Raw genomic sequence first — 49,697 nt, forward strand, 5'->3', positions numbered from 1 at the left:
TTTCGCCATGGCAGATCAGCGGCTCGGTGCGTGCCTACAAGCCCGTCGGCTGCGTGGACTGCCGGATGACCGGCTACATGGGACGCATGGGGCTCTACGAACTCCTGAGCGTGACCGAAGCCTTCAAGAACGAGATCACCAAGGAGCCGAACATGCTTTCGCTCCGGCGCCAGGCGGTAAGCGATGGCATGCGGCCGCTGCGTCTGGCTGGTGCCCTGCGCGTGGCCGAGGGACTCACGACCATCGAGGAAGTGCTGAGCGCGACGCCGCCGCTCGAGTGAACAAGGAACAAGTTCACGCTCCGCGCAATTAGCAACATCGGCATTTCGGATGATTCCCAAGAGGCCGCGAACGTCGCAAAGTCGAGTCTCCCAACGATCCGGGAGATGGAAATGAACTCTGAGATTCTGACGATTGGCGTACTGGCACTGGTGGTGGCGGGCGGCTGGTTGATCGACGTTCTCAATCAGCACGAAATGGACAAGTTCCGCCGCAACCTGGCCAACCGGCTCAAGAAGGCTTCAGACTCTTTTCACACGGTGCGCTGACTCCGTGGGCGGCGGTGTCCGCGCATCCGGATCCGCAGCGGGCTTGGGGATAACCCTGAAATCGCGATAGGTGGAATCCACATCAAGCTGACTTTGGGCTGACCACACAATCTCCGTCGAATTCATTCGTGGAGACTGTTCGTGAAAATCAAGAGTCAGAAAGACTTCTTCTCGGGGGTGATGTTCGCCGTCGTCGGGGTCGCTTTCGCCTGGGGCGCGACGACCTACAACGTCGGCAACGGCGCGCGCATGGGCCCCGGCTACTTCCCGCTGATGCTCGGCATCCTCATGGCCGTCATCGGCCTTGCCATCATGTTCACCGGCCTCTCGGTCGAGACCGAGGACGGCGAGAAGATCGGCAGGTGGGCGTGGAAGCAGGTGGTCTACATCATCGGCGCCAACCTCGCGTTCGGCGTGCTGCTCGGCGGCCTGCCGAGCTTCGGCGTGCCGGCCATGGGGATGATCATCGCCATCTATGCGCTGGTGCTGATCTCGAGCCTCGCAGGCAGCGAATTCAATCTGCGCAAGGTGCTCGTTCTCGCGACCGTCCTCGCCGTCGGCAGCTACATCGCTTTCATCTGGGCGCTGAAGCTGCAGATCCAGGTGTGGCCCACCTTCATCACGGGTTGAGGACGACAAATGGATCTCATCGCAAATCTCTCTCTCGGCTTTGGTGTCGCGTTCACCTTCACCAACCTGCTCTATTGCCTCGCAGGCTGCGTCCTGGGCACGCTGATCGGCGTGCTGCCGGGCATCGGACCGGTCGCGACCATCGCGATGCTGTTACCGGCCACCTACGCGCTGCCGCCCGTGTCGGCACTGATCATGCTGGCCGGCATCTACTACGGAGCGCAATACGGCGGATCGACCACCGCGATTCTGGTCAACCTGCCGGGCGAATCATCCTCGGTGGTGACCGTGATCGACGGCTACCAGATGGCCCGCAAGGGGCGGGCGGGACCCGCGCTTGCGGCTGCTGGTCTGGGCTCGTTCTTTGCGGGCTGTGTCGGCACGCTGATCCTGGCCGCCTTCGCACCGCCACTGACTGAGTTGGCCTTCAAGTTCGGCCCGGCCGAGTATTTCTCGCTGATGGTGCTGGGCTTGATCGGCGCGGTGGTGCTGGCTTCGGGTTCGCTGCTCAAGGCGATCGCGATGATCGTGCTGGGCCTGCTGCTGGGTCTGGTCGGCACTGACGTGAACTCGGGCGTGGCGCGCTTCAGCTTCGACATCCCCGAACTGACCGACGGCATCGGCTTCGTGACCATCGCCATGGGCGTGTTCGGCTACGGCGAAATCATCGCCAACCTGTCGCGGCCCGAAGAAGACCGCGAAGTGTTCACCGCCAAGGTGTCCGGCCTGTTCCCGACCAAGGAAGACTTCAAGCGCATGACGCCGGCGGTGCTGCGCGGCACGGCGCTCGGCGCATCCCTGGGCATCCTGCCGGGCGGCGGTGCGCTGCTGGCCGCCTTCGCGGCCTACACCATCGAAAAGAAGACCAAGCTGCATCCGGGCGAAGTGCCCTTCGGCAAGGGCAACATCCGCGGTGTGGCCGCGCCCGAGTCGGCCAACAACGCCGGCGCGCAGACTTCGTTCATTCCGCTGCTGACGCTGGGTATTCCGCCCAATGCCGTGATGGCGCTGATGGTCGGCGCGATGACCATCCACAACATCCAGCCCGGCCCGCAGGTGATGACCAGCAACCCCGAACTCTTCTGGGGACTGATCGCCTCGATGTGGATCGGCAACGCGATGCTCGTCATCCTGAACCTGCCGCTCATCGGCATGTGGATCAAGCTGCTGTCGGTGCCCTACAAGTACCTGTTCCCAGCGATCGTGCTGTTCTGTGCGATTGGCGTTTACTCGACCAACAACAACACCTTCGACATCTGGATGGTGGCGATCTTCGGTTTTGTGGGCTACAGCTTCTTCAAGCTCGGTTGCGAACCTGCGCCATTGCTGCTGGGATTCATCCTGGGGCCGATGATGGAAGAGAACCTGCGGCGCGCACTGCTGCTGTCGCGCGGCGACTGGGCCGTGTTCGTCACCCGGCCGATCTCGGCGGGCCTGCTGGCTGCCGCGCTGCTTCTGCTGGTGATCGTGTTGCTGCCGGCCGTCAAGTCCAAGCGGGAAGAGGCATTCGTCGAGGAGTGATTCCCGACAGCCTGCGAAAAAGCACCTCCGGGTGCTTTTTTGCTTTCAGGGGCCCCGCTTTCAGGACCGTTCTTCGCGGCGGGGCTTCATGTGCTGTCGCGCCATCGCAAGGAAGGCCATGGCCGCAGGACTGAGCGGATGTTTCGCGAGCCGCACGGCAACGACGGGGTATTCGAGCATCGGACGCGCTACCGCGATCGCGCGAAGGTTGCCCGGCATCAGAACTTCCACATAGCGAGGCAGCAGCGCGACACCGGCGCCCGCCTGAATGAGCCCGAACGCGGTCGACAGCATCGAGACGTGATGAACCACGCGCGGATAGACGTTGGCCACGCTCGAAAGCTGCCGGCTCACCGATCGCCAGATGACCGCGTCTGGATTGACGTGGATGAACGGCAAGCCGTCGAGGTGCTTGGCGTCGATCACGACCCGTCGCGCCAGCGGGTGATCGTCGCGCGCGAACAGGGCCATGCGATCGCTGAAGAGCGGCTCCGTCGCAAGCTCCGAGTGCTTCTGTCCGATGTCGGAACCGAAGCCGAGGTCGGCCTCTTGCGAAAGGATCCGGGAAATCATCTGCTCGGCCGTGCTGTCGAGCAGCGCGGTCGCGAGCGCCGGATGCTGTTGCGAGAAGCGGCTGAGCAATGGCGGCATCAGCGCGCCGGCCGTGAGATGGCCGACCGCCAGGACCACCCGGCCTTCGCGAAGCTGGGACTGCGATCGGCAGGCGCTCACGGATTCGTCGATCAGCCGAAGGGCGCGAACAGCCGTGTCGACCATCATCTGTCCGGCGCCAGTCATGCGGATGCGCCGCCCGCGCACCACCAGAGGCTGGCCGAGCTCATGTTCCATGCGCTTGATGAGATGACTGATCGCCGGCTGTGTGAGTTGCAGGGCTTCTGCCGCCAACGTGAAGCTGCCCGACTCGGCGACCGCCGCCAGCGCCCGCAACTGCTGCATGGAGATCTCTTCAGTAGCGGCCTTTGTCATTAGCGCGGCTCATAGTTGCATTAACGGGATTATCTGGCTTGATGCCGCGCCGCTGCATAGCATTCGATGCTTCACAGGGAACACAATCCAGCACCATGAAACGTATCCAGTTCCTCCAGGCCATGGCTGCCGCGCTTTGCGTGGCCGCTTCGCCCGCGGTCTTTGCAGAGGGCTACCCGACCAAGCCGATCCGGTTGATCGTTCCCTTTCCCGCCGGCGGCGCGACCGATCTTTTCGCGCGCACGCTTTCGCAGAAGATGGGCGAAAAGCTCGGCACGACACTCGTCGTCGACAACAAGCCCGGGGCCGGTGGTGCAATCGGTTCCGATGCCGCAGCCAAGTCGACCCCTGACGGCTACACGCTCCTCCTGGCGACGACGAGCACCCACTCGATCGGCCCGGCCATCTATAGCAAACTGCCCTACGACACGGTGCGCGACTTCACGCCGATCGTTCATGTGGGCGATGCGCCGAGCATCATGCTGGTGCCGAACAATTCGCCTGCCAAGACGGTGCAGGAATGGATCGATTACGCCAAGAAGAACCCCGGCAAACTCAATTACGGGTCGAGCGGCAATGGGACGATCGTGCAACTCACGGCCGAGCTCTTTCAGTCGCAAGCGGGCATTTCGATGCTGCACATTCCGTACAAGGGCACGGCGCTCGCCATTCCCGACCTGATCAGCGGCAAGATCGATGTCCTGTTCGATGCGCTGCCGACCGGAATGCCCCACGTGCGCGACGGCCGGTTGCGGGCGCTCGGGGTGACCTCGCTCAAGCGGAGCCCACTCGCACCCGAACTGCCGCCGATTGCGGACACGCTGCCGGGGTTCGAGTCGAATACATGGTTCGGGCTTTACGGGCCGAAGGGCATGCCTGCCGACTTGGTCGCGAAGATCAACGCAGCCGCCAATCAATCGCTCACCGACCCTGAAGTGCGCGACAAGCTGGCTCGCCTGGGCATCGCGCCTGCGACCAGCACGCCCGCACAGTTCGCGAGCATGGTGGCCGAAGACGCCGCCAAGTGGAAGAAGATCATTGTCGATCGCAAGATCACCGGAGACTGAGCTCGCCCCCAGGCTCGCGCACTTCGTGTCGCTCTCCACCCCCTGACCGGGGGCAACACCGGCGGCCCGGCTTAGCCGGTTCCGCGGTGTTTCTGGTGGGGCCCTTGCTTCGCCGGGCGCGCGAGGGATTTGGACTATTTGGAAGGCTTTTATGAAATTCGATTTTGGGAATCCATACACGTCGACTCGGATTCCGGTTTTTGCGCGGAACGTGGTTTCGACTTCGCATCCGTTGGCGTCTCAGGCGGGGCTGCGGATTCTTTATCAAGGCGGCAATGCGGTGGATGCGGCGGTTGCTACGGCGGCGGTGATGACGCTGGTGGAGCCGGTGAGCAACGGGTTGGGGAGCGATGCCTTTTGTATCTTGTGGGACGGGAAGAAGCTGCATGGGCTGAATGGCTCGGGCTGTGCGCCTGCTGCCTGGACACCGGATTACTTTCGGCGCAAGTACGGGGGCGATGCGGCCACGCCGCCGCAGCGCGGGATGGACTCGGTCACGGTGCCGGGCGCGGTGGGGAGTTGGGTCGCGCTGTCGGAACGATTCGGCAAACTGCCTTTTGCGGACCTGATGGCGCCAGCGATCGAGATCGCGGAACGTGGCTATCTCATGCCGCCGGTCGTGCGACAGAAATGGGCTGCGGCCACGCCGATCCTGCAATCGCAGCCGGGGTTCGCGCAGAGCTTTCTGCCTTGGGGGCGTGCGCCGGAAGTGGGAGAACTGTTCCGGTTTCCGGCTGCTGCCCGCGCGCTGAAGGCCATTGCGGCGACGACAGGGGACGCGTTCTACAGCGGCGAAATCGCCGAGGCGCTGGAGAAGTTCTCCAACGAGAACGGCGGCAGTCTCAAGGTGCGGGATCTCGCGAACTGGAAGCCCGAGTGGGTCGAGCCGATCGCGCAGAACTACCGCAATCACACGCTGCACGAAATTCCGCCGAACGGCCAGGGGATTGCGGCGCTAATCGCGCTGGGCATCCTGCGGCACTTCGACATCGAGTCGATCCCGGTCGATTCGGTCGCTTCGCAGCACTTGCAGATCGAAGCCATGAAGCTCGCGTTTGCCGACACCTATCGCTATGTGTCGGACCCTTCGTCGATGGAGGTGACTCCCCTGCAAATGCTCGATGACGCCTATCTCGCGTCGCGTGCCAAACTCATCGACCTGAACAAGGCACAGGACTTCAAGGCGGGCAATCCGGTCAAGGGCGGCACGATCTACCTGACAGCCGCGGACGAAAACGGGATGATGGTGAGCTTCATCCAGAGCAACTACATGGGCTTCGGCTCCGGCTGCGTCGAGCCGGGATTCGGCATCAGCTTGCAGAATCGGGGTCATGGCTTCAGCCTGAACGACCGCAGCCCGAACCTCGTCGCGCCGGGCAAGCGGCCCTTCCACACGATCATCCCCGCTTTCCTCACGAAGGACGGCGCGCCGATGATGAGCTTCGGCGTGATGGGCGGCAACATGCAGCCGCAGGGGCACATGCAGACGCTGGTGCGCATGCTGGACTACAAGCAGAATCCGCAAGCCGCCTGCGACGCACCGCGCTGGCGCTTCAACCAGGGGCTGGAGATCAACGTCGAGGCGGCGATGAACTCGGCCACCGTTCAGGGCCTCTCCGACCTCGGCCACAAGGTGGACGTGATCAACGACTCGTACCAGGACTTCGGTGCCGGCCAGTTCATCTGGCGCGCGGGCGATCCTGCGGTCGAAGGCTATGTCGCCGCAAGCGATGCGCGCCGCGACGGCCTTGCGGCGGGCTTCTAGTTTCAGAGTGACGCCGGAGCACCAGACTTCATCTCACAAGAGTCTCGCGCCGGGCCTCGCACTCGCGACGCTCGGCGCGATCGCGTTCAGCGGCAAGGCGATCATCGTCAAGCTGGCGTATCGCTATGGCGTCGACGCTGTCACGCTGATCATGCTGCGCATGCTTTTTGCGTTGCCGTTGTTCGTGGTGATGGCGTGGTGGGCCGGGCGCGGAAAGCCGGCGCTCACCGGGCGCGACTGGTTGGGCGTCATTGGGTTGGGCTTCTCGGGCTATTACCTGGCGAGCTTTCTCGACTTTGCAGGGTTGGCCTACATCACCGCGAGCCTGGAACGGCTCATTCTGTATCTCAACCCGACGTTGGTCCTGCTGTTCGGCTGGATCATCTATCGTCGGCGCATCACCCGCGGCCAAGTTGCCGGCATGGCGATCAGCTATGTCGGCGTGCTGCTGGTGTTCGGGCATGAAGTGAGCCTCGGCCAGAGCGCGGCGGCGGCGTGGGGCGCGCTTCTGGTGTTCCTCAGCGCCGTGAGCTATGCCATCTATCTGGTTGCGAGCGGCGAGTTCGTCAAGCGGCTGGGTTCTCTGCGGCTGGTGGGTCTGGCGACCAGCGTGGCGTGCCTTTTCTGCATCGCGCAGTTCATGCTCTTGCGGCCGATGAGCGCCGCCTTCGAAGTCGCGCCTGAGGTCATCTGGCTGTCGATCCTCAACGCGACGCTGTGTACGGCCGTACCGGTCCTTGCCGTCATGATGGCGATCGAACGCATCGGCCCCGCCTTGGCCGCCCAAACGGGTATGGTCGGGCCGATGTCCACGATCCTGATGGGTGTGGTGATCCTCGGCGAACCCTTTACCCTATGGATTGCGGCCGGGACCGTGCTGGTGATCGCCGGCATCTTTGTATTCACACGCATGGGCCGATGAGCCCGGAGGACTGAACATGGATTTGGGAATTGCAGGCAAGACCGCCCTCGTGTGCGGCGCGAGCAAGGGCCTGGGCTACGGCTGTGCCGAGGCGCTGGTGCGAGAAGGCGTCAACGTTGTCATCGTGGCCCGTGGCGCCGAGGCACTGGAAGCCGCGGCGAAGACTTTGCAAGCTGCGGCTGCTGCCGTGGACGGCGCCGCCAAGCCGTTCGTGAAGCACATCGCGGCTGACATCACCACCGCAGACGGACGCGCTGCCGCCTTCGCGCTGCACCAGGACTTCGACATCGTCGTCACCAATGCCGGCGGCCCGCCGCCCGGTGACTTCCGCGAATGGGACCGCGAAGCTTGGGTCAAGGCGCTCGACGCGAACATGCTGACGCCGATCGAACTCATCAAGGCGACCGTGGACGGAATGGCTGCGCGCGGGTTCGGTCGCATCGTCAACATCACTTCGAGTTCGGTCAAGGCGCCGATTGACATCCTCGGCTTGAGCAATGGCGCTCGCAGCGGCCTGACCGGCTTCGTGGCGGGCGTGGCGCGCTCGGGCATCGCTGGCAAGGGCGTGACCATCAACAACCTGCTGCCGGGGTCGTTCGACACCGACCGCCTCAAGGGCACCATGATCGGTGCCGCGAAGAAGACCGGCCAGGACATCGAGGCCGTCCGAGCCAGCCGCCAGAAGAACATTCCAGCGGGCCGTTTCGGCAATGCCGCCGAGTTCGGCGCGATCTGCGCATTCCTGTGCAGCACGCACGCGGCCTACATGACGGGCCAGAACGTGCTGGCCGACGGGGGTGCGTACCCGGGGACCTACTGATCGTTCGAGACAAGGAGCCATTCATGAGCAAAGCAGTCCGCATCGACCGCCAGGGCGGTCCCGAGGAACTGAAGATCGTCGACGTCGAGGTGGGCGATCCGGGCCCCGGCGAGATCCGCATTCGCCACAAGGCGGTGGGTCTCAATTTCATCGACACCTACCAGCGCAGCGGGCTCTACCCGTTCCCGATGCCCTTGCAACTGGGCATGGAAGCATCGGGCGTGGTCGAGGCGGTGGGTGAAGGCGTTTCGCATCTAAAGGTGGGCGACCGCGCGGCTTACGCGAGCCAACCTCCGGGCGCGTATTGCGAAGCGCGAGTCATGCCTGCAAAGTTCGTCTGCAAGCTGCCCGATTCGATTTCCTTCGAGACTGGCGCGGCGATGATGCTCAAGGGCCTCACCGCGCAGTATCTGTTGAAGAAGACGCTGCCGGCCGAAGGACTGCAGCCCGGCGATTTCATCCTTTTCCATGCGGCCGCTGGCGGCGTGGGGCTCATTGCCTGCCAATGGGCAAAGGCGCTCGGGCTCCAGTTGATCGGCACCGCAGGCACCGATGCCAAGTGCAAGCTCGCGCTGGCCCACGGCGCAGCCCACGCCATCAACTACAGCACCGAGAACTTCGCCGAGCGCGTCAAGGAGATCACGGGCGGCAAGGGCGTCAAGGTCGTCTACGATTCCGTGGGCAAGGACACTTTCGAAGGCTCGTTGAATTGCCTGCGGCCGTTCGGGCTGTTGGCCATCTTCGGCAACGGATCGGGGCCGGTGCCGCCTTTCAACCTCGGTTTGCTTGCGTCGAAGGGATCGCTGTACGTCACGCGGCCGACCTTGTTCACGCACATTTCGAGCCGCGAAAGCACGCAGGCCATGGCCGACGATCTGTTTGCCGTGGTCGAAAGCGGCGCTGTGAAGATCCCGATCGACCAGCGTTATCCGCTGGCCGACGTGCAGCAGGCGCACCGCGATCTCGAGGCGCGCAAGACGACCGGCTGCACCATCCTGACTCTGTCGTAGCCACAGCGGCGCACGCCGCTCGTGCGCCTACTGCAACTGACTGAGGCGCGATTCGCGCATGCGCGTCGGCGCCAGTGCGCCGGCGGATTCGAGAATGGGGTAGGCGATCGAGCAGATGTGCGAGTTGATGCGCTTGAGCTCGCTGATCAGGTCGATGTGCAGCGAACTGGTCTCGATACTGAGCGCGGTCTGGTCCGACAGCCGCCCAAGGTGGGTCGTGGCATAGGCGCGCTCCAGATCGCGGAAGCGCGCCTTTTCTTCGAGCAGCTTCTGGGCGTCGCGCACGTTGCCGTTCAGGAAAACGCTCATGCTTAGCCGCAGATTGGCCACCAGCCGCTCGTGCAGTTCGACAATCTCGCGCATGCCGGCTTCGGAAAAATTGCGCTGCGGCTTGATCTTCTTGTCCTCGATGTCGATGATCACGCGCTCGATGATGTCGCCGATCTGCTCCATGTTGATCGTGAAGCTGATGATGTCCGTCCAGCGGCGGCTCTCCTCCTCGCCCAGCGCCTCGCGCGAAATCTTGGTGAGATAGTACTTGATCGCCGAATAGAGCTCGTCGACCGTGTCGTCGAGATTGCGCAGTTCCTGGGCGAGGCGAAGGTCGTTGTGCTTGATCACGTTGAGCACGCCGATCAGCATCGTTTCGACCACGTCGGCCTGGTGCAACGCCTCTCGCGCAGCGTTGGAGATGGCAAGAGATGGCGTCGAGATCGCGGAGGGGTCCAGATGCTGTGGGCGTCGGGCTGTGGCCTCCGTGGGCACCGGCAGCAGGCGCGTGGCCAGCCGGGCGACGTATTCGGTCAATCCGATGAAGCAGACACTCATGATGACGTTGAACGCCAGGTGGTAGAGCACTACGAGCTGCGTCGCGTCGGTGACGAACGGCCTGACCTCTCGCAGCCAGAGCCCAACGAACGGCGCTGCGATGGCAACGCCGAGCGCCTTGAACAGGAGATTGCCTACCGTCACTTGCCGCACTGCAATAGACGACTTGGCGGTGGTGAGTACGGCCAGCAAGCCGCTTCCCAGGTTGGCGCCGAGCACGAGGCCGAGGGCCACGTCGAGCGGCACCACGTTCGAGCTTGCCATCGCTGCGACCAGCAGCACGACCGCCAGACTCGAATAGGCAACGATCGACAGCGCGGCTCCGATGGTGATTTCGAGCAGCACGTCGCTGTTGAGCGATCCAAGCACAGCGCGCATGGCCGGGCTTTCAAATAGCGGGCCGGTGGCCTCCACGACCAGCTGCAGCGCCAGCAACATCAGCCCCAGCCCGATCAGCACGCGGCCCACGCGGCCCGCCACGCTGGAAGGACGCGTAATGAACAGCACAACGCCGACGAAAATGAAAAGCGGGGACAGCCATGAAAGATCTGCCGAGAACAGCACCGACATCAGCGCTGTGCCGACGTCGGCGCCCCGCATCACCGCCAGCGCCGCTGGGAGCGTGACCAGTCCCTGGCCGACGAAGGACGAAGTCATCAGCGAAGTGGCGGTGCTCGATTGCACGAGTGCCGTCACTCCGATTCCGGACAATGCCGCCGTGAAGCGATTGCGCATGCTGTGCACGAGGATGCGGCGCAGATTTGCGCCGAACACCCGCAGCACGCCGGTGCGAACGAGTTGGGTACCCCACACCAGCAGCGCGATCGCCGCCAGCAAATTCAACAAGTGCTTCATGGAATAGAAGCACTATAGAGCACCCCCGGAAGCCCAGGCCAGGAACACCGCGGAACTGGCTTTGCCAGGCCGCCGGTGTTGCCCCCGGTAGGGGGTAGGCGAAGCGACACGAAGTGCGCGCAGCCTGGGGGCGAGCAACAGAAACACCGCGGAACTGGCTTTGCCAGGCCGCCGGTGTTGCCCCCGGTAGGGGGTAGGCGAAGCGACACGAAGTGCGCGCAGCCTGGGGGCGAGCTAAGTCTTCCTTACCCGCCGCAACTCATCGATGACCAGGCAGATCGCCCCGATCGTGATCGCGCTGTCCGCTACGTTGAAGGCGGGAAAGTGCCGGCCGGCAAGATGGAAGTCGAGAAAGTCGACCACGTAGCCGTGCATCATGCGATCGATCACGTTGCCGATCGCGCCGCCGAGGATGGCGGCCATCGAAAACGAGAACAGCTTCTGCCCCGCGTGCGACCTGAGCATCCAGATGATGAAGAGCGCCGCCGCGATGCCGATGGCCATGAAGAACCAGCGCTGCCAGCCTGCCGCATCCGCCAGGAACGAAAAAGCCGCGCCGGTGTTGTGGGCACGCACGACGTTGAAGAAGCTGGTGACGTAGGTCGCGTCGCCGTACTTGTAATAGCCGAGGATCAGCGTCTTGGTGAACTGATCGACGATCACGATCACCAGTGCAAGGCCAAGCCAGGGCCAGATGCCGAGGCCCCGGGCGCCCGAAGACTGGCGGGCCATCAGGCGATGTTCCTTGCTTCGCCCGCGCCGTAGAGGTTGCTCGTGCAACGTCCGCAGAGACCAGGATGCGCGGCATCGTGCCCGACGTCGTCGCGCCAGTGCCAGCAGCGCTCGCACTTCGCCGCCGTGCTTGCCGTCACAGTGGCCGACAACGCATCGCCAGGCGTCAGCGCCACGGCCGAGGTGATGAAGACGAACTTCAGGTCGTCGCCCAGCGAAGCGAGCAGCGCATGGTCATTGGCCGGCGCGGCAATGGTCACGTTGGCCTGCAGCGACGAGCCGACCTGGCCCGCTGTGCGCACCGATTCAATTTCCTTGTTGACCGCGTCGCGGATCTCTCGGATGCGGGTCCACTTGGCGAGCAGTGCGTCGTTGGGTGTTCCGAGGTCGCTGTAGGTCTGCACGAAAATCGACCGGCCGTCGCCGCAGAACTTCCAGGCTTCTTCGGCCGTGAAGCTCAGGAATGGTGCCATCCAGCGCAGCATCGCTTGGGTGATGTGCCACAGGGCGGTTTGTGCGCTGCGGCGCGCAAGCGAGCCGGGGGCGGTCGTGTAGAGCCGGTCTTTCAGCACGTCGAGGTAGAACGCGCCTAGGTCCTCCGAGCAATACACCTGCAGCTTCGCAACCACCGGGTGAAACTCGTAGACCTTGTAGTGCGCGAGCACGTCCGCCTGAAACTGCGCGGCGCGGCTGAGCGCGTAGCGGTCGATTTCGAGCAGTTGGTCGAGCGGCACCGCATCCTTCGCGATGTCGAAATCGCTGGTGTTCGCGAGCAGGAAGCGCAGCGTATTGCGGATCCGGCGATAGGCATCCACCACGCGGGCGAGGATCTTGTCGTCACCGGCGATGTCGCCCGAGTAGTCGCTCGCAGCCACCCACAGGCGCGTGATTTCGGCGCCGAGCTTCTTGTTGACTTCCTGCGGGTCGATGCCGTTGCCGAGCGACTTGCTCATCTTGCGGCCCTGGCTGTCGACCGTGAAGCCGTGCGTGAGCAGGCCGCGATAGGGGGCGCGGCCTTCGAGTGCCGACGCGATCAGCAGCGACGAATGAAACCATCCGCGATGCTGGTCGTGGCCTTCGAGGTAGAGGTCGGCTTCGGGGCCGGTTTCGTGGTGCACCTTGGGGTGCGTGCCGCGCAACACGTGGAAGAAGGTCGAGCCGGAGTCGAACCACACTTCGAGGATGTCGGTGCTCTTGGTGTAATGCGGCGCGTCGGCATCGCCGAGGATTTCTTCAGTGGTCACGCGGCTCCATGCCTCGATGCCGCCTTCTTCGACGATGTCGGCGGCCTGATCGAGGATTTCCATCGTGCGCGGATGCAACTCGCCCGAGTCCCGATGCAGGAAGAACGGGATCGGCACGCCCCAACTGCGCTGCCGGCTGATGCACCAGTCGGGCCGGTTGGCGATCATGTCGTGCAGGCGCGCCTTGCCGTTCTCTGGATAGAAGCTCGTCTGCTCGATGGCTTCCAGCGCCGTCTGGCGCAGCGTCTTGGGCGCCTTGTCCTTGGTAAACACGCCTTCGCCTTCGTCCATGCGGATGAACCACTGCGCTGCGGCACGGTAGATCACCGGCGTCTTGTGACGCCAGCAATGCGGATAGCTGTGGGAGATCTGCTCGGTCGTCATCAGGCGGCCGGCATCGCGCAGCGCATGGATGATGACCGGAACCGCCTTCCAGATATTCTGGCCGCCGAAAAGCGGGAAGTCAGCCGCGTAGGAGCCATTTCCTTGGACCGGATTCAGGATGTCGTCATAGGAAATGCCGTGAGCGATGCAGGAATTGAAGTCATCCACGCCATAGGCCGGCGAGGAGTGGACCAGACCGGTGCCGTCATCGGCCGTCGCGTAGTCCGCAAGATAGACCGGCGAGAGGCGACGGAAGCCTGCATCCACGTCGTAGAGCGGATGCTCGAACTCCAGTCCGCCCAGCTTCTCGCCCTTGACGGTGGCAAGCACCTTGCCGTCGAGCGCGTAGCGGGTCATGCACATCTCGACCAGCGAGGCGGCAAGGACGAGGAGGCCGCGCTCTGTATCCACGAGCGAGTAGTCGAGCTCGGGATTCAGGTTGATCGCCTGGTTGGCTGGGATCGTCCAGGCGGTGGTGGTCCAGATCACCGCGAAGGCGTCCTTGCCGAGTGCCGGCAGGCCGAATGCGGCGGCGAGCTTTGCGGGGTCGTGCGCCTTGAAGGCGACGTCCAGCGTCTGTGATTTCTTGTCGGCGTATTCGATCTCGAATTCAGCCAGGGACGAGCCGCAGTCGAAACACCAGTACACCGGCTTGAGCCCGCGATAGACGAAGCCGCGCTCGATCACGCGCTTGAAGGCGCGGATTTCGCCCGCCTCGTTGGCGAAGTCCATCGTCTTGTACGGGTGGTCCCATTCACCCAGGACACCCAGGCGCTGGAAATCGGACATCTGCTGTGCGATCTGTTCCGTCGCGTAGCCGCGGCTCTTGGCCTGCATCTCGTCGCGGCTCAGGTTGCGGCCGTACTTCTTTTCGATCGCGTTCTCGATCGGCAGGCCATGGCAATCCCACCCGGGCACATAGAGCGCGTCGTAGCCTTCAAGCTGGCGCGCCTTGGTGATCATGTCCTTCAGGATCTTGTTGACCGCGTGACCCATGTGGATCTGACCGTTGGCATAGGGTGGGCCGTCGTGCAGGATGAACTTGGGCGCACCGTGGCGTGCATCCCGCAGGCGGTGATAGACGCCTTGCTCGTTCCATTCGTTGACCCATCCGGGTTCGCGCTTGGGCAGGTCGCCGCGCATCGGGAAGGGGGTGTCGGGCAGGTTCAGCGTGGCCCGGTAGTCGGTGCCGCCGTCGGTCTTGTTGTCAGCCATGGAATTTCCAGAAATCTGCGCTGCCGTGCAACGCGCGAGGGGATCGGGAGCGTGCGGCCTTTGCTGTGAAGGCGAGGCCGGACGCGGCGGAAAGCGAAGGTTCCGCTTTAAATTCGATCGCGCGTGGTTTGGCGATGGGTCTCGGCGTGGGTGGAAGCAAAGAATGCGCGCGCGTCACGCCCATCCTTCGCGATGCCCGCGGTAAGGGCCTCGAGACTGGTGTAGCGCAATTCGTCGTGCAATTTGTGCAGCAGTTCCACGCGGACGATTTTACCGTAGGCCCCTTCGGAACCGAGATGAGAAGGCCAGTCGAGGCAGTGCGTCTCGAGCAGCACGCGGCCGGCGTTGACGTCGTTGGCATCGAGGGAAGGGCGCACGCCCAGATTGGCGACGCCGTGAAGCGGCGAGTCGGTCAGGCCGTGGACCAGCACCGCAAAGATTCCGTTTGCGGCCGGCTTCCAATGCTTGAAACGAAGGTTGAGGGTGCGAAACCCGTCGTCGCGGCCCGGCGCGGTAGCGCCCAGCGCACGCCCAAGCTTTCGTCCATGGACCACGTGGCCGGAGATTGCGTAAGGCCGCCCCAGCAGGGTGTGCACATCGGCCATGCGACCTTCGGCGAGCGCCTCCCGTACGGCGGAGCTCGAGACGCGAAGGCCGTGCACTTCATAGCTGTTCATCCGCGCGACGTCGAAGCCGTGCTGGTCGCCGGCCCGGTCGAGCATCGCGTAGTCGCCGGCGCGCTTGGCGCCGAAGCGAAAGTCATCCCCGACCAGAACGTAGCGCGCGCCCAAGCCTTCGATCAGCACATGCTGGATGAATTCGTCGGGAGTCTGTGACGCAAGAGCGGCATCGAAAGGCAGCACGATCGTCTGCGCGACGCCGGCGGCGGCCAGCGCTGTCAGCTTGTCACGCAGCGTGCCGATCCGGGCGGGAGCCAGTTCCGGCCGCTTGGTGATGGCCGCGAAGTAGTCCCGGGGATGCGGCTCGAAGGTCAGCACGCAACTGGGGAGGTTGCGCGCGCGCGCCTCGGTGTTCAGAAGCCCGAGCATGGCCTGGTGACCACGGTGGACACCGTCGAAATTGCCAATGGTCAGGGCACAGGCCGGAGCCACGCCCGGATGCCGAAAACCCCGGAAAATCTGCATCGGTCGGTATCTTTTTGATAGCACTTTGCGCCCGTGGAATGGGCACATCAGGCCGTTTTGTCACAAAGCCGGTATATTGTGACGCACTGCGTCATGCGCAAGCCCTTTCGGCTCGCTTGGCGTGCAGGTCTTTCCGTTGTTCTCTTTGCTTGAGGAGGCGTGTGGTGAAGGTCTTGAAGCTGTCGGCCCAAGGGCTGCCTCAATCGTGGATATCGCTTGAACAGGCGGTGATCCACTACGCCTCCGACGAGGTGCGCTGGGAGGTGGGCGCGCAAGTCGCGGTCTTCCGGGGCGGCCACAACGCGGTCACTGGCCAGCAGTCGCAGATCGCCATCAACAGCATCATCGGCACCAAGGGCGTGCCGCGCATCAACCCTTTCACCCAGCGGCCGGGGCTGACGAACGGCAAACTGTTCGCGCGGGATCGCAATGTATGCGCATATTGCGGCGGCCACTTTCACGAGGAAGAGCTGACGCGCGAACACATCATTCCCTTTGCGCAAAAGGGCATCGACACCTGGATGAACGTGGTGACGGCCTGCAAGCCTTGCAATCACCGCAAGAGCAGCCGCACGCCGGAACAGGCCGGAATGCCCCTCTTGTATGCGCCGTACGTGCCGAGCCTTTGGGAGGACTTCATCCTGCGCAATCGCCGCATCCTCGCGGATCAGATGGAATTCCTGATGGCGCATCTGCCGCAGAGTTCGCGGCTGCACGGGTAGCGGTTCAGTAGGTCAGTTCGAGCACCGTCACGTGGTTCTGCGCTGCGGGCCAGGAGAGGCCGGCCACGTGTTCCCCGTTGAATTCGGCCGCGACGGTGCGAGGCACGTCGCTTGTCAGCCTGAGTGTCGACGCCGAGACGCCCGAGCCTTGTGGCGGCACGCCGGGTGGCAGCGCTTGGCCGTCGAAGCGCATGGTGTCGCGCCGCGCGTCGAAATAGCCTCGGGGGCGGGTGAAGATCACGAGCGCCTTCGTGCCGCTGCCGGTCTCCGGCATGCGCTCCGGCCGCAAATGGACGACGCCGCTCGAGCGCGGGAACGGGCTTCGGTAGATGTGCGTTGTCGCGTAGCCTTTCGCGCTCAGGACGAACTCATAGGCTGTGTCCGTCTGGCCGACGAAGGGGCCCCATCGTGCGTCGGATTCGATGGTCTGCACCCACGCGGCCGGGCCGCCCCGCATTCCGGTAGAGGCTTCGACGGCAAAAATTTCGAGGCGAGCGCCAACCAGGGGCAAGTTGTTGACGAAGCCGCCGCTCGCAGCGTCCAGCGGGTGCAGGCCCAAGCCGGTGACCCTGCCGGACAGGACCACTGGCGCTTCAGGAACGGGTTGTGTCGTTCTCGCATCCTTGCCCGTGAGAAAACGCCAGGTCGCTGCAAACGCGGCCGCCGAGAACGAAGTCTCCCGGTGATCCACGCGCGGCAATACGACGTTGGTCGCGCCCCTGAGAGCCGGTCCGTCGAACCCGATGTGCGTCGGCTTGCCTTGGGCGCCGATCCAGATCCCGTCAGGTTGCGCGTATTTGTCGTTGCTGTCCGAGCGCAGTGTCAGCCACTTCACGCCGGGCGTGACTTCATCGCCCTCCGCATTTTTTGCCGCGTTGAGCTGCCGCAGGAAAGGACTCAGTCCGGAGAACTCGCTGCCTTCGCGAAGCCCTTCGATAGCCCAGATGCCGTGTGCCGGATTGCCGCCCAGGACGACATGGCTCACGACGCGATCGCCCCCGCCGTTCTGCACGTAGTTGCGGATCGCGTTGCCGCCTCGCGAGTTGCCGATCAAGACGACGCGGGACGCGCCCGTCGACGTCAGGACGCGCTCGACTTCGTGCTTCAGAAAGGCCATCGAATCGGCGGTGGAACTGCGCCCCGGCTGCGGAATGGCATCGTCATCGCGAGCCAGCGGAAAAGGTTGATCCAGTGCAAACAATCGATCGCGCGGCCAGCCGTTCGATTCGAAGCGCCAGATCGTGGTCAGCCACAAGGCGGCCGAATCGCCATTGCCGTGCATGAAAACGATGGGTGCCCGATCGGCGGCGCTTGGCGGGGTAGCGGGGGCGGGAAGCATGGTCGATGGCAAGACTGGCAGAGATCAATCAACCAGAGTTTGCACGGCAATCTCCGGTTCAAGAAAAAGCGCCCGCGGGCTCGAAGCCGGCGGGCGCCTTGCAGAGAGAGGAGATTGCGCGGATCAGGCGAACACGCCGGCCGTGTCCTGCATGCGGGCCGAGACCTCGCCCAGATGGTGCAGCGTATCGCCGAAGGTCATTTCAAGCTGCGTGAGCTTCTTGAAATAGTGACTCACGATGTACTCGTCCGTCACGCCGATTCCGCCGTGAAGTTGCACGGCCTGCTGACTGACGAAGCGCATGGAGACGCCCAACTGGTACTTGGCGCGCGCAAGTGCCTGGCGACGCTCCGCAGCCGGTGCGTTGAGCTTCAGGCTGGCGTAGTAGCTCATCGAGCGGGCCAGTTCGAGCTGCATCTTCATGTCGGCGACGCGGTGGCGAAGCGCCTGGAAGGTAGCGATCGCCACGCCGAACTGCTTGCGGGTGTTCATGTACTCGACAGTGATCGCCAGCGTCTTGTCCATCACGCCGACCGCCTCGGCGCAAGTGGCGGCAATGCCAATGTCGACGGCGTGTTCGAGGACGGGCAAGCCGTCCTTGGTGATCAGAGTGGCGGCCGCATTGTCGAAAACGACCTCTGCCGCGCGGCTGCCGTCCTGCGTGCCGTAGCCCCGGGCTGCAACGCCGTCGGCCGCGCGTTCGACGAGAAAGAGCGCGATCTTGCCGCCGAGCTGTGCGGGCACGATGTACGCGTCGGCCTCGTCGCCGGCGGGCACCAGGCTCTTGCTGCCGCTCAGCTTCCAGCCGTCACCGGCCTGGGTCGCCTGAGCCTCGCAGACATCAAGGCGATAGCGCGCCTTTCGCTCCTGGTAGGCCAGGACCACCATCGCCTGGCCGCCCGCGATGCGCGGCAGCCAGTTGTTCTTGGTCTCTTCGTCGGCATGCCCGGCAAGCACGGCACCTGCGATGAATGACTGTGCCAACGGCTCCAGCACGATGCCGCGCCCGAGTTCTTCCATGACGACCATGCTTTCCACAGGTCCCATGCCCAATCCGCCTTCGTCTTCGGGGATGTAGAGGCCGCCCAGGCCCAGTTCGGCCAGCTGGTCCCAGGCTTCACGAGAGAAACCCCCGGCTGCTTCGGTGGCGCGGCGGCGCTCGAAGGTGTAGCCCTTTTCGACCCACTTGGCGACCGCGTCGCGAAGCTGTTGCTGGTCGTCGCTGAAATTGAAGTCCATTGCTTGATCCTTTTTTGCCCGCGTTCAGCCCAAGACCGTCTGCGCGACGATGTTGCGTTGTACTTCGTTGCTGCCGCCGTAGATGGTGGTCTTGCGCAGATTGAAGTAGGTCGATGCAAGAGGCGCCAGTTGCGGATGGCCGCCAGGGAAATCGCCTTGCCAGCCAGCTTCCATGGCTTCGCGAATCAGCGGCAGCGAATAGGGGCCGCCGGCCAGCATCATCAGTTCCGAATAGCGTTGCTGGATCTCGCTGCCCTTGATCTTGAGGAGACCGGCGATGTCGAGCGAGTTCTTGCCCGAAGTCGCGGCTGAAAGAACGCGCAACACCAGCATCTCCAGCGCGACGACGTCGACTTCGAGCTTGGCGATCTCGTCGCGGAAGCGCTGGTCTTCCCACACGCCCTCGCTCTTGGCCAGGCGCTTGAGGCGCTCCAGCTCGCGCTTGGCACGATTCACGTCGGCAATGTTGGTGCGCTCGTGCGAGAGCAGGTGCTTGGCGTAGGTCCAGCCCTTGTTTTCCTCGCCGATCAGGTTTTCGGCTGGCACTTCGACGTTGTCGAACCAGACTTCGTTGACTTCGTAGCCGCCGTCCAGCAGCTTGATCGGCCGCACCGTGACGCCGGGCGACTTCATGTCGATCAGCAGGAAGCTGATGCCGGTCTGCGGCTTGCCCTCATTGCTGGTGCGGACCAGGCAGAAGATCCATTCGCCGTACTGGCCGAGCGTGGTCCAGGTCTTCTGGCCGTTGACGATGTATTTGTCGCCTTGACGTTCTGCCTTGGTCTTGACGGAGGCGAGGTCCGAACCGGAGCCCGGTTCGCTGTAGCCCTGACTCCACCAGACTTCACCGCTCGCGATACCGGGCAGAAAGCGCTTCTGCTGCTCGGCATTGCCGTAGGCCATGATCACCGGTGCCACCATCACGGGTCCGAAGGGAATGATCCGCGGCGCGCCGGCGAGGGCGGCTTCTTCTTCGAACAGGTGTTTTTCGATCGCCGTCCAACCGGGTCCGCCAAATTCCTTGGGCCAGCCGTATCCCAGCCAGCCTTTCTTTCCAAGGATCTTGGCCCAGCGTTGCAGATCGTCGCGCGTCAATTCGAGCGCGTTATGCACCTTGTGGGAAATCTCTGCGGGAAGGTTTTCCTTGACCCATGCGCGAATCTCTTCGCGGAACTTCTGTTCTTCAGGTGTGAAGCTCAAATCCATGCGTGCCTCGCTGTGTTGATCGAACGCCGCAGGAGGCGGCGTGTCTCCGAAACCGATGGTTTTAGCACGGTCGTGCTTGTTCGAGGTGTCCGCGCGGCGACAAGCCCGGAGCCCCTGACCAAGCACAGATAATCCCGCGTCCCATGAAGAACATTGTGATCCTGATCTCGGGGAGTGGCTCCAATATGGCGGCCATTCTGAAAGCGGCTGAAAGCGGTCGCTGGGCGGCGCGCTTGGGCGCGCGCGTGGCGGCAGTCATCAGCAACAGGGCGGATGCGCAAGGATTGCTGATCGCCCGGCAGCATGGCGTTTCCACGGCCGTGGTTTCGCACAAGGAGTTTTCTAGCAGGCCGGAGTTCGACGCGGCACTTGCCCGCGAAGTCGACGCGCATTCGCCGGCGCTCATTGTTCTGGCCGGATTCATGCGCATCCTGACCCCCGACTTCGTTGCGCGCTACGAAGGCCGGCTGCTGAACATTCACCCGTCGCTCCTGCCCGCTTTCCCGGGGCTCGACACGCACCGGCGAGCACTGGAGGCCGGGTGCCGGGTGGCAGGGGTGACCGTTCATGAGGTGACGGTGCAACTGGATCATGGGCCGATCCTTGCCCAAGCGGCAGTGCCTGTCATGCCCGACGACACTCCTGAAATCTTGGCTGCGCGGGTGTTGGCGCAAGAACACAGGGTTTACCCCCAAGCCATCGCAAGCTGGCTCGAACGCGACACAAACTGACACAATCCCACCATCTCGTGTGCTGGGGGATGTCGGATTGAAAAGTTCTGGTCGCGCCTCTGGTCGCACTTCGCCTAGTCGAGCTTGACGAAGCGTCTCCGTGATGAGCCCTCAACATCCACGACTTCATCGAACATGCCTGCGGGTCTCACCCAAAGGCCGCGCTCCCCATAAAGCGCTCGATAGAGCGTCATCGGCTCCAGCGTCTCGCTGTGGCGCACCGTGCCGAGGACTTCATATTCGCCGCCCTTGTAGTGGAGGTAGCGCCCAGGCGGTGTTTCGATCAGGGGCGGCAGGATTTCGTCTGACACGTGGTTGTTTCCCTCTATAGGCTGAAAGGTCAGGATGAATCGGGCAGATTTTGTTCATCTGGTGCGACTGAGCGAGCATGCCAGCGCCGATGACAGCACCGGCTACCGGCGCGGCGTCGCCATTTTTGCCGCGCTGGGTTACCTGTGGGTGGTCGCCTGCCTGGCGCTTGCGGTTGGCATCATCGTGTGGGTGGCCGGGTCTTTGGGTGTCGGCGGACGTTTTGGTGTAGCCCACGGCTGGCTTCTGTTGTTTGCGCTAGGGTTGCTCTGGGCGACGCTGCGCGCGCTTTGGGTGCGCCTCGAAGCGCCGGAAGGAATCGTGCTGGAGCGTGAAGACGCGCCCGGGCTTTTCGAGTCCCTCGACCGTATCCAGCGGAAGATCGACGGACCACCCGTGCATCGCGTCTATCTCGACAGCGAATTCAATGCGAGCATCCGCCAGTTGCCGCGCTTCGGTCTCTTTGGGGGTGCGACCAATTACCTGAGCGTGGGGCTGCCCCTTTTGATGGCGCTGGACCGGCGCCGGCTGCTTTCGGTGTTGGCGCACGAATACGGTCACTTGCGCGGCAACCACGGCAAGCTGAGCGCGTGGATTTACCGCACCCGCCTTTCCTGGCTCCGGCTCGACGCTAATTTCCAGCGCGACGAGGGTGTCATGGCATTCGCGTCGCAAGCCTTCTTTCGGTGGTACTTTCCCCGCTTTGCCGCGAAGACTTTCGCGCTGGCGCGGCAGGATGAATACGAAGCCGATCGGGTCGCGGCGCGGCTTCTGGGGACGCGCGTCGTTGCCAGTGCCCTGAAGGAGATCGCCGTCAAAAGCGCCTGGTACGCGGAGCAATTCTGGCCGGCGCATTGGGGGCGCGCGCTCGATGATGCTCTGCCGGCGGGGCCGTTCTCCTCCATGGCGCCCCGGTTTTGCGCCCCCGTCGAAGAGGACTTCGCCCGCGCGGCGCTGCGCGATGCGCTTCGCAGCGTGAGCGACGTGGACGACACGCATCCGGTTTTGCGCGATCGGCTGGAAGCACTCGATGAGAAATCCGCCATGCCGTCCTGGTCTGACAAGCCGGCGCTCGGCCTGCTGGCGGACGCAGGCAAGTGGATTGCCCATTTCGACGACGAATGGCGCCGGGATCACGCGAGCGACTGGAAGCAGCATCACGCCTATCTGGTTCGGGTGCGCGAACGTGTGGCGGCGCTCTCGGAGAGTGCCGGACGGAACAGCGCTGACGAGATGGTGGAGTGGGCCGACTGCGCGCGCCGCATCGATCGCGCACCTGACGTGCGCAAGCTGTATGAACGTGCGCTCGCAATCACAGCGGACCATCCCGGAGCACTGCGCGGCTTGGCGCAGGTACTCCCCGCCAGCGATCGGCCAAGCCGTCTGGCGCTGCTCGAGCGCTTGCACGAATCGAGCGCAGCCAGCCGATGGTGGGCGGCTAAGACAGCGGTTGCGGCACTAGAAGACCTCGACAATGGAGCCCACGACGATCGTGCGCTCAGGCTCTGGCGCGAGCGAGCCAGGACGGCCGAGGCCGCCGAGCAGCGCGCGTGGGAAGAAATCACCGAAACGCCGTTCTTCAGCCAGATCGCGCGCCATGATCTGAGCGAGTTCGAACTCGGCGAATTGCGCGCGGACTTCGTGCGTTGCGGGGCGATCAACCGGGCATGGGTGGTGCGCAAGAACCTTCGCGAGTTTCCATGGCGGCGCGCGTACGTCGTCTTTCTCGAACTGCCTGCGCTTCCGGACGAAGAGCGCTGGAATCTCTGCCGTCAACTGGAGCACACGTTGAGCATTCCCGGCGCTGCGCTGGTCTTGTGGGCCGGGCATTCGCCTACCCTCGCGGAGATCGAGCGTCAGGCTTTCGGGCCGGTTTGGACGCGCGCTTCCGCGTGACGGGGGCTTCGGCTGAGACAATGGGGCATGCACCCCAAAGCCCTGCTTGAGGCCACAGCCGCACTGGTCGGCCTCGTTCTGAAATTCGATCACCCGGCCGATCAGGTCGTTTCCCGCTTCTTTCGCGATCACCGCGAACTCGGGCCCCGTGAGCGCGCCACGTTGGCCGAGACTGTTTACACGGTACTCCGCAAGAAGCTGCTTTTCGATCACTTGTCGCCTTCTGGCAGCGGCCCAAAGGAGCGCCGGATGGCGATCCTCGGCTTCTACGGGCCGCGAGACTTCCTCAAGAGTGCATTGAACGACACTGAAAAGCGATGGCTAGACAACTGCGACGCCGTCAAACAGGACGATTTACTCGAACGTCACCGGCACAACTTGCCGGAATGGTTGGTGGCGCCTCTTAAGGCGCAGTTGGGCGATCAGTTCTGGCAGCTGGTAGAGAGCTTGCAACAGGCGGCCCCGCTCGATCTTCGTGTCAATGTCCTCAACGACAAGCGGGCGGACGTGCAAAAAGAACTGGCACTGGCGGGCATCAAGTTTATGGCAACGCCGTTTTCGCCTTGGGGTCTCCGCATCGAGGGGAAACCGGCACTCACCAAGGTCGACGCTTTTGCCCGCGGCGCGGTCGAAGTGCAGGACGAGGGATCTCAGCTGCTCGCGCTGCTGCTCGATGCAAAGCGGGGCGAGATGGTGGTCGACTTTTGTGCAGGCGCAGGCGGCAAAACACTTGCGATCGGCGCGACCATGAGAAATACCGGACGGCTTTACGCCTTCGACACTTCGGCGCACCGGCTGGATGCGCTGAAGCCGAGGCTTGCGCGGAGCAAGCTCTCCAACGTGCACCCTGCTGCGATTGCGCATGAGCGAGATGACCGCATCAAGCGCCTGGCGGGCAAGATCGATCGTGTTTTGGTTGACGCGCCTTGCTCAGGCTTGGGTACGCTTCGGCGAAACCCCGATCTGAAGTGGCGGCAATCCCCGCAATCCGTACAAGAACTCACAGTCAAGCAGGCAGCGATTCTGCAAAGCGCCGCGCGATTGGTGAAATCCGGGGGGCGGCTTATCTATGCAACATGCAGCATCCTGCCGGAGGAGAACGAAGTCATCGCCGAAGCTTTTGGCGCGGCGAACCCCGACTTCGAGGCAGAGGACGTGTCCGAACTGCTGAAAGGATTGAAGATTCCGAATGCCGAGTCCCTGTGCATCGGCGGCGAAGGAGGACGTTTTCTCCGGCTTTGGCCCCACCGCCATGCGACGGACGGGTTTTTTGCATCGGTGTGGACGCGGAAGTAGGCACAAAGCTCCAAAGAAGGTCGGAACCTGCGGTGGATCAAGGATTTAGCCCCCTTTTCAGGGCCGAACCTTTAAAATCGCCAGTTACCTGAAGGCTGCACCTTCGTGCGGCTATGGAGTATTGAATTCAATGTTGCTTCCTGACTCTGCCGTACTGAGCGCGGCCATCGATTGGCTCGGACACGGCTTGTGGGATCTCACTTGGTGGCAGATCGTGTTGTACACGCTCGTCACCACGCACATCACGATCGCGGGTGTGACGATTTTCCTGCACCGGACGCAAACGCATCGGGCCATGGATCTTGGTCCGATTCCCTCTCACTTCTTCCGCTTCTGGCTGTGGCTCGGTACCGGCATGGTGACCAAGGAATGGGTCGCCATCCACCGCAAGCATCACGCAAAGTGCGAAACCGAAGAAGACCCGCACAGCCCCCAGATCAAAGGTATCGACGAAGTCATGTGGCGCGGCGCAGAGCTGTATCGCAAGGAATCGAAGAACAAAGACACCATGGAGCGATTCGGCCATGGCACCCCCAACGACTGGATCGAGCGCAATCTCTACTCGCGCTATAGCTGGCAAGGCGTTGGCCTGATGCTCATCCTCAACCTGGCACTGTTTGGCGGAATCGGCCTCACAGTCTGGGCTGTGCAGATGCTCTGGATCCCGTTCTGGGCGGCCGGTGTGGTCAACGGCATCGGGCACTTCTGGGGTTATCGCAACTTCGAAGCCACTGATGCGAGCACCAACCTGATTCCCTGGGGAATCATCATCGGCGGCGAAGAGCTGCACAACAACCATCACACCTATCCGACTTCCGCCAAGTTCTCGGTGAAGAAGTACGAGTTCGATATCGGCTGGGTCTACATCAGCCTGATGCAGAAGATCGGCTGGGCCAAGGTCAAAAAGGTTCCGCCGAAGCTCCAGATGGGCGACGTGCAGCCTGTGGCCGATGCAAGAACGCTGGAAGCGGTCATAGCGAATCGCTACGAGGTGATGGCCGGCTATGCGCGCGAAATGCGCCGCACCACCCGTCACGAATTGGCGGCACTCAAGTCGAAGGGAGCCGACTTGTCGGTGTTGAAGGCGGCCAAGCGGTGGTTGCATCGTGACGACGACAAGGTGCCCGCAGCGGCACGACCCCAGTTGGTGCAGGTGCGAGCGGCGCATCCGGTGCTCGACAAGATGATCACCATGCGCGAAGAGCTTCGGCAACTGTGGCTCAATACGTCGCAGTCGCGTGAGCAGTTGGCTGCGGATCTCGCTGCCTGGTGCCATCGCGCGGAAGCCAGCGGCATCTCCGGACTGCGCGAATTCTCGACCCGCCTGCGAGCAGCTCGCGCCTGAGATTCAGAAGTATCGGCAACGCCGATTCAAAAAAGCCGGCTTCTAAGCCGGCTTTTTTGTGCCCGCATGGGAAATCGCAGGCCAATAAAAAACCCCGCTGAATCTCAGCGGGGTTTTTTGAAAGCTCAGCCGAACTACTTCAGCTTGATTTCCTTGTACTCAACGTGTTTGCGTGCCTTCGGGTCGAACTTCATGATCGACATCTTTTCGGGCATCGTCTTCTTGTTCTTGCTGGTCGTGTAGAAATGGCCGGTACCCGCGGTGGATTCCAGCTTGATCTTTTCGCGTCCGCCTTTGCTCGTTGCCATGATTCAGCTCCTTAAGCTTGGCCGCGTGCACGCAGGTCTGCGAGCACGGCGTCGATGCCGTTCTTGTCGATCAGGCGCAGGGCAGCGCTCGAAACGCGCAGGCGAACCCAGCGGTTTTCAGTTTCGACCCAGAAACGACGGTATTGCAGGTTCGGCAGGAACCGGCGCTTGGTTTTGTTGTTGGCGTGGGAAACGTTGTTTCCGACCATCGGGCCTTTGCCCGTAACTTCGCATACGCGTGCCATGTGGACACTCTTTCTTGAACAGCTGGCACCTGAGTGCAACGGAGTTGCAAGGTGGTTTGCAGCTTGACCTCGCCAGAAGCGGGTGGCGGTACCCCGATTTGCTGCATGAGCCAAGAGTCTGGCAGAACTCAGCAAAGCCGGCGATTATAGCCCGCCAGGCATCCTTCAGTCAGATCGACACGCAAACGCGGAGAAGCCCCCTCGTCAGCTCTGGCCGCGGCAGTTGTGCCCAGCTCAAAGCTGACTGGGCGGCCTTATTCCTGCTCGAGAAATCGCTGGGCGTCCAGCGCTGCCATACAGCCGGTGCCAGCGCTGGTGATGGCTTGGCGATAAATGTGGTCCTGCACGTCGCCTGCGGCAAACACGCCTGGAATGCTCGTCATGGTGGCGAAGCCCTGCAACCCCGCTCGGGTCAGGATGTATCCGTCCTTCATCTCGACTTGGCCCTGAAAGATGTCGGTATTCGGATGGTGCCCGATCGCGATGAAGCAGCCCTTCAGATCCAGCTTCTCGGTAGCACCGGTTTGAGTGTTCTTGAGGCGGATGCCAGTGACGCCGGAATCGTCCCCCAGGACTTCATCCAACGTGTTGTGCACCTTCAGATCGATCTTGCCTTCCGCGACCTTTTCGTGGAGCTTGTCGATGAGGATGGGCTCCGCACGGAACTTCTCGCGACGATGCACCAGCGTCACCTTGCTCGCAATGTTTGAGAGGTAAAGCGCTTCTTCGACGGCGGTGTTGCCTCCGCCGATGACGCACACCTCCTGGTCGCGGTAGAAGAAGCCGTCGCACGTCGCGCAGCCCGATACCCCGCGGCCCATGAAGTGCTGCTCGGAGTCGAGGCCGAGGTACTTGGCGGATGCACCGGTGGCAATGATGAGCGCGTCGCAGGTGTAGGTGCCGCTGTCGCCGGTGAGTGTGAACGGCCGCTTGCTGAGATCGACCTTGTTAATGTGGTCAAAGACGATCTGGGTCTTGAAGCGCTCGGCGTGCTCCAGAAAGCGTTGCATGAGATCGGGACCCTGGACCCCATGGACATCGGCAGGCCAGTTGTCGACCTCGGTGGTCGTCATGAGTTGGCCGCCTTGGGCGATGCCGGTGATGAGCATCGGTTCGAGATTGGCTCGCGCAGCGTAGACTGCCGCGGTATAGCCGGCCGGACCTGAGCCGAGAATGAGAACCTTAGCGTGGCGTGGGGAGGACATGAGTAGAAAACCTCAGATTGACGCTGCAGCAGCGTGTACATTTTCAGGGTGATAGATATGGAGTATCACCGTCCGGTTCAATGCCCGGGCGGGGCTGTTTTCAATGCGCGCGATTGTATTAATCCATTGATTGTGAATCGTGCGGAATCCGGGAATTGATGAATGTCGATGCTGTCCAATCTTGAATTGCTCCGCCGCGTGCCACTCTTCGCGGCACTGACGCCAACGCAGTCCGCGAGCATTGCGGATGCGATCGTCAAGAAGCGCTTCAAGCGCGCTGAAGTGATCGTGGAGCAGGGCAAGAAGTCCGATGCGCTCTATATCATCCTGACCGGACGCGCCCGTGTGATGAGTACCGACAGCCGAGGCAGAGAGGTGATCCTGGCGACCTTGCAGCCAGGTGACTACATCGGCGAGATGAGCATGATCGACGACGAGCCGCATTCGGCCACCGTTCGCACCGAGATCCAGACCGATGTGCTGATGCTGGGCCGCGAGGCTTTTGCTCGTTGCCTGCCGGAAAGCTCCTCGATGTCTTACAACATCATGCGCGGCTTGGTTGCCCGGCTTCGGCACGCCGATCGGAAGATCGAGTCGTTGGCGCTGATGGATGTCTATGGGCGCGTGGCGCGTTCGCTGCTCGAGTTCGCAGTGGACGACGGAGCGGGCAACCTCAAGGTGCGCGACAAGATTTCCCGACAGGATCTGGCCAAGATGGTGGGTGCTTCGCGCGAAATGGTCAGCCGCGTCATGAAGGACCTCGAGGAGCGCGGATTCGTGCAGACGTTGCCGGACGGCGCCATGATCATCAAGGAACGGCTCTCATCGCTGGCCTGATGGTCCGGCCGGCAGTGCGCAGCACGGCGGCCCCTGCATCGGCGGACCCTGACAACGCGGTCGCGATGGTTTTCGTTGTAGTTTCCTTTGACCACCAGTCCGTCCCTGACGGGTGGTGGCTGTGCCTTTCATGACTTATTCGCTCAATACTCTCCAATCGTCTTCGTCGGTCGACGGCCAGCCGGTGCGGTTGCGCGCGATGCGATTCGCCCACGAGATCACTCTCATCGCCGGCTTTGTCGCGCTGCTGTTCTGGCTCATGGCGATGTTGAGCTTCACGCCCTCTGACGCAGCCTGGTCCACGTCCGGTACAGGGGGCGAGGTCAAGAACTGGGGCGGGCGTATTGGCGCATGGCTTGCGGATGCGAGCTATTTCCTCGCCGGATATTCGGTCTGGTGGTGTCTTGCGGCCGGGGTGCGCGTCTGGCTTTCCTCATTGGCAGGATGGATGCGCGGCGGTGGCGCTGCCGTGCCGGAGGAAGCCCCGCGCGGTCCGTTCAACCGCAGCCGGCTCGCGTTCTGGTTTGGGCTCATCTTGTTGTTGTGCGCCAGCGCCGTCCTTGAATGGTCGCGTCTCTATCGGCTTGAATTTCGACTGCCCGGACATGGCGGTGGGGTGTTGGGTTATCTGGTCGGACCGGCCAGCGTCAAATGGATGGGCTTCACCGGCTCTGCGCTCATCGCCATTGCATGTGGGGTGATCGGTTCGGCGCTCGTGTTCCGGTTCTCGTGGGGGCAGATCGCCGAGCGCATCGGGACGCGCCTCTATTCGCTCTTCGAGTCGCGTCGCGAAAGGCGGGAAATTGCGCAAGACATCGCGATGGGCAAGCGGGCGGTGCGCGAGCGCGAAGAACTGGCATCGGTCGACCCCGGCGGCGAGAGCGAAGCTCCGGACGACGAAATGCGGGCGGTGCCGCGACCCAAACGGCGTCCAGCTTCTCCGCCGGTTCAAATCGAACCAGCGCTCGCGGAGGTACCCAAGAGCGACCGTGTCGCGAAAGAGCGCCAGAAGCCATTGTTTCGCGAATTGCCCGACAGCAAGCTGCCACAGGTCGATCTGCTCGATGCCGCGCAGACACGGCAGGAGACCGTCTCGGCTGACACGCTCGAGATGACGTCGCGCCTCATAGAGAAGAAGCTGAAGGACTTTGGCGTCGAGGTGCGCGTGGTGCTTGCTTCCCCAGGGCCGGTGATCACCCGCTACGAAATCGAGCCCGCTACTGGCGTGAAGGGCTCGCAGATCGTGAATCTTGCGAAGGACCTCGCGCGTTCTCTGTCGCTGGTGTCGATCCGCGTCGTCGAGACGATTCCAGGCAAGAACTACATGGCGCTCGAACTGCCGAACGCGAAGCGGCAGTCGATCAGGCTCAGCGAAATCCTGGGCTCGCAGATCTACAACGAGGGCAAGTCGATGCTCACCATGGGCCTCGGCAAGGACATCGTGGGCAATCCGGTTGTGGCCGATCTGGCAAAAATGCCCCACGTGCTGGTCGCCGGTACGACCGGTTCGGGCAAGTCGGTCGGCATCAACGCGATGATCCTGAGCCTGCTCTACAAGGCCGAGGCGCGCGATGTCCGTCTTCTGATGATCGACCCGAAGATGCTCGAAATGTCGGTGTACGAAGGCATTCCGCATCTGCTGGCGCCCGTGGTGACTGACATGCGACAGGCAGCCCATGGACTCAACTGGTGCGTGGCCGAGATGGAGCGCCGCTACAAGCTCATGAGCAAGCTGGGTGTGCGCAACCTGGCCGGCTACAACACCAAGATCGATGAGGCGAAGTCGCGCGAGGAGTTCATCTACAACCCCTTCAGCCTCACGCCGGACAGCCCCGAACCGCTCGCACGCGAGCCGCACATTGTCGTGGTGATCGATGAGTTGGCCGACCTGATGATGGTCGTGGGCAAGAAGATCGAGGAACTCATCGCTCGGCTTGCGCAGAAGGCACGTGCGGCGGGCATTCACCTGATTCTCGCCACGCAGCGTCCGAGCGTGGATGTGATCACCGGTCTGATCAAGGCCAACATTCCGACCCGTATCGCGTTCCAGGTGTCGAGCAAGATCGATTCGCGCACCATCCTCGACCAGATGGGAGCTGAAGCGCTGCTGGGCATGGGCGACATGCTCTACATGCCGAGCGGCACAGGGTTGCCGGTCCGGGTACATGGCGCGTTCGTCAGCGACGAGGAAGTGCATCGCGTCGTTGCCTATCTGAAATCGCAGGGCGAGCCGGATTACATCGAGGGTGTGCTCGAAGGCGGCACAGTCGACGGTGACGGCGACCTGCTCGGCGAAGGGGGCGGCGATGGCGGCGAAAAGGACCCGATGTACGACCAGGCCGTGGAAGTCGTGCTCAAGAACCGCAAGGCGAGCATTTCGCTGGTCCAACGTCACCTGAAGATCGGCTACAACCGTGCCGCGCGGCTGGTCGAAGACATGGAAAACGCAGGTCTCGTCAGTGCGATGAGCGGCAGCGGCCAGCGCGAAATTCTCGTCCCTGCGCGCACTGAATGAACTTGTCCAGCGAGGGATGCCGATGAAGAAGTTGATTGTGGGTATGGCGCTGGCGGTCCTGGCGGCCGCCGCGAGCGCCGGCGGGATGGAAAGCCTCGAGGCTTTCGTGAAGACAGCCAAGTCGGGGCTTGCCGAGTTCACCCAGACCGTGACCTCGCCGCCGAAAGAAGGCGTCGCCTCGCGCGACAAAGTGTCCACCGGCTCCTTCGCATTCCAGCGGCCGGGCAGATTCAGATTCGACTACAAGAAACCCTTCGTCCAGAGCATCGTTGCCGATGGAGAGACGCTCTGGCTCTACGACGCCGATCTGAACCAGGTCACGCAGCGCAAACAGGCCCAAGCGCTTGGATCGACGCCGGCGGCGTTGATTGCGGCTGCGCCCGACCTGAAGACCCTGCAGGCCGACTTCATGCTGGAGGCCGCGCCCGAGCGCGATGGTTTGCAGTGGGTCAAGGCCACACCGAAGAACAAGGACGGTCAACTTCAAAGCGTGCAGATCGGGTTCCAGGGCGATTCCCTGGCGGCACTTGAAATCCTCGACAGTTTTGGCCAACGGTCGGTACTGAAGTTCGGCAAGGTCGAGGTCAATCCCTCACTTCCGGCCGGCACTTTTGTCTTTAAGCCGCCCGCGGGCGCCGACGTAGTCCGGCAGTAGCACCCTCGCGGTCCCGGCACGCTGCCGACCTTCGGTGGCCGTCATCGGGCGCCGCTTCGGATGCTGCGCGACACTACAGCTCATCGATGGCTCCCTCCACGCATCAACCTCTCGCAGAACGCCTTCGCCCCAAGACCTTGGGCGAGGTCATTGGCCAACAGCATCTGCTCGGTCCGGGCATGCCGTTGCGCATCGCCTTTGAATCAGGCCAGCCGCATTCATGCATTCTGTGGGGCCCGCCGGGCGTGGGCAAGACCACCATTGCGCGTTTGATGGCCGATGCGTTCGATGCGCAATTTCTCAGCATCAGCGCCGTGCTCGGTGGCGTGAAGGATATTCGCGACGCCGTCGAGCGAGCCATCACCGCGCGTGACGGGCTCGAGCAGCGCCGCACGATCGTCTTCGTCGACGAAGTGCATCGGTTCAACAAGAGCCAGCAGGACGCGTTCCTGCCGCACGTCGAGTCGGGTCTTTTCACCTTCATCGGTGCGACGACCGAGAACCCTTCGTTCGAGGTGAATTCGGCTTTGTTGTCGAGGGCGGCGGTCTACGTGCTGCAACCGCTCGGCGAGGACGATCTGAAGCAGATCGTGACCCGTGCCCAGGACATCCAGGCGGTGCCTGCGATCGAGTCGAAGGCCATCGATCGGCTGATCGCCTACGCCGACGGTGACGCAAGACGGCTTCTCAACACGCTCGAGACGCTGTCGATCGCCGCCAGCACAGAGTCGCTCGACAACATCAGGGACGACTGGCTGCTGCGCGTTCTGGGCGAACGGATGCGCCGCTACGACAAGGGCGGCGAGCAGTTCTACGACACCATTTCCGCGCTGCACAAGTCCGTGCGCGGGAGTGACCCCGACGCTGCTCTCTACTGGTTCGTGCGCATGCTCGATGGTGGCGCCGACCCCCGATACATGGCGCGCAGACTCGTGCGCATGGCAAGCGAAGACATCGGGCTGGCGGACCCTCGCGCATTGCGTCTGGCGCTCGATGCCGCCGAAGTCTATGAGCGTCTCGGCACGCCAGAGGGCGAACTCGCATTGGCCGAGTGCGTTGTCTACCTGGCCATCGCGCCCAAATCGAACGCTGTCTACAAGGCCTACAACGAGGTCAAGGCGTTCATCAAGGCGGATGGAACGCGCCCGGTGCCAATGCACCTGCGCAATGCCCCGACACGGCTGATGAAGCAGCTCGACTATGGCAAGGGCTACCGTTATGCGCATGACGAGGAGGGCGGCTTCGCTGCTGGCGAGAGATACATGCCGGACGGCCTCGACCCGCCGCCGTTCTACAGGCCGGTCGAACGCGGGCTCGAAATCCGCATCGCCGAGAAGCTTCGCGAACTGCGAAAGCGCAACGGCGACGCCGCCGCTTGATACGTAGAGTTGAGGGGGCCGATACCCTCTTGCAAGCGTTCTGCAGCCCGCAAGCCGAAAACACGCGCGCCAGCGGGAAAACCCGGGCGTAAACGCACCAAACCGGCGTTCCGCCGTGACTAAAATCCCGCCCACAAACCCGCCGCCGACACATGCTGGCGGGTTTTTTGCTAAGTGAAGCGTATGGCGTCAATTCAGTACGCCGAGCTGGCCGAGACACCTCTCAAGGGTGTAACCACAAAAAAAGGGAATCCCGTTATGGACATCTTGCTGCAACAGATCATCAACGGTCTGGTACTGGGCAGCATGTACGCCTTGATAGCCTTGGGCTACACAATGGTGTACGGCATCATCAATCTCATCAATTTCGCGCACGGTGAAGTGCTCATGGTCGGGGCACTGACCAGTTGGACCATCATCGGCCTCATGCAGGAGTCGATGCCAGGCACCCCGGGATGGCTGATCCTGCTCGTCGCGCTCATCATTGCCTGCGTCGTGGCTGCCGCTCTCAACTTCGTCATCGAGAAGGTTGCATACCGTCCGCTGCGCAACAGTCCCAAACTGGCGCCGCTCATCACTGCCATTGGCGTGTCGATCCTGCTCCAGACACTGGCAATGATCATCTGGAAGCCGACCAACAAGGCATATCCCAATTTGCTCTCCACGACGCCGATCCACCTCGGCGGCGCCGTGATTTCGCCGACACAGGTGATGATCCTGAGCGTCACCGCCATCTGCCTTGCAGTGCTGACGTGGCTGGTCAACTACACCAAGCTGGGCCGGGCGATGCGCGCCACAGCCGAGAACCCCCGCGTGGCTGCACTCATGGGCATCCGGCCTGACATGGTCATCTCGGCCACCTTCATCATCGGTGCTGTGCTGGCGGCCATCGCCGGCGTGATGTACGCCTCCAACTATGGGATCGCGCAGCACGCGATGGGGTTCATTCCTGGTCTCAAGGCGTTCACGGCCGCAGTCTTCGGCGGTATCGGGAACCTCGCGGGCGCCGTCGTAGGCGGCATCCTGCTGGGCGTGATCGAAGCCATCGGATCGGGCTATCTCGGTGCGCTGACGGGTGATGTGCTGGGCAGCCAATACAGCGACATCATCGCGTTCGTCGTGCTCATCATCATGCTGACGCTGCGGCCCTCGGGGCTGCTGGGCGAGCGTGTGGCGGACCGCGCCTGAGGAGCCAGCCATGAAACAAGGCAAGAATTTCCTTTTCATCCTGATTGGGGCCATCGCCCTGCTGGCGCTGCCGCTGCTCCTGCAAATGCAGGGCAACGCGTGGGTCCGCATCGCGGACATTGCGCTCCTCTACGTGCTCCTGGCACTGGGCCTGAACATCGTGGTGGGCTACGCAGGATTGCTCGACCTGGGCTATGTGGCCTTCTTCGCCATCGGTGCCTATCTGTTTGCACTTCTGGAGTCGCCGCACCTGACGGAGACATTCCCCGCGTTCAAGGCCATGTTCCCGAACGGGCTGCACAGTTCGTTGGTGCTGGTGATACCCGCGGCGTTCGGGCTTGCAGCGCTGTTCGGCGTGCTGCTCGGCGCGCCAACGCTCAAGCTGCGCGGCGACTACCTCGCGATCGTGACGCTCGGCTTCGGTGAAATCATTCGCGTGTTCCTGAACAACCTGGACCAGCCGGTCAACATCACGAACGGCCCCAAAGGCATCACCGCGATCGAGCCGGTCCATTTCTGGGGGCTGAACCTCGGCAAGCCGCTGAAGTTCGATGGCTTCACGATATCGTCCGTCACGCTCTACTACTACCTCTTCCTCGCGCTGGTGCTTGTCACCATTCTGATCTCGCATCGCTTGCAGATCTCGCGCATTGGTCGCGCTTGGATGGCCATCCGCGAAGACGAAATCGCCGCCAAGGCGATGGGCATCAACACCCGGAACCTGAAGCTGCTGGCGTTCGGCATGGGCGCCAGCTTCGGCGGCGTATCCGGAGCGATGTTCGCGGCGTTCCAGGGGTTTGTCTCGCCGGAGTCTTTCAGCCTTATGGAGTCCGTGATGATTGTCGCCATGGTCGTGCTTGGCGGGATCGGGCACTTGCCCGGCGTGGTGCTCGGAGCGGTGCTGCTGGCTGCGCTGCCCGAAGTGCTGCGCTACGTGGCAGGCCCCCTGCAATCGATGACCGACGGCCGGCTCGATGCATCCATCTTGCGCCAGCTCTTCATTGCGCTTGCCATGATCATCATCATGCTGGTTCGTCCGCGTGGGCTCTGGCCGTCGCCCGAGCACGGCAAGTCGCTGGCGCGCAAGGGCACGGCGCCGGCGTCTGGCATGCCGGCAGCGGCGCCGGGGGTGGAAGTCCCGTCCGACGAGGTTCCGGGCGTGGCCTCCCGTCCGATGTCGATCAATCCGTGAGCGATGGGAGAACAAGAATGAGCGACACCGTCCTCAACGTACAAGGCATCTCGAAACGGTTCGGCGGCCTGCAAGCGCTTTCGGACGTCGGCATGAAAATCGATCGCGGCCAGGTCTACGGCCTGATCGGTCCCAACGGCGCGGGTAAGACCACTTTCTTCAACGTCATTACCGGCCTTTACACGCCGGACAGTGGCACTTTCGAGTTGGCCGGCAAGCCTTACCAGCCGACCGCGGTGCACGAAGTCGCCAAGGCGGGCATTGCGCGCACCTTCCAGAACATTCGCCTGTTCTCGGAGATGACCGCGCTTGAAAACGTCATGGTCGGCCGGCACATCCGCACCCGTTCGGGCGTGATCGGTGCGATCTTCCGCACCGGTGGCTTCAAGGCCGAAGAGGCTGCGATCACCAAGCGCGCGCACGAGTTGCTCGACTACGTCGGCATCGGCAAGTTCGCGGACTACAAGGCGCGCACGTTGAGCTACGGCGACCAGCGGCGCCTGGAGATCGCGCGCGCGCTCGCTACCGACCCTCAACTGATCGCGCTGGACGAACCCGCAGCCGGCATGAACGCGACCGAGAAGATGCAGTTGCGCGAACTGATCGATCGCATCCGCAAGGACGATCGCACCATCCTCCTGATCGAGCACGATGTGAAGCTGGTGATGGGTTTGTGCGACCGCGTCACGGTGCTCGACTATGGCAAACAGATCGCCGAGGGCACGCCCGCCTCGGTGCAGAAGAACGAAAAGGTGATCGAGGCTTACCTCGGCACGGGAGGACACTGAGATGGCGCAAACCCTTTTGAAGGTCAGCGGGTTGAAGGTCGCCTATGGCGGCATCCAGGCCGTGAAAGGCGTTGATTTCGAGGTGCGCGAGGGCGAACTGGTTTCGCTGATCGGCTCCAACGGCGCTGGCAAGACCACCACCATGAAGGCGATCACCGGCACGCTGCCGTTTCTGGGTGGCGACATCGAGTACCTGGGCAAGAGCATCAAGGGCCGCGGCGCATGGGACCTGGTCGGCGAGGGGCTGGTGATGGTGCCCGAAGGTCGTGGCGTGTTCACGCGCATGACCATCACGGAAAACCTGCAGATCGGCGCTTACATCCGCAACGACAAGGCGGAGATCACCAAGGACATAGATCGCGTCTTTGCCACGTTCCCGCGCCTCAAGGAGCGTGCAACGCAGCTCGCCGGCACCATGTCCGGTGGCGAACAGCAGATGCTCGCCATGGGGCGCGCGCTCATGGCGCGGCCGAAGGTGTTGCTGCTCGATGAGCCCTCGATGGGCCTGTCGCCGATCATGGTGGACAAGATCTTTGAGGTCGTGAAGCAGGTTTACGACCAGGGCGTGACCGTGCTGCTGGTGGAGCAGAACGCCAGCCGGGCATTGCAGTTGGCCGATCGCGGCTATGTGATGGAGTCGGGCCTGATCACCATGAGCGGCGACGCCAAGGTGATGCTGAGCGACCCGAAAGTGCGCGCGGCCTACCTCGGCGAATGAACGGGCCCTGCGCGCGCCCCACGGGGCGCGCAGATCAGTCCACTTGAGCGCCGGTGGACTTGACGACCTTTTCGTACTTGGCGAGTTCGCTCTTCATGAAGGCGCCGAACTGTTCGGGCGTGCTCGCGACTGGCTCGGCCAATAGCGATGCGAACTTGCTTTTGGTTTCCGGCGAATGGAGCGCGTCCACGAACGCGTGATTGAGCTTGGCGATCACTTCTGGAGGCGTGCCAGCTGGAGCGACCAGACCCCACCAGGTGTCCACCGAGAAGCCCTTCAACGTGGCGGCAACCGTTGGTACATCAGGAAGCATGGGGCTCCGCTCGGCCGTGGTCACGGCGATGGCCTTCAGCTTGCCCGAGCGAATGTTCGGCGCGGCTGTCGCGAGGTTGTCGAAGTTGAAATCCACTTGCCCCGAGATCAGTGCCAGCTGGGCGGGATTGCCGCCGTTGTAGGGAATGTGCACGGCAAAGATGCCGGCTTCCTTCTTGAACATCTCGCCAGCCAAGTGCCCGGCGCTGCCGTTGCCGCCGCTGCCATAGTTGAGCTGTGCGGGATGCGCCTTGGCATAGGCGATCAGGTCTGCCAGCGTGTTGATCTTCAAGCGCTGCGCGGCCTGTGCGTTCATCACCAGTACATTCGGCACGCGGACCATCTGGGTGATGGGCGCGAAATCCGTGGCGGCGTTGAAGGGCATCTTGGAATAGAGCCAAGGATTGACTGCGTTCGTCGCGGTGGCAGCAATGCCGATCGTGAGACCGTCAGGCGCAGCTTTTGCGACGATGTCGGCGCCGATGTTGCCGCCGGCACCGGGCTTGTTGTCGATGATCACCGGGCCCAGAGAGTCCTTCACACGTTCGGCAAGAATTCGGGCCGTCACGTCGATCGGTCCTCCGGCAGCGTACGGCACGACGAGACGAATCGGTCGCTGTTCGGCGGCCGCCTGGCCGGAGACGAGAACCGCTGCGGTAGAAACGAGCGTGAGGAGGAAATGTCTGGCGTTCATGAATCCGATTGTGCTGGTTGATATCTGGGTGTCAGTGAGGGTCAGGGCAGGGCCTTGTCTGCTTCCGTCGTGAAGGCGTCGGCGAAGAATTCTTCCTCGGGCAATCCGCGCTCGGCCACGTAGTCGTGCTTTGCGGAATCGACGACCACCGGAGCGCCGCACGCATAGACCTGATGGCCCGACAGGTCGCTGAAGTCTTCCATGACGGCCCGGTGAACGAAGCCGGTTCGTCCTCTCCAGTCGTCTTCGGGCACTGCGTTCGAGATCACCGGCACATAACGCAGATGAGGCATCTCGGCCAGCTGTGCTCGGACCCAGTCGTCCATGTAGAGGTCCTCTGGGCGGCGACCGCCCCAGTACAGGGTGACCGGTCGCTCGATGCCCTTCAGCTTCATGTGTTCGAGCACCGCCTTGATCGGTGCGAACCCGGTGCCCGAAGCCAGGAAGATCAGAGGCTTTTCGGATTCCTCGCGCAAGAAGAAGCTGCCATAGGGGCCTTCGACGCGAAGGATCTCTTTTTCTTTCATCGCGCCGAACACGTGATCCGTGAACTTGCCGCCCGGCAGGTGCCTGATGTGCAACTCGATGCCCGTTCCGGGCTCCAGCAGCGTATGCGGCGCGTTGGCCATCGAGTAGCTGCGGCGCGTGCCGTCGCGCAGGATGAACTCGATGTACTGGCCCGCATGAAACTGCAGTGGTTCGCCGGCGGGCAATTGCAGGCGCAGCAGTACGACGTCGTGTGATTTCCTCGCCAATGCGAGCACCCGCACCGGCATCTTGCGAATCGGATAGGCGCCAGCCTCGGTGACCTGGCGCGATTCGAGCACCACGTCGCTTTCCGCTCGGGCGCAACAGGTCAGGATGAAGCCACCCAATTCTTCTTCGGCGCTCAGCGCCTTGCTCTGATGCAAACCCAGCGTGACCGTCCCTGACAGCTTCTTGCATTTGCACGAACCGCATGCGCCATCCTTGCAGCCATAGGGCAGTCCGATGCCCTGGCGGATCCCGGCCGCGAGAATGGTCTCGTCCGGTTGAGCGTCGAAATGGCGGCCGCTGGGTTCTACCGTGATGTGAAAGCCCGATTCGCTCGGCGCTGCGCTGGTCATGGTTATTCTTCGCTACTGCTTCTATAGGGAGATGGATTTTGCCCTCAATCAACAGCCCTCTGGGCGCGAGGCCCTCGCGCTTCCGGCGGGAGCGCGTGCTTGTTGTCGGATGCGGCGACGTGGGCCTTCGGGCTGCTCGTCTTCTCCGGGGCCGCGTCAATCTGATCGCGCTGACTTCGTCGCCCGAACGTGTTCCTTTGCTGCGCCAGAGCGGTTTTGCGCCGCTTCTCGCGGACTTGGACTCAGCGGCCACGTTGCGCCGCATCTCGGGCGTCGCAACCCGCGTGCTTCATCTCGCGCCCCCGCCGCGCGCCGAGGGGGTGCTGTGGTGGCGAGACCTCCGCACGTTGGCGCTCGCTCGGGCACTGCACCTGCGCTCACTTCCGTCATCCTTCGTCTACGGTTCGACCAGCGGTGTCTATGGAGATTGCGGTGGGGCGTGGGTCAATGAAACGCGCACGGTACGCCCCGACACGCCACGGGCACATCGGCGCGTCGATGCGGAGCGCACCGTGCGATGGCTGGGAAGGGCGGGCGTGTCAGCTCGCATCCTTCGTATACCCGGCATCTATGCGCCGGACCGCGAGGGAGGCACGCCGCGCGAGCGCCTCTTGAAAGGTACGCCGGTGCTTCGTGCGGAAGACGATGTCTTCACCAATCACATCCATGCCGATGATCTCGCGCGAGCCTGCGTTGCCGCGCTGTGGCGAGGCGGTCCGCAGCGCGTGTTTCATGTCAGCGACGACAGCGAACTGAAGATGGGTGACTACGTTGATCTCGCCGCGAACATGTACGGTCTTGCACGCCCGCCGCGCATCGCGCGTGAAGAAGCGCGGGCCCAGCTCCCGTTGTCACTGCTCAGCTTCATGGGTGAATCGCGGCGGCTGGACAACATGCGGCTCAAGCGTGAGTTGCGCGTCCGCCTGCTCTATCCGACCGTCGTGTCGGGGCTTCAATCCGGCGCGTGAGCTGCGGGGGCTGCCCCGCGATATGCCAAGCTGCATAGCCCCGATGTCATGGGCATTTCGATTGCGAGCTGTAATCCGCCTATATAAGATAAACGTTTGCAAAAGATAACAGGGAGAGCCTTTTGTCACATATCCTCCATGGCTCTGGAAGCGGCCTGAAAGTCTAAAGATGAGCGTCAACCTTGCTCCCCTGCGCCGGCTGCGGGAGTCCGCATACCGCCGCAAGTTTGTCGACAACGTGGACGAACATCTGTTCATGGGGTCGTATGAAAGTTTTGACGCGGCCCTCGCAGCGGCGCCGAAGTCGAAGCCGATCGGCTTTGACAACGTCGCGGAGGCCAGGCGGCTTTTTACGCCCCAGGTCTTCTTCTATGACTATCCGGCCTTGTTCTGGCTGACCCGGTCGTTCGAAGACGGGCTGCGCACCGTGTTCGACCTCGGGGGTCACGCGGCCATCAAGTTCCACGCGTTCCGGCGCATGCTCCACTACCCGCGGGGGATGCACTGGAGGACCTGCGACGTGGCGGGCGTCATTCAGGCAGGCCGTGAGATTGCCGCAGAAAGAGGCATTGGAGATGAACTGAGCTTCACGACAGACTACAAGGAAGCGAGCGGTTTCGATGTCCTTTTTATTGCCGGATGCCTGCAGTTCCTGCCGGAGCGCATGACTGAGATTCTGGCGGCCCTGCCGGTCAAGCCCAAGCGCATCATCCTCAACACGACCACCGTGCATCCCGATCGCACCATCTTCACGGTGCACAGCATTGGCTTTGGGTTCACGCCTTACCGGATCCAGAAGTATGACGAGCTGATCGCGGATCTGGTTCAGTCCGGCTATGTGCGGCGCGACGCCTGGCGCAATGAAGGAAAGAAGATTGAAGTGCCCTTTGTGGAGGGCGGCGATCAGGCTTACTACGCGGGGTGCTGCTTCGATCTGCAATCGCCCGCAGGCTGAGTCGAAGTGACTGCCGGGCCTCGGAAAGCTTAGGCGTCTCCGAACCACGGCGGAGCGCCATGGTGCCCGGGGCCGGAATCGAACCGGCACGCCTTGCGGCGGGGGATTTTGAGTCCCCTGCGTCTACCAATTTCACCACCCGGGCAGGGAAGGAAGAGAGCGCGAAATTATGGCACAGTGCCTCCATGCAATATCCGACGATTGAAGACGCGATTGGCCGAACGCCCCTGGTGGCGTTGCAACGCATCGACGCAGATGCCAATGCGAAGCGTGGCAATGTGATTCTTGGCAAGCTCGAAGGCAACAACCCGGCCGGGTCGGTCAAGGACCGGCCGGCGCTTTCGATGATCAAGCGTGCCGAGGAGCGCGGGGAAATCAAGCCGGGGGACACTCTGATCGAAGCGACTTCCGGCAACACCGGCATCGCGCTCGCGATGGCCGCGGCGGTCAAGGGCTACCGGATGGTGCTGATCATGCCGGAGGACCTGTCGGTCGAACGTGCGCAAACGATGAAAGCCTTTGGTGCCGAACTCGTCCTGACGCCGAAAAGCGGCGGCATGGAGTACGCGCGCGACCTCGCAGAGCAGATGATGCAGCAGGGGAAAGGGCGGGTGCTCGACCAGTTCGCGAATCCCGACAACCCGCGCATCCACTACGAGACGACCGGGCCTGAGATTTGGGCCGACACCAGCGGGCGCATCACGCACTTCGTGAGCGCGATGGGCACGACGGGCACCATCACCGGCGTCTCGCAGTTTCTCAAGGAGAAGAATTCGTCGGTGCAAATCGTCGGTGCCCAGCCGGAGGAAGGCTCACGCATTCCCGGCATTCGCAAATGGCCCCAGGAATATCTGCCCAAGATCTTCGACCCTAGCCGTGTTGACCAGGTTGTCAACGTGAGTCAGGACAATGCCGAAGAGATGTGCCGCCGGCTTGCGCGGGAAGAGGGCATTTTCGGCGGCATTTCAGCTGCAGGGGCCCTCTGGGTCGCGCTCGAAATCGCCAAGACGGTCGAAAACGCAACGATCGTTTTCGTCGTGTGCGACCGCGGTGATCGCTATCTGTCGACCGGCGTCTTTCCCGCCTGAACCACGATGAAAGAACCTCGTTTTTGCCCCTCCTGCGCGACTCCGCTGGCCTGGATCGAAGCACAGGAAGATGGCGGTCCGAAGTCACGCCTGCGCTGCACAGCCTGCGACTTCACGCACTGGAACAACCCGACTCCGGTTCTCGCCGCGATCATCGAATACCGCGGGCAGGTGCTCCTTGCGCGCAATGCGGCATGGACTCACAAGGCGTACGCGCTGATCACCGGCTTCATGGAGGCCGGCGAGACGCCGCAGGAAGGCATTGCGCGCGAAATTAAGGAAGAAACCAACCTCGATGCGAGCGAGCTGAACCTCGTGGGCGTTTATGACTTCCAGCGCATGAACCAAGTCATCATTGCCTACCACGCGGTGGCCGATGGCGAGGTGATGCTGTCGCCCGAGCTGGTGGACTATCGGCTGTATGACCTTTCCGCGCTGCGCTGTTGGCCGGCCGGCACCGGCTATGCATTGGCGGACTGGCTGCGCACGCGAGGGCATGTGCCTCAGTTCATGGAATGGCCGAGGCCGGCCTCCTGATATCGTTGGAGTTTCAAACAATGGCCATGCAGATCCACAAAGAACTCGACGCCCGCGGGCTTAACTGTCCGTTGCCCATTTTGAAGGCCAAGAAGTCGCTCAACGACATGGTGAGCGGTGAATTGTTGAGGGTCGTAGCCACTGACGCAGGGTCGGTACGCGACTTCCAGGCGTTTGCGCGGCAGACCGGAAACGACCTCGTCGAGCAGCAGACAATCGGCAACGAATTCATCCACGTGCTCCGGCGTCGGTGACATGGCCGCGACGCCGCCGGCTCGCGGCTTGGAAGCTCCAGTGCCGAATCAGAGCTCCAGCGTCTTCAGATATTGGCGGAAAGACGCTCCTACCTCAGGGTGCGCCAGCGCCAACTCTACCGACGCTTGCAGAAAGCCTTCTTTGCTGCCGCAGTCATAGCGCGTGCCCTTGTAGGAATAGGCATAGACCGACTCCTTGGTCATGAGCGCGGCAATACCGTCGGTGAGTTGGATTTCGCCACCCGCACCCTTTGGCTGATTGCGGATTTCAGCGAACACGCCAGGTGTGAGGATGTAGCGGCCGGCGACGCCGAGCCGCGAAGGGGCGTCTTCGGGCTTGGGCTTTTCGATCATCCGGTTAACCTTGATCAGTCCGTCTTCCACGGCATCGCCAGCGACGATGCCGTAGCGTTTGACGTGCTCCAGCGGCACTTCCTGCACCGCCAGCAATGATCCGCCGAGCTTGCCGAATGCGTGCGTCATCTGCGCGAGCACGGGCTCGCCGCCGTCCGGACCCACCATCAGGTCATCGGCCAGCAGTACCGCAAAGGGTTCGTTGCCCACCAGATGTTCGGCGCACAACACGGCATGTCCCAGGCCCAGCATGCGCGGCTGGCGCACATAGGAGCACGTCATGTCGTCCGGCATGACGGAACGCGCGATCGCGAGCAGTTCGGTCTTTCCATTGGCTTCGAGTTGTGACTCTAGTTCGTAGGCAGAGTCGTAGTGATCTTCGATGGCGCGCTTATTGCGCCCCGTTACAAAGATCATGTCGCGAATGCCCGCCGCATAGGCTTCCTCGACGGCGTATTGAATCAAGGGCTTGTCCACCACCGGGAGCATTTCCTTTGGTTGGGCCTTGGTTGCCGGCAGAAATCGAGTGCCGAAGCCTGCGACTGGAAACACGGCCTTGCGAATGCGCGTCGGGGAAGTGGACATGGGCATGAGGTTGAATCGAGGTAGATCGGATGAGGGCTGCGTACGAGACGTGCTGTCTGATACTAAGCCCCGCACAATACTTTCGTCTGTCAGCCGAGGCGGACAAGCTGATCACGCAGCCGATCGACGGTCGCGCTGAAGTCCGTCAGCCGCCTGCGCTCCTGTTCGATGACAGCCGGAGGTGCCTTGGCGACGAACGCCTCGTTGCCCAACTTGCCGTTGACTTTGGCGATTTCGCCTTCGACGCGGGCAAGTTCCTTGCCGATGCGCACCTTTTCCGCCGCCTTGTCGATTTCCATGTGCAGGCAGAGACGGACGCCGCCGACCACCGCGACCGGTGCAGCCTCGGCGGCGGCGGACCAGGCGGCCTCGTCGTCGAAAACCTTCACTTCCTTGAGCTTTGCCAAGGCCTGAAGCACCGGGACGGCTTCGCGGAGGAAGGCACTTCCTGCAGCATCGTCGGCAACCGCGTAGAGCGGCAGCCGCGTCGCAGGCGAGACGTTCATCTCGCCACGCAGCGTGCGGCAGGCATCGACAAGCGACTTGAGTCGCCCGACGTGCGCTTCGGCGGCCTCATCGATCTTCTCGGGCTGGCTCTTCGGATAAGCGGCGACCATCACTGACTCACCCGCACGCCCTGCCACTGGGGCGACCTTTTGCCACAGCTCTTCGGTGATGAACGGAACGACCGGATGCGCGAGGCGCAGCAGCGTCTCGAGGGTTCGGATCAGCGTGCGCCGCGTCGCCCGTTTCTGCGCGTCTTCGCCTTGCTGGATCTGCACCTTCGCGATTTCGAGATACCAATCGCAGAACTCGTCCCATGCGAACTGATAGATCGCGTTGGCAACGTTGTCGAGCCGGTACTCATCGAAACCCTTGGCGACATCGGCTTCGACGCGCTGCAACCGCGAGCTGATCCAGCGATCGGCCTGGCTGAATTTCAGATAGCCGTGCGCAGGGCCGCCGACAGCGCATTCTTCCTTCGTGTGTTCACGGAGGCCGCAGTCCTGGCCTTCGCAATTCATGAGCACGAAGCGAGTGGCGTTCCAGAGCTTGTTGCAGAAGTTGCGGTAGCCTTCGCAGCGCTTGGCGTCGAAGTTGATGCTGCGGCCCAGCGAGGCGAGCGATGCGAAGGTGAAGCGCAGCGCGTCGGCGCCGAAGGCCGGGATGCCGTCCGGGAATTCCTTCTGAGTGTTCTTTCGGACCGTCGGTGCCGTCTCCGGCCGGCGCAGCCCCTGCGTACGCTTTTCGAGCAGTTCGGGCAACGCGATCCCGTCGATCAGGTCGACGGGATCGAGCACATTGCCTTCCGACTTGCTCATCTTCTTGCCATGCGAGTCGCGGACCAGCCCATGGATGTAGACGTGCTTGAAAGGCACCTTGCCGGTGAAATGCTTGGTCATCATGATCATCCGGGCGACCCAGAAGAAGATGATGTCGTAGCCTGTGACAAGCACGGTCGAGGGCAGGTACAGATCGAGGTCCTGCGTCTTCTCGGGCCAGCCGAGCGAAGAGAAGGGCACCAGCGCCGACGAGTACCACGTGTCCAGCACGTCTTCATCGCGCGTGAGTGTCTTTCCGACGGCCTGCGCTTGCGCTTCGGCTTCGCTGGCTGCGACGTAGACCTTGCCGTCTTCGTCATACCAGGCGGGGATCTGGTGGCCCCACCAGAGCTGGCGGGAGATGGTCCAGTCCTGGATGTTTTCCATCCAGTGGTTGTAGGTATTGATCCAGTTTTCCGGAACGAAAGTGACCTCGCCCGAGCGCACCGCATCGATGGCTTTCTGCGCAATCGACTGGCCGCTGGCGTCTGGCTTGGTCATGGCGACGAACCACTGATCGGTGAGCATCGGCTCGACCACCGCACCTGTGCGCGCACAGCGCGGCACCATCAGCTTGTGCTTCTTGGTCTCGATCAGCAGGCCCAGCACCTCCAGGTCGGCAATGACAGCCTTGCGTGCCACGAACCGATCCAGACCGCGGTACTTCTCGGGAGCGTTGTCGTTGATGGTGGCATCGAGCGTCAATACGCCGATGACCTCAAGGCCGTGGCGCAGGCCCACTGCATAGTCGTTGTGGTCGTGCGCCGGCGTGACCTTGACGACGCCGGTGCCGAATTCCTTGTCGACGTAGTCGTCGGCAATCACCGGGATCAGTCGGTCGACCAACGGCAGCCTGACCCGCTGGCCAATCAGATGTTTGTAGCGCTCATCATCGGGATGCACCATCACGGCAACGTCACCCAGCATGGTTTCAGGGCGAGTGGTCGCAACGGTGAGAGAGCCGGAACCGTCTTCCAGCGGATAGGCGATATGCCAGAGAGAGCCGTCTTCCTCCTCGCTTTCGACTTCGAGATCGCTCACCGCTGTCTTGAGCACCGGGTCCCAGTTGACCAGACGCTTGCCGCGATAGATCAAGCCTTCGTTGTAGAGCTGAACGAAGGTCTGCGTGACAACGCTGGAGAGCGTCTCGTCCATCGTGAAGTACTCGCGGCTCCAATCGACCGAGTCGCCCATGCGGCGCATCTGGCCCGTGATCGTGTTGCCGGACTTCTCTTTCCATTCCCAGACGCGAGCGACGAAATTCTTGCGGCCGAGATCGTGCCGGCTGATCTTCTGTTCCTGCAGTTGGCGTTCAACCACGATCTGCGTGGCGATGCCCGCGTGGTCGGTGCCGGGCAGCCACAGGGTGTTGTCGCCTGCCATCCGGTGGTAGCGTGTGAGGCTGTCCATGATGGTCTGGTTGAACGCATGCCCCATGTGAAGCGTGCCAGTGACGTTCGGCGGCGGAAGCTGAATCGCGAAGGATGGCGCGCCTTCCTTGGCCTTCTGCGTGCCGCGGAAGCCAGCGGCCGAATAGCCGCGCCGCTCCCACTCGGGACCCCAGTGCGCCTCGATGGCAACGGGTTCGAAGGATTTGGAAAGGCTCTCGAGGCCGGGTTGGGGCAAGGTTTCGCTCATGGCGGTACAAAGACGAACGGCATCCCGCAGGATGCCGCTTGTGGGTGGAAGTGGGCGGATTTTATTCGACTGAGAGTGTGCCGCAGTCAATGCGGCGCCGCATAGTTGACGGGCACCCATGCATAGCCGGTTCCCGTCCGCCGCCTTGTCCAGATGACCAGTGCCTCTTTGACGTCACCTTGGCGGCGCCGCACATAATTGAACGATGCTGTTTTTGCTGTCTCCTGCCAAGTCTCTCGACTACGAAACTCCGGTATCTGAAACGGTACCGTCCACCCAGGCCCGCTTCGAAGGGCCCAGAAGCCCGGCGTCAGAACTCATCAAGCTCCTGCGCGAGAAGTCGCCACAGCAGGTCGCGGAGTTGATGAATTTGTCCGATAAGCTTTCCGCGCTCAACGTGGCGCGCTATGCGGCCTGGGCTTCCAGGGGAACCGAGCGGAACGCAAAGCAGGCCGCGCTCGCATTCGATGGCGATGTCTACGGCGGGCTCGACGCAAGAACGCTGAGTGAGGCACAGCTTGCCTGGGCGCAGGACCATGTCTGCATCCTGAGCGGGCTCTACGGCGTGCTGCGGCCGCTGGATCTGCTGCAACCTTATCGGCTCGAGATGGGAACGCAACTTGCAAATCGCCACGGCAAGGACCTGTACGCCTTCTGGGGAGCGCGGATCGCGGCGCATCTCAACGAGCGGTTGGTCGCTGATCGCACGCCGGTTGTCATTAACCTGGCTTCGCAGGAATACTTCAAGTCGGTCGACCAGAGCGTTCTCAAGGCTCGCGTGGTGGAGTGTGTCTTTGAAGAGTGGAAAGGCAGCACTGGCGCCAAGGGTGATGAAGGACGCTACAAGATTGTGAGCTTCTTCGCCAAGCGCGCGCGGGGCCTCATGGCGCGATGGGCCATCCTTCACAAGGCTGGCACGCCCAAGGCGCTGGAGAAGTTCGACCTCGAGGGGTATGGATTCGATGCCGCGGCGTCCAAGCCCGAGCGCCTCGTCTTTCGACGGAGATCATCATGAGTCATGGACAGGCGATCAGTCCTGAACTTCGCGAATGGGTCGCCACGCAAGTGGCGGCCGGCCATACGGTTGCGAGCCTGCGTGCATCGATGCGTGCAGCCGGATGGCAAGACGCCGCGGCAGACGCAGCTCTGGCGGAAGTGGAGCTCAAATCGGCCGGGACCTCGACGGTTGCCGAGCCGAGCAAGCCGATGCCTGGGCCGGATCTGTCGGCCGCACCGCTCTACATCGAAGCCGGCGACCGTCGCGTGCAAGTCCTTCAGACAATGCGCAACCCGCGCGTGATCGTGTTCGGAGATCTCGTGTCCGATGAAGAGTGCGATGCGTTGATCGCCACAGCGCGCCAGCGTCTCGCGCGGTCGCTCACGGTCGAAACGCAAACCGGTGGCGAGGCGCTCAATGTCGATCGAACCAGCGACGGCATGTTCTTCGAGCGCGGAGAGAACCCCGTGGTTGCGCGATTGGAGCAACGCATCGCCAGGCTGCTTCAATGGCCTCTCGAATTCGGCGAAGGCCTGCAGATCCTGCGATACGCGCCGGGCGCGCAATATCGTCCCCACTACGACTACTTCGACCCGGGCGAGCCCGGCACGCCACTCATTCTTCGGCGCGGTGGGCAGCGGGTGGCCACGCTGGTCATGTACCTGCAGGAGCCGCAACAGGGTGGGGCGACGACCTTCCCCGATGTCGGCCTCGAAGTGGCGCCCAAACGTGGAACGGGGGTGTTTTTCAGCTACGACCAGCCCGATCCTGCAACGCGCACCTTGCATGGAGGTGCGCCCGTGCTTTCCGGCGAAAAGTGGGTCGCGACCAAGTGGCTGCGCGAACGCGAGTTCATCTGATCCGGATGCTCAGGACACCATGATTCCCTTTCAAAAGTCAGCTGAAGGACGCCCATGAGCCTTGACAACACCCCGGAACAGTCGCAGTTGGGCCGCGCCTCGGCGTACGTTGACCAATACGACGCCAGTCTGCTGTTCCCGATCTCGCGCGCGACGCAACGTGAAGCCATGGGCATCGATGGCAGTGCGCTTCCGTTCTTTGGTGCCGATCTGTGGACAGCCTTCGAGCTCAGCTGGCTCAACGCACGAGGCAAGCCACAGTTGGCCATCGCGCACTTCACGATCCCTTGCGAGACGCCCAACATCATCGAAAGCAAGTCGTTCAAGCTGTACCTGAACAGCTTCAACAGTACCGTGTTTCCCGATTCAGCGGCCGTCAGGGAGCGGCTTCGCGCTGACCTGAGCGAGGCGGTCTGGCGCGGCAGTGGCCGGGTGGCGAGCATCGGGGTGAAGTTGTTGGCGCCCGCGGCGTTCGATCAAGTTCCTGTGCATGAACTGGACGGCCTCGACTTGGACCGCCTCGATATCGAATGCATTCAATACCAGCCAGCGCCCGAACTGCTCTCGAGCGACTTCGCGCAAGCGCCCGTTACCGAGGCGCTGACCAGTCGATTGCTCAAGAGCAATTGCCTCGTAACAGGGCAGCCCGATTGGGGCAGCGTGCAGATCCGCTACAACGGGCCCCCCATCGACCAAGCAGGTCTCCTAGCGTACATCGTGAGCTTTCGCAATCACAACGAGTTCCATGAACCCTGTGTGGAGCGCATCTTCACGGATGTGTGGCGCCGCTGCCGTCCAACCAAGTTGGCTGTCTACGCCCGCTACACTCGCCGCGGCGGCTTGGACATCAACCCGTTCCGCACAAGCTGGCCTCAGGCCCTTCCGGACAACGTGCGTACCGCGCGCCAGTAGATGCGTCTACGAGAAAGTTCGCAAAGTGTTGCCCGCAGCCGAAAAGTGATGGCATAATCGTGGGCTTCGCTAAACACGGATCTCGGCGAGTCTTTATAAGACGGTCGAGGTGAGCGGAGGCAAAAGAGTAAATAGAGCGGGTTTTAAAAAAACTTCTTTATGTTTTCAAAGCCTCTAAAAACCGTGTCATAATCGAAGGCTCCGCTAAACACGGATCTTGATGTTGCTCTCCGGGGTGGTATTGAGATGAGCGGAGAGGGGGAAGAAAAAAACTTCAAAAGTTTTTCGAATCTTCTGAAAATCGTGTAATAATAGAGGGCTTCGCTGAT

General features: G+C 62.5%; 46 protein-coding genes and 1 tRNA gene (1 of these 47 only partly in view). 30 read left to right on the top strand and 17 right to left on the bottom strand.

All coding sequences use genetic code 11. The annotated features are described in order from the left end of the window. The 4 genes from tfpB to AC1DEK_RS25975 form a co-directional block, all read left to right on the top strand. Positions 1–281 carry the final stretch of a type IV pilus assembly ATPase TfpB gene (gene tfpB / locus AC1DEK_RS25960; RefSeq protein ID WP_478128189.1) on the top strand. Its footprint begins 1,516 nt before the window's first position, so 281 of the gene's 1,797 nt are visible here — the last part of the coding sequence; its start codon lies beyond the left edge, outside the window; it ends in the stop codon at positions 279–281. Between the two features lie 111 nt (positions 282–392). Then, entirely contained in the window at positions 393–548 is a 156-nt protein-coding gene (locus AC1DEK_RS25965; RefSeq protein ID WP_478128190.1) for a hypothetical protein, read from the top strand. A gap of 141 nt (positions 549–689) precedes the next feature. Beyond that, entirely contained in the window at positions 690–1,178 is a 489-nt protein-coding gene (locus tag AC1DEK_RS25970; protein WP_478128191.1) for a tripartite tricarboxylate transporter TctB family protein, read from the top strand. 9 nt (positions 1,179–1,187) lie between these two features. Continuing rightward, complete coding sequence (locus tag AC1DEK_RS25975; protein WP_478128192.1) at positions 1,188–2,699, top strand: tripartite tricarboxylate transporter permease; 1,512 nt, start codon at positions 1,188–1,190, stop codon at positions 2,697–2,699. Positions 2,700–2,759: 60 nt separating this feature from the next. Here AC1DEK_RS25975 and AC1DEK_RS25980 read toward each other — a convergent pair whose 3' ends face one another. Next, positions 2,760–3,686 (bottom strand): LysR family transcriptional regulator, encoded by a 927-nt coding sequence (locus tag AC1DEK_RS25980; RefSeq protein WP_478128193.1) that lies wholly within the window; start codon positions 3,684–3,686, stop codon positions 2,760–2,762. A gap of 95 nt (positions 3,687–3,781) precedes the next feature. On the opposite strand from AC1DEK_RS25980, the gene AC1DEK_RS25985 reads away from it, so the two are divergent. The 5 genes from AC1DEK_RS25985 (at position 3,782) to AC1DEK_RS26005 (ending at position 9,270) form a co-directional block, all read left to right on the top strand. Then, a complete protein-coding gene (locus tag AC1DEK_RS25985; protein WP_478128194.1) occupies positions 3,782–4,753 on the top strand; it encodes a Bug family tripartite tricarboxylate transporter substrate binding protein in 972 nt (323 codons plus the stop codon). 151 nt (positions 4,754–4,904) lie between these two features. Then, positions 4,905–6,518, top strand: coding sequence for a gamma-glutamyltransferase family protein (locus AC1DEK_RS25990; protein ID WP_478128195.1), 1,614 nt, complete (start codon positions 4,905–4,907; stop codon positions 6,516–6,518). A gap of 7 nt (positions 6,519–6,525) precedes the next feature. Then, on the top strand, positions 6,526–7,440 hold the full coding sequence (locus AC1DEK_RS25995) for a DMT family transporter (protein ID WP_478128196.1): 915 nt from the start codon (positions 6,526–6,528) through the stop codon (positions 7,438–7,440). Positions 7,441–7,456: 16 nt separating this feature from the next. After that, the gene (locus tag AC1DEK_RS26000) at positions 7,457–8,260 is read left to right on the top strand and encodes an SDR family oxidoreductase (protein ID WP_478128197.1); all 804 of its coding nucleotides are present in this window, start codon (positions 7,457–7,459) and stop codon (positions 8,258–8,260) included. A 23-nt stretch (positions 8,261–8,283) separates the two neighbouring features. Then, positions 8,284–9,270: a quinone oxidoreductase family protein gene (locus tag AC1DEK_RS26005; RefSeq protein ID WP_478128198.1), complete on the top strand. Its 987-nt coding sequence runs from the start codon at positions 8,284–8,286 to the stop codon at positions 9,268–9,270. Between the two features lie 27 nt (positions 9,271–9,297). Here AC1DEK_RS26005 and AC1DEK_RS26010 read toward each other — a convergent pair whose 3' ends face one another. From AC1DEK_RS26010 to AC1DEK_RS26025, 4 genes are all read right to left on the bottom strand, one after another. Continuing rightward, complete coding sequence (locus AC1DEK_RS26010) at positions 9,298–10,953, bottom strand: Na/Pi cotransporter family protein (protein ID WP_478128199.1); 1,656 nt, start codon at positions 10,951–10,953, stop codon at positions 9,298–9,300. Between the two features lie 234 nt (positions 10,954–11,187). Then, positions 11,188–11,685 (bottom strand): signal peptidase II, encoded by a 498-nt coding sequence (gene lspA / locus AC1DEK_RS26015; protein ID WP_478128200.1) that lies wholly within the window; start codon positions 11,683–11,685, stop codon positions 11,188–11,190. Beyond that, positions 11,685–14,528 (bottom strand): isoleucine--tRNA ligase, encoded by a 2,844-nt coding sequence (gene ileS / locus AC1DEK_RS26020; protein WP_478128201.1) that lies wholly within the window; start codon positions 14,526–14,528, stop codon positions 11,685–11,687. Before ileS ends, lspA begins: the two co-directional genes overlap by 1 nt. 107 nt (positions 14,529–14,635) lie before the next feature. Further along, positions 14,636–15,673 carry a bifunctional riboflavin kinase/FAD synthetase gene (locus AC1DEK_RS26025; protein ID WP_478128202.1) on the bottom strand — a complete coding sequence of 346 codons (1,038 nt, stop codon included), beginning with the start codon at positions 15,671–15,673 and terminating at the stop codon, positions 14,636–14,638. 164 nt (positions 15,674–15,837) lie between these two features. On the opposite strand from AC1DEK_RS26025, the gene AC1DEK_RS26030 reads away from it, so the two are divergent. Next, positions 15,838–16,395, top strand: a complete 558-nt coding sequence (locus AC1DEK_RS26030; RefSeq protein ID WP_478128203.1) for an HNH endonuclease — start codon at positions 15,838–15,840, stop codon at positions 16,393–16,395. Between the two features lie 4 nt (positions 16,396–16,399). Here the strand turns inward: AC1DEK_RS26030 and AC1DEK_RS26035 are convergent, their stop codons facing one another. The 3 genes from AC1DEK_RS26035 to AC1DEK_RS26045 all read right to left on the bottom strand — a co-directional run bounded on the left by AC1DEK_RS26035 (position 16,400) and on the right by AC1DEK_RS26045 (position 20,179). Beyond that, positions 16,400–17,734 (bottom strand): twin-arginine translocation pathway signal, encoded by a 1,335-nt coding sequence (locus tag AC1DEK_RS26035; protein WP_478128204.1) that lies wholly within the window; start codon positions 17,732–17,734, stop codon positions 16,400–16,402. A gap of 123 nt (positions 17,735–17,857) precedes the next feature. Continuing rightward, complete coding sequence (locus AC1DEK_RS26040) at positions 17,858–18,973, bottom strand: acyl-CoA dehydrogenase family protein (protein ID WP_478128205.1); 1,116 nt, start codon at positions 18,971–18,973, stop codon at positions 17,858–17,860. A 24-nt stretch (positions 18,974–18,997) separates the two neighbouring features. Next, entirely contained in the window at positions 18,998–20,179 is a 1,182-nt protein-coding gene (locus tag AC1DEK_RS26045) for an acyl-CoA dehydrogenase family protein (RefSeq protein ID WP_478128206.1), read from the bottom strand. A 143-nt stretch (positions 20,180–20,322) separates the two neighbouring features. Between AC1DEK_RS26045 and purN the strand changes: the two genes are divergently transcribed. Further along, positions 20,323–20,910, top strand: a complete 588-nt coding sequence (gene purN, locus AC1DEK_RS26050) for a phosphoribosylglycinamide formyltransferase (RefSeq protein ID WP_478128207.1) — start codon at positions 20,323–20,325, stop codon at positions 20,908–20,910. Between the two features lie 74 nt (positions 20,911–20,984). On the opposite strand, the gene AC1DEK_RS26055 is transcribed toward purN, so the two are convergent. After that, positions 20,985–21,221 carry a DUF1653 domain-containing protein gene (locus tag AC1DEK_RS26055; RefSeq protein ID WP_478128208.1) on the bottom strand — a complete coding sequence of 79 codons (237 nt, stop codon included), beginning with the start codon at positions 21,219–21,221 and terminating at the stop codon, positions 20,985–20,987. A gap of 34 nt (positions 21,222–21,255) precedes the next feature. Between AC1DEK_RS26055 and AC1DEK_RS26060 the strand changes: the two genes are divergently transcribed. The 3 genes from AC1DEK_RS26060 to AC1DEK_RS26070 all read left to right on the top strand — a co-directional run bounded on the left by AC1DEK_RS26060 (position 21,256) and on the right by AC1DEK_RS26070 (position 25,756). Next, the gene (locus tag AC1DEK_RS26060) at positions 21,256–23,115 is read left to right on the top strand and encodes a M48 family metallopeptidase (RefSeq protein WP_478128209.1); all 1,860 of its coding nucleotides are present in this window, start codon (positions 21,256–21,258) and stop codon (positions 23,113–23,115) included. Positions 23,116–23,142: 27 nt separating this feature from the next. Next, the gene (locus tag AC1DEK_RS26065; RefSeq protein WP_478128210.1) at positions 23,143–24,411 is read left to right on the top strand and encodes an RsmB/NOP family class I SAM-dependent RNA methyltransferase; all 1,269 of its coding nucleotides are present in this window, start codon (positions 23,143–23,145) and stop codon (positions 24,409–24,411) included. 130 nt (positions 24,412–24,541) lie between these two features. Further along, on the top strand, positions 24,542–25,756 hold the full coding sequence (locus AC1DEK_RS26070) for a DesA family fatty acid desaturase (protein ID WP_478128211.1): 1,215 nt from the start codon (positions 24,542–24,544) through the stop codon (positions 25,754–25,756). A gap of 134 nt (positions 25,757–25,890) precedes the next feature. Here AC1DEK_RS26070 and rpmG read toward each other — a convergent pair whose 3' ends face one another. From rpmG to trxB, 3 genes are all read right to left on the bottom strand, one after another. Next, the gene (gene rpmG / locus AC1DEK_RS26075) at positions 25,891–26,064 is read right to left on the bottom strand and encodes a 50S ribosomal protein L33 (RefSeq protein ID WP_007830291.1); all 174 of its coding nucleotides are present in this window, start codon (positions 26,062–26,064) and stop codon (positions 25,891–25,893) included. A gap of 11 nt (positions 26,065–26,075) precedes the next feature. Next, on the bottom strand, positions 26,076–26,309 hold the full coding sequence (gene rpmB / locus AC1DEK_RS26080; RefSeq protein ID WP_028251282.1) for a 50S ribosomal protein L28: 234 nt from the start codon (positions 26,307–26,309) through the stop codon (positions 26,076–26,078). 254 nt (positions 26,310–26,563) lie between these two features. Beyond that, complete coding sequence (trxB, locus tag AC1DEK_RS26085) at positions 26,564–27,514, bottom strand: thioredoxin-disulfide reductase (protein ID WP_478128212.1); 951 nt, start codon at positions 27,512–27,514, stop codon at positions 26,564–26,566. A gap of 162 nt (positions 27,515–27,676) precedes the next feature. On the opposite strand from trxB, the gene AC1DEK_RS26090 reads away from it, so the two are divergent. From AC1DEK_RS26090 to AC1DEK_RS26125, 8 genes are all read left to right on the top strand, one after another. After that, positions 27,677–28,351, top strand: a complete 675-nt coding sequence (locus AC1DEK_RS26090; protein ID WP_478105128.1) for a Crp/Fnr family transcriptional regulator — start codon at positions 27,677–27,679, stop codon at positions 28,349–28,351. A gap of 130 nt (positions 28,352–28,481) precedes the next feature. Next, complete coding sequence (locus AC1DEK_RS26095; RefSeq protein WP_478128213.1) at positions 28,482–30,866, top strand: DNA translocase FtsK; 2,385 nt, start codon at positions 28,482–28,484, stop codon at positions 30,864–30,866. Positions 30,867–30,888: 22 nt separating this feature from the next. Then, positions 30,889–31,521, top strand: a complete 633-nt coding sequence (gene lolA / locus AC1DEK_RS26100; RefSeq protein WP_478128214.1) for an outer membrane lipoprotein periplasmic chaperone LolA — start codon at positions 30,889–30,891, stop codon at positions 31,519–31,521. An 86-nt stretch (positions 31,522–31,607) separates the two neighbouring features. After that, entirely contained in the window at positions 31,608–32,900 is a 1,293-nt protein-coding gene (locus AC1DEK_RS26105) for a replication-associated recombination protein A (protein WP_478128215.1), read from the top strand. Between the two features lie 258 nt (positions 32,901–33,158). Continuing rightward, on the top strand, positions 33,159–34,088 hold the full coding sequence (locus AC1DEK_RS26110; RefSeq protein WP_478128216.1) for a branched-chain amino acid ABC transporter permease: 930 nt from the start codon (positions 33,159–33,161) through the stop codon (positions 34,086–34,088). A gap of 10 nt (positions 34,089–34,098) precedes the next feature. Further along, positions 34,099–35,280: a branched-chain amino acid ABC transporter permease gene (locus tag AC1DEK_RS26115; protein WP_478128217.1), complete on the top strand. Its 1,182-nt coding sequence runs from the start codon at positions 34,099–34,101 to the stop codon at positions 35,278–35,280. A 17-nt stretch (positions 35,281–35,297) separates the two neighbouring features. Next, positions 35,298–36,068, top strand: coding sequence for an ABC transporter ATP-binding protein (locus AC1DEK_RS26120; RefSeq protein ID WP_478128218.1), 771 nt, complete (start codon positions 35,298–35,300; stop codon positions 36,066–36,068). A 1-nt stretch (position 36,069) separates the two neighbouring features. Continuing rightward, a complete protein-coding gene (locus AC1DEK_RS26125; RefSeq protein ID WP_478128219.1) occupies positions 36,070–36,786 on the top strand; it encodes an ABC transporter ATP-binding protein in 717 nt (238 codons plus the stop codon). Positions 36,787–36,820: 34 nt separating this feature from the next. Here AC1DEK_RS26125 and AC1DEK_RS26130 read toward each other — a convergent pair whose 3' ends face one another. Together AC1DEK_RS26130 and AC1DEK_RS26135 are read right to left on the bottom strand one after the other, a co-directional pair. Next, positions 36,821–37,792: a Bug family tripartite tricarboxylate transporter substrate binding protein gene (locus AC1DEK_RS26130; protein WP_478128220.1), complete on the bottom strand. Its 972-nt coding sequence runs from the start codon at positions 37,790–37,792 to the stop codon at positions 36,821–36,823. Between the two features lie 41 nt (positions 37,793–37,833). Further along, positions 37,834–38,898 (bottom strand): CDP-6-deoxy-delta-3,4-glucoseen reductase, encoded by a 1,065-nt coding sequence (locus AC1DEK_RS26135; protein WP_478128221.1) that lies wholly within the window; start codon positions 38,896–38,898, stop codon positions 37,834–37,836. 38 nt (positions 38,899–38,936) lie between these two features. Here AC1DEK_RS26135 and AC1DEK_RS26140 point away from each other — a divergent pair, with 38 nt between their 5' ends. Both AC1DEK_RS26140 and AC1DEK_RS26145 read left to right on the top strand, forming a co-directional pair. Further along, complete coding sequence (locus AC1DEK_RS26140) at positions 38,937–39,866, top strand: SDR family oxidoreductase (protein ID WP_478128222.1); 930 nt, start codon at positions 38,937–38,939, stop codon at positions 39,864–39,866. 169 nt (positions 39,867–40,035) lie between these two features. Further along, positions 40,036–40,821, top strand: a complete 786-nt coding sequence (locus tag AC1DEK_RS26145; RefSeq protein WP_478128223.1) for a methyltransferase, TIGR04325 family — start codon at positions 40,036–40,038, stop codon at positions 40,819–40,821. A 60-nt stretch (positions 40,822–40,881) separates the two neighbouring features. Here the strand turns inward: AC1DEK_RS26145 and AC1DEK_RS26150 are convergent. After that, positions 40,882–40,966, bottom strand: a tRNA-Leu gene (locus AC1DEK_RS26150). Positions 40,967–41,006: 40 nt separating this feature from the next. Here AC1DEK_RS26150 and cysM point away from each other — a divergent pair. Genes cysM through AC1DEK_RS26165 form a run of 3 tightly spaced genes read left to right on the top strand, consistent with a single transcriptional unit; the run spans position 41,007 to position 42,700 of the window. Further along, the gene (cysM, locus tag AC1DEK_RS26155; protein WP_478128224.1) at positions 41,007–41,909 is read left to right on the top strand and encodes a cysteine synthase CysM; all 903 of its coding nucleotides are present in this window, start codon (positions 41,007–41,009) and stop codon (positions 41,907–41,909) included. Positions 41,910–41,915: 6 nt separating this feature from the next. Next, a complete protein-coding gene (locus AC1DEK_RS26160) occupies positions 41,916–42,446 on the top strand; it encodes an NUDIX domain-containing protein (protein WP_478128225.1) in 531 nt (176 codons plus the stop codon). Between the two features lie 26 nt (positions 42,447–42,472). After that, on the top strand, positions 42,473–42,700 hold the full coding sequence (locus AC1DEK_RS26165; protein WP_478128233.1) for a sulfurtransferase TusA family protein: 228 nt from the start codon (positions 42,473–42,475) through the stop codon (positions 42,698–42,700). 48 nt (positions 42,701–42,748) lie between these two features. Here AC1DEK_RS26165 and galU read toward each other — a convergent pair whose 3' ends face one another. Next, positions 42,749–43,639, bottom strand: coding sequence for a UTP--glucose-1-phosphate uridylyltransferase GalU (galU, locus tag AC1DEK_RS26170; RefSeq protein ID WP_478128234.1), 891 nt, complete (start codon positions 43,637–43,639; stop codon positions 42,749–42,751). An 89-nt stretch (positions 43,640–43,728) separates the two neighbouring features. Next, positions 43,729–46,599 (bottom strand): valine--tRNA ligase, encoded by a 2,871-nt coding sequence (locus tag AC1DEK_RS26175; RefSeq protein ID WP_478128226.1) that lies wholly within the window; start codon positions 46,597–46,599, stop codon positions 43,729–43,731. Between the two features lie 205 nt (positions 46,600–46,804). Between AC1DEK_RS26175 and yaaA the strand changes: the two genes are divergently transcribed. The 3 genes from yaaA to queF are packed head-to-tail and all read left to right on the top strand — an operon-like array spanning position 46,805 to position 49,368. Then, positions 46,805–47,614, top strand: a complete 810-nt coding sequence (yaaA, locus tag AC1DEK_RS26180; RefSeq protein WP_478128227.1) for a peroxide stress protein YaaA — start codon at positions 46,805–46,807, stop codon at positions 47,612–47,614. Next, the gene (locus AC1DEK_RS26185; protein WP_478128228.1) at positions 47,611–48,456 is read left to right on the top strand and encodes a 2OG-Fe(II) oxygenase; all 846 of its coding nucleotides are present in this window, start codon (positions 47,611–47,613) and stop codon (positions 48,454–48,456) included. The genes yaaA and AC1DEK_RS26185 overlap by 4 nt, the downstream gene beginning before the upstream one ends. A 54-nt stretch (positions 48,457–48,510) precedes the next feature. Beyond that, positions 48,511–49,368 (top strand): NADPH-dependent 7-cyano-7-deazaguanine reductase QueF, encoded by an 858-nt coding sequence (queF, locus tag AC1DEK_RS26190; protein ID WP_478128229.1) that lies wholly within the window; start codon positions 48,511–48,513, stop codon positions 49,366–49,368. The last annotated feature ends 329 nt before the right edge of the window (positions 49,369–49,697 follow it).

The organism is Variovorax sp. 10N420 (assembly GCF_056394705.1).

Coding starts and splice junctions, on each gene's coding strand:
- AC1DEK_RS25965 (WP_478128190.1), top strand. CDS start 393: ATGAACTCTGAGATTCTGACGATTGGCGTACTGGCACTGGTGGTGGCG.
- AC1DEK_RS25975 (WP_478128192.1), top strand. CDS start 1,188: ATGGATCTCATCGCAAATCTCTCTCTCGGCTTTGGTGTCGCGTTCACC.
- AC1DEK_RS25980 (WP_478128193.1), bottom strand. CDS start 3,686: ATGACAAAGGCCGCTACTGAAGAGATCTCCATGCAGCAGTTGCGGGCG.
- AC1DEK_RS25985 (WP_478128194.1), top strand. CDS start 3,782: ATGAAACGTATCCAGTTCCTCCAGGCCATGGCTGCCGCGCTTTGCGTG.
- AC1DEK_RS25990 (WP_478128195.1), top strand. CDS start 4,905: ATGAAATTCGATTTTGGGAATCCATACACGTCGACTCGGATTCCGGTT.
- AC1DEK_RS26000 (WP_478128197.1), top strand. CDS start 7,457: ATGGATTTGGGAATTGCAGGCAAGACCGCCCTCGTGTGCGGCGCGAGC.
- AC1DEK_RS26005 (WP_478128198.1), top strand. CDS start 8,284: ATGAGCAAAGCAGTCCGCATCGACCGCCAGGGCGGTCCCGAGGAACTG.
- AC1DEK_RS26010 (WP_478128199.1), bottom strand. CDS start 10,953: ATGAAGCACTTGTTGAATTTGCTGGCGGCGATCGCGCTGCTGGTGTGG.
- lspA (WP_478128200.1), bottom strand. CDS start 11,685: ATGGCCCGCCAGTCTTCGGGCGCCCGGGGCCTCGGCATCTGGCCCTGG.
- ileS (WP_478128201.1), bottom strand. CDS start 14,528: ATGGCTGACAACAAGACCGACGGCGGCACCGACTACCGGGCCACGCTG.
- AC1DEK_RS26025 (WP_478128202.1), bottom strand. CDS start 15,673: ATGCAGATTTTCCGGGGTTTTCGGCATCCGGGCGTGGCTCCGGCCTGT.
- AC1DEK_RS26035 (WP_478128204.1), bottom strand. CDS start 17,734: ATGCTTCCCGCCCCCGCTACCCCGCCAAGCGCCGCCGATCGGGCACCC.
- AC1DEK_RS26040 (WP_478128205.1), bottom strand. CDS start 18,973: ATGGACTTCAATTTCAGCGACGACCAGCAACAGCTTCGCGACGCGGTC.
- AC1DEK_RS26045 (WP_478128206.1), bottom strand. CDS start 20,179: ATGGATTTGAGCTTCACACCTGAAGAACAGAAGTTCCGCGAAGAGATT.
- purN (WP_478128207.1), top strand. CDS start 20,323: ATGAAGAACATTGTGATCCTGATCTCGGGGAGTGGCTCCAATATGGCG.
- AC1DEK_RS26060 (WP_478128209.1), top strand. CDS start 21,256: ATGAATCGGGCAGATTTTGTTCATCTGGTGCGACTGAGCGAGCATGCC.
- AC1DEK_RS26065 (WP_478128210.1), top strand. CDS start 23,143: ATGCACCCCAAAGCCCTGCTTGAGGCCACAGCCGCACTGGTCGGCCTC.
- AC1DEK_RS26070 (WP_478128211.1), top strand. CDS start 24,542: ATGTTGCTTCCTGACTCTGCCGTACTGAGCGCGGCCATCGATTGGCTC.
- rpmG (WP_007830291.1), bottom strand. CDS start 26,064: ATGGCAACGAGCAAAGGCGGACGCGAAAAGATCAAGCTGGAATCCACC.
- rpmB (WP_028251282.1), bottom strand. CDS start 26,309: ATGGCACGCGTATGCGAAGTTACGGGCAAAGGCCCGATGGTCGGAAAC.
- trxB (WP_478128212.1), bottom strand. CDS start 27,514: ATGTCCTCCCCACGCCACGCTAAGGTTCTCATTCTCGGCTCAGGTCCG.
- AC1DEK_RS26090 (WP_478105128.1), top strand. CDS start 27,677: ATGTCGATGCTGTCCAATCTTGAATTGCTCCGCCGCGTGCCACTCTTC.
- AC1DEK_RS26095 (WP_478128213.1), top strand. CDS start 28,482: ATGACTTATTCGCTCAATACTCTCCAATCGTCTTCGTCGGTCGACGGC.
- lolA (WP_478128214.1), top strand. CDS start 30,889: ATGAAGAAGTTGATTGTGGGTATGGCGCTGGCGGTCCTGGCGGCCGCC.
- AC1DEK_RS26105 (WP_478128215.1), top strand. CDS start 31,608: ATGGCTCCCTCCACGCATCAACCTCTCGCAGAACGCCTTCGCCCCAAG.
- AC1DEK_RS26110 (WP_478128216.1), top strand. CDS start 33,159: ATGGACATCTTGCTGCAACAGATCATCAACGGTCTGGTACTGGGCAGC.
- AC1DEK_RS26115 (WP_478128217.1), top strand. CDS start 34,099: ATGAAACAAGGCAAGAATTTCCTTTTCATCCTGATTGGGGCCATCGCC.
- AC1DEK_RS26120 (WP_478128218.1), top strand. CDS start 35,298: ATGAGCGACACCGTCCTCAACGTACAAGGCATCTCGAAACGGTTCGGC.
- AC1DEK_RS26125 (WP_478128219.1), top strand. CDS start 36,070: ATGGCGCAAACCCTTTTGAAGGTCAGCGGGTTGAAGGTCGCCTATGGC.
- AC1DEK_RS26130 (WP_478128220.1), bottom strand. CDS start 37,792: ATGAACGCCAGACATTTCCTCCTCACGCTCGTTTCTACCGCAGCGGTT.
- AC1DEK_RS26135 (WP_478128221.1), bottom strand. CDS start 38,898: ATGACCAGCGCAGCGCCGAGCGAATCGGGCTTTCACATCACGGTAGAA.
- AC1DEK_RS26145 (WP_478128223.1), top strand. CDS start 40,036: ATGAGCGTCAACCTTGCTCCCCTGCGCCGGCTGCGGGAGTCCGCATAC.
- cysM (WP_478128224.1), top strand. CDS start 41,007: ATGCAATATCCGACGATTGAAGACGCGATTGGCCGAACGCCCCTGGTG.
- AC1DEK_RS26160 (WP_478128225.1), top strand. CDS start 41,916: ATGAAAGAACCTCGTTTTTGCCCCTCCTGCGCGACTCCGCTGGCCTGG.
- AC1DEK_RS26165 (WP_478128233.1), top strand. CDS start 42,473: ATGCAGATCCACAAAGAACTCGACGCCCGCGGGCTTAACTGTCCGTTG.
- galU (WP_478128234.1), bottom strand. CDS start 43,639: ATGTCCACTTCCCCGACGCGCATTCGCAAGGCCGTGTTTCCAGTCGCA.
- AC1DEK_RS26175 (WP_478128226.1), bottom strand. CDS start 46,599: ATGAGCGAAACCTTGCCCCAACCCGGCCTCGAGAGCCTTTCCAAATCC.
- yaaA (WP_478128227.1), top strand. CDS start 46,805: ATGCTGTTTTTGCTGTCTCCTGCCAAGTCTCTCGACTACGAAACTCCG.
- AC1DEK_RS26185 (WP_478128228.1), top strand. CDS start 47,611: ATGAGTCATGGACAGGCGATCAGTCCTGAACTTCGCGAATGGGTCGCC.
- queF (WP_478128229.1), top strand. CDS start 48,511: ATGAGCCTTGACAACACCCCGGAACAGTCGCAGTTGGGCCGCGCCTCG.